A 57671-nucleotide genomic window follows, 5' to 3' on the forward strand; every position below is an offset into this window, starting at 1 on the left:
GCTGAGCGAGGCCAGCAGTTTTTTGAGCGCTTTGTCGGCCTCGGCGTCGGCATCGCGGCGAAAGGCTACCGAGAGTTTGCGCACTTGCTCGACCAACTCATACGACGCGCGGCCTTCTTGTTCGCGAATCACGTCACCCAAAATGCGGCCTAACAGGCGAATGTCTTCGACCAGCGGACGCTCATTGTTTTTGGTGATGCGTGTGGCGCGTGCAGCGGCAGACAGTTTCGGTGGGGCGGTGACTTTGGCTTTGGCTTTGGCTGAAGAGGTGGTGTCAGTCATTCGGGACTCGTGAAGGTGAGGAGAAATTGCGGCGCAAGGCCTTGTGAGCCTCTAGCCGAAGAAACTTGTCAGACCCACTGCGTGAGCGACAGCGCTTGCGAGGCACCTTGCAAGGCAGGCGAGACAGGGCTGTGGATGACCCAGGTGGGCACGTCTTGCAAGTATTTTTTAAAACGACCTTTGGCTTCGAAGCGTTCGCGAAATGGCGAGGACGCAAAGCGTTCGCCTAAGCGCGGCACGATGCCGCCGCCGATGTAAATGCCACCGCGTGCGCCCAAGGTCAAGGCCAAGTCGCCAGCCACCGAACCTAAGAAGCCGCAGAACATGTCGAGGGCTTCGTTGGCGGTGGACGTGGGTACCTCTTGCGCGCGCTCCAGCACTTCGGCGGGGGTGGTGATTTCACGACCTTGGCCATCTTTCAAATCGCACAGGGCGTGGTACAGATCGACCAAACCCGCGCCGGAGATGACGCGCTCGGCCGAGACATGGCCATAGCGTTTTTGCAATTGTTGAATGGCCGCAAACTCCTGTGCGGTGGTGGCGGTCAGGCTGACGTGACCGCCTTCTCCGGCGATGGGCATCCATTTATTTTGGTAGCCAACGGGGAACAGTCCTGAAACGCCCAAGCCGGTGCCTGGTCCAATCAAACCGATGGCTGCGTTGGGCGCTGCTGTGCCGCCGCCCACTTGGTGTTTTTGCAATTCAGGTAACAACGTGAGCGACAAGGCCAGGGCGGTGAAATCGTTGAGCAACAAGAAGCGCGACACGCCCAAACCTTCGCGAAGCGCGGAGACTGAGAACTTCCAGTGGTGGTTGGTCATGGCCACTTGGTCGCCCGTGACGGGGTTGGCAATGCCGAAGGCCGCGCACGGTGGTGCGCTCAACTGCTGGTCACGCAAGTAGGTTTGCGCAGCCTCTAGCAGTGATGCGTGCTCCGCACAGGGCAGCACTTGCACATGGTCGATGGGGCCGTTCTCAGCGGCTTGCCAGCCAAAGCGTGCGTTGGTGCCGCCAATGTCGCCGAGCAATCGGGGGTAGGGGGCCGCTTCGGTGACGGTGGGATCGCGTGACTCAAACATGCATCAGTCTTTCAGGCGTTCTGCGTCAGCGGCTTCCATGTCTTTGGCCATTTTTTTGCCCAATTCCACCCCCCATTGGTCGTAGGCGTGAATGCCCCAAATGGCGGCTTGGCAAAACACTTTGTGTTCGTACAAAGCCATCAAGGCGCCCATGCTTCGGGGTGTCAGTGCGTCCACCCAGATGGTGGTGCTGGGCACGTTGCCAGGGTAGCTGCGGTGCGGGGCCAAGCGTTGAATCTCGGCTTCGTCGGTGCCGCTGTCGCGCATTTCTTTCACAGTTTCTTCCAAACTGCGGCCAATCGCCAAGGCTTGCGCTTGTGCCTGCATGTTGAGCAAGACCACGCGGTGGTGTTCGGCGGCGAAGGGCAAGGGGCTGCGCTCGGTGCGCAGGCCAATAAAGTCCATGGGCACCAAGTGCTGACCTTGGTGGATCAACTGAAAGTAAGCGTGTTGACCGTCAATGCCCAACCCACCCCACAACACGGGCGAGGTGCCCACTTCGACAGGGCTGCCATCGATGTGGGTGCGCTTGCCGTTGGACTCCATGTCCATCTGTTGCAAGAACGACGCGAACTTGCCCAAGGGCGACGCGTAAGGCGCGATGTTGTGCGTTGTGGCACCTAAAAAGTTGCGGTTCCACACGCCCAACAAGGCCATCAACAGCGGCAGGTTTTGCTCTTTGGGCGCGGTCATGAAGTGCTCGTCCATGGCGCGTGCGCCCAAGAGCATGTCTTGAAAAGCGAAGGCACCGATCGAGATGGCCAAAGGCAAGCCAATGGCCGACCACACGGAATAACGGCCACCCACCCAGTCCCAAAAACCAAAGGTGTGCTCCGCGGTGAAGCCCTGCGCTGCCGAAAGTTTGGGGCTGGCTGTGACCGCCACCAAGTGCTGATGCAGTTGGTCGCTGGGGCAGCCGCCATCGCTCAACCAACGTTTGGCCGAGGCGGCCAGCGTCATGGTTTCTTGCGTGGTGAAGGTTTTGCTTTGCACCACAAAGGCAGTGCGGGCGGGGTTGAGGTGGGCGAGGGTGGTGTACAGGCTCCACGCGTCCACGTTGGACACATAGTGCACACGCACCTTGTTTTTGAAGCTGTCGCGCGTCAAGTGGCTCAGCGCTTCGGTGGTCATGCGCGGGCCGAGGTCGGAGCCGCCAATGCCGAGGTTCACCACGTCGGTGATGGACTCGCCGCCATAGCCTTTCATGTGGCCTTCGCGCACTTTTTCAGCGAAGGTGCACACGCGGTGCAGTTCGTGCGCCACTTGTTTGGAAATCTCACGGCCCCACGGTGGGTTGGGCACATGGCTGCCACGCAAGGCCACATGCAACACCGCGCGCTGCTCGGTGGCGTTGATGGGCTCGCCCTTGAACATGGCTTGCGCTTGTTGCATGACCTGCGACTCATCGGCCAAGGCCAGCAGCTGTTGCAGCACAGCCTCGTTGACGCGCTGACGCTCGTACTCAATGGTGATGCCTGCGCCACTGGCTTGCAGTTGTTCGTGACGGTGTGGCGTTTTCAGCAAGTCGCGCAAATGCGGCAGTGTACTGTCGGACAGGTTTTGGAGGGCTTTCCAAGCTGTGCGGTGTTGGGGCGGGACGAAGGTGGTCATGTGTGAATTTTCGTCAAATTAAGAGGGGTTCTTAGGCTGAGCCGATGAAAGTTCTTCAACGGTTTTGAATAAATTGAGGTGGGCTCAGACGTTGGCTGCCGCTGTGGCTTCACGCGCCAAGCGGGTGATTTCGGCCCAGTCGCCGCGCTCGACCACGTCCACAGGTGTGAGCCATGAGCCGCCGACCATCGCCACGTTGGGTTGCTTCAAGAACTCACCCATGTTGGCCAGCGACACGCCGCCCGTGGGGCAAAAACGCATGTCACCCAACGGGCCGCCCAAGGCTTTGAGCATGGCCAAGCCACCGGCTTGTGCCGCGGGAAAGAGTTTGACCACGCCAAAACCATAGTCGCGTGCGGCCATCACTTCGCCGGGGGTCATCACGCCGGGCATGAAGGGCAGCTTGCAATCCATAGCGGCTTGCACGAGCGCGTCAGTCATGCCCGGCGAGAGCGCAAAGCTGGCCCCTGCGGCTTGCACGCTTGCCATTTCTGCAGCGCGGGTGACGGTGCCTGCGCCCACATGCATCTGTGGCACATGCTTGGCGACTTGCTCAATCGCTGGCAAGCCTGCGGCATGGCGCAGCGTGATTTCCATCACGTCCACGCCACCTTCGAGCAGCGCATGTGCCATGGGCACGGCTTGGTCGGGGTGGGTGATCACGATGACTGGCACCACGCGTGACGTGAACGCGGGGCGGCTGAAAGCGGGGTTGGTGTGTGTCATGGCTTGGGTGCGAAGCAGTTGAACGTTTGAAGCGTTTGGCTGATGGGTAAATGGTGGGTGAGCAGTTGACTTAGAAAGCGTCTGATGCCGCGCTTTAAGCGACGTGCGCCAACAAAGGCGATGCGCCGTCTTCGGCGTGCGCCGCGTTGTCGCGGAACAGGGCAAAGAGGTCGCGGCCTGTGCCACGTTGGTAGGCCGACAGGTCAGGCATGACGGCGGTGCGGGCGGCCAGTTCAGCGTCGCTGATTTCGAGCGTCAAGGTTTGCGCATCGCAATCGAGGCTGATGATGTCGCCGTTTTGTACCTTGGCAATGTTGCCGCCGTTCATCGCTTCGGGGCTGAGGTGAATGGCGGCGGGCACTTTGCCAGACGCGCCCGACATGCGGCCATCGGTAACCAAGGCCACTTTGAAGCCTTTGTCTTGCAACACGCCCAAGATGGGGGTGAGTTTGTGCAACTCGGGCATGCCGTTGGCTTGTGGGCCTTGGTTGCGTACCACGGCGACAAAGTCGCGTTCCAGCTGACCGTCTTTGAAGAGTTGCGCCAGTTCTTTTTGGTCGGTCACCACCACGGCGGCGGCACGCACTTGGCGATGCTCAGGCTTCACGGCCGAGACTTTCACCACCGCCCGGCCCAAGTTGCCTTGCATCAAACGCAAACCACCATCGGCGCTGAAGGGCTGGGTGTAGGGGCGCAACACGGCATCGTCGGCGGATTGCACAGGCACATCGCGCCAAGCCAATTGACCATCGTTGAGCCAAGGCTCCACGGTATAGCGATTCAAGCCGTGGCCCATGATGGTTTGCACATCGTTGTGTAACAAGCCCGCACTCAGCAACTGGCTGATGAGGTAGCCCATGCCGCCTGCCGCTTGGAAGTGGTTCACATCGGCGCTGCCGTTGGGGTAGACGCGGGCGAGCAAAGGCACCACGCCTGAGAGGTCCGAAAAATCGTCCCAGTTGACGATGAGGCCTGCCGCGCGGGCCATGGCGATCAAGTGCATGGTGTGGTTGGTCGAGCCGCCTGTGGCCAGCAAACCCACGATGCCGTTCACCACCACTTTGGCGTTGATTTGGTAGCCCATGCCCGTCTCTTTGTTTTGCGACAGCGTCACGGCGCGTTGCACGGCGGCGACTGTGAGCGCCTCGCGCAAGGGTGTGCCTGGGTTCACAAAAGACGAGCCTGGCAGGTGCAGGCCCATGATCTCCATCAACATTTGGTTGGAGTTGGCCGTGCCGTAAAACGTGCAGGTGCCCGCGCCGTGGTAGGCCGCTTGCTCGGCTTCGAGCAGGGTTTCGCGGTCAACCAAGCCTTGGGCGTATTGCTGACGCACTTTGGATTTTTCGTCGTTCGACAAGCCCGAGGTCATGGGGCCAGCAGGCACAAACACTGCAGGCAAATGACCAAACTGCAAGGCCCCCATGAAGAGGCCGGGCACGATCTTGTCGCACACGCCCAAAAACATGGCGGCATCAAACACGTTGTGCGACAAACCCACGGCGGTGGCCAAGGCGATCACATCGCGCGAGAACAGCGACAACTCCATGCCGTCTTCACCTTGGGTGACGCCGTCGCACATGGCAGGCACGCCGCCCGCCACTTGCGCGGTGGCACCGGCAGCGCGTGCGGCGGCACGGATTTTCTCGGGATAGTGCTCATAGGGCTGGTGGGCCGAAAGCATGTCGTTGTAAGCCGTGATCACGCCCACGTTGGGCTGGCGTTCTTGGCGCAGCACCAACTTGTCGTTGGCGGGCATGGCCGCATAGGCGTGGGCCGCGTTGGCACAACCCATGCCGCCACGGTAAGGGCCGGGCTTTTTGGCTTTGGCCAGCACGTCCAAATAGGCTTGGCGTGACGCCACGCTGCGCTGTTCGATGCGTGAGGTGACGGCCACCAACGTGGCGTGTAGGGAAACGGGCGAGTGTGCAGGTGTGGTCATGGGGTCAGCCAAAGTGCGACGGGGGTTTGTGTTTGGTGCAACACGTAAGACACGGGGTAGCGCGCATCAGCTTTGCCCCACGCCTGTTGCAAGGTGTGGCGTTTGTCGACGCCACTGATGGGCAGCAGGATGTGGCGTGCACTGAGGATCTGCGCGAGGGTTTGTGTCACACGCGCATACGGGGCGTTGGCGGGCGGATGGGCCAGCTCAATCGCCACGCAGGCTTGGGTGTTGCGGAGGTCTAGGGCGTCTTGCAAATTGGGCGCGTCGGGGAACAGCGACGCAGTGTGGCCATCGGTGCCCATGCCCAGCACCAGCACATCGGCGATGCCTGCGGCCACCAACGCAATGCCTGCCACTTTGGCTTGCACCACGGGCGACAACAACGGCACATCGTTGATGTTGGGTGCGTCGCTGGTGGCTGCACTCACCATCGGCACCAATTGCGCCTGCGCGGCCAAGCCTTGCAGCAAGTGAGTTTGCACCAGCAGGGCATTGCTGTCGGGGTGGGTGTTGGGCACACAGCGCTCGTCCACCAAGGTGACGCGCACCTTGGCCCAATCAACGGCTTGCACGCGCAAAGCTTCAAACAAGGCGATGGGCGATTTGCCGCCCGACACGCTGAGCACGGCAACGCCGCGCGCGCTGATCGCGGCGTTCAGGCGTTGTGCAATGTCTTGGGCCAAGCGCGCATTGAGCGCGTCCGTGGCGACTGGCTTCACCGTGACTTGCGGCAGCGTTTGATCTTGCCAAAAGGGCAGGGGCGTTGAGCTGTTCAGCGAGGCTGCTGCTGACATCAGACTTCCTCAAACCAAGACAGGTCTTCGCGCGCCATCAGCGCGGACGATGCGGCCGGGCCCCAGCTGCCGGCTGAGTAATTGCGGGGCTTGTCGTCCAAAGCTTGCCAGCCGTCCAAGATGGGTTCGACCCACATCCATGCCGCTTCCAATTCGTCGCGACGCATGAAGTGTGTGAGGCGACCTTTGATGACGTCCATCAACAAACGCTCGTACGCTTCGGCACGGCGTTTGTCTGACGATTGCTGCAAATCGAGGCCCAGTTTGACGGGGTGCAGCGACATGCCCGTGCCCGGCTCTTTGACCATCATTTCCAACTGAATCGACTCTTCGGGCTGCAAGCTGATGATGAGGCGGTTGGGTTCGTGGTGCGCCGTGGTGCCAAAAATAGAGAAGGGCTGATCGGCGAACTCAATGATGATTTCGGACTGACGCTTTTGCATGCGCTTGCCCGTGCGCAAGAAGAAGGGCACGTTGGCCCAACGCGCGTTGTTAATCTGTGCGCGCAAGGCCACAAAGGTCTCGGTGCGGCTGCCTGCAGGCACGTTGTCTTCTTCCAAATAGCCTTTGACGGCGGCACCTTCCGAGGCACCTGCGGTGTATTGGCCCCGCACGGTGTCGCGCTTGATGTCGGCCAAATCCATCTTGCGCAGCGAGCGTAAGACTTTGAGTTTTTCGTCGCGCACATCGTCAGCACCCAGCGAGATCGGGGGCTCCATGGCCACGATGCACAGCAGTTGCAGCAAGTGGTTTTGCACCATGTCGCGCATGGCACCCGCTCCGTCGTAAAAACCAGCTCGGCTGCCCACGCCCACGCTTTCGGCCACGGTGATTTGCACGCTCTTGATGTAGGGCGCACGCCACAGGGGCTCAAAAATGGCGTTGCCAAAACGCAGCACCATCAGGTTTTGCACCGTCTCTTTGCCCAGGTAGTGGTCGATCCGGTAGATCTGCTGTTCGTCAAAGTAGCGGGCCACATCGGTGTTGATGGCGCGGGCCGAGGCGAGGTCGGTGCCCAATGGCTTTTCCAGAACCACGCGTGACTGTGCATCCACCAAACCGGCGGCCGACAAGTTGGCGCAAATTTGCGTGAACAAGCTGGGCGCGGTGGCCAGATAAAACACACGCACCATAGATTGGTCGCACACGGCTTTGAGTTTGGCGTAATCGCTGGCAGCGGTGACGTCGAGGCTCACATACACCAAGCGGTCCATGAAGCGTTTCCAGTCATCGGCCGTGAACGCATTTTTTTCGATGAACTGGGGCGAGTGCTTGTCGATGAATGCGAGGTACTCCTCGCGTGACCAGTTCTGACGACCCACCGCCACGATGCGCGTGCCGGGGGACAGTCGGCTGTGCAAATGCGCCATGTACAGCGCAGGCAAGAGTTTGCGAAACGACAAGTCGCCCGCACCGCCAAAAATCACGATGTCGAGAGCGCCTGTTTCAGTGGGGGTCGTGTTCATGAGTAACGTTTGTTCAAGAGGTTTTGTTTCATGTTGCGCAGCAAAGGCTGCAGCTGCGCACTGCCAATGCGCAGCGCCACGGAAGTGGCCAACACGTCGATGATCATCAGGTGCAGCAAGCGCGACACCATGGGGCTAAAGCGTTCGTAACTCTCGGGATGATCGGCCGCGAGGTGAATGTGTCCGGCGCTGGCCAAGGGCGAGCCCGAGGCGGTGATGACCACGGTGGTCGCGCCGTTTTTGCGGGCAATTTCACACGCGTCTTGCAAGTCACGGGTGCGGCCTGAGTTGGACACGACCACCAAGCAATCGCCGGGGCCGAGCAACGACGCGCTCATGATTTGCAAATGCCCATCGCTGTGCGCGATAGTGTGAAAACCCAACCTGAAAAATTTGTGTTGCGCGTCTTGCGCCACGATGCCCGAGTTACCAACGCCAAAAAACTCCAAGCGGTTTTTGTTGGCGTGGGCCAGGGCGATGGCGTCCACCGCTTTGTCGATGGCGGCGGTGGAGGCGTCGTTGCGGTACTTCAAAAACGCAGCCACCGTGTTGTCGATGACCTTGACCAACACATCGCCCGTGGTGTCGGCCGTGCCCACATTGCGGTGAATGAAGGGCACGCCTTCGCTGAGGCTGCCTGCGAGTTTGAGTTTGAAATCGCTCAGGCCTTCGTAACCCACGCTGCGGCAAAACCGCACCACCGTGGGCTTGCTGACCTGTGCGCGCTCTGCCAACTCCACCACCGGCAAGCCCGCAAACGTGCGTGGGTCGCTCAACAGCAACTTACCCACACGTTGTTCGGCGGGGGCTAAAGAGGCGAGCGTCGATTTGATGCGATCTAGCATGGTCATGAATGTAACTTAGTTTCATGATGCATGCAAGGATGTTACGGGTAAATCCTCATAAATAGGTAACTTGGTTACTTGGCTAAGCGCGCCTCGAAGCTTGGTATTCTTGAAGCTGAATTCAAAAACACTACAAATGCTCGACGACATCAAAAAGACCCTTTGGGCATCGGCCGACAAGCTTCGCGCCAACATGGACGCCGCCGAATACAAGCACTTGGTGCTCGGCCTCATCTTCGTTAAATACATCTCTGACGCCTTTGTGGCCCGTCAGTCTGAACTAAAAACCCGCTTGCGTGACCCAGCCGATGAACTCTTTTATGGCGATGCACCCGCTGACGAAGACATTGCCGCAGAGATCGAAGACCGCGACTACTACACCAGCGAAAACGTGTTTTGGGTGCCCGAAGGTGCCCGCTGGGAAGCCCTGCGCGCTGCCGCGCCCCAGCCCGACATTGGTAAACGCATCGACGACGCGCTGAGCCTGATCGAAGCCGACAACCCCAAGCTCAAAGGCATCCTCGACAAACGCTTTGCCCGCGCCCAATTGCCCGACGGCAAGCTGGGTGAGTTGGTCAACCTGATTTCCACCATCGGCTTTGGTGACGACCCATCGAAGGCGCGCGACATCTTGGGCCAGGTGTACGAATATTTCTTGGGCATGTTTGCTAGCGCCGAAGGCAAGCGGGGCGGGCAGTTCTACACGCCCGCCAGCATTGTCAAAACACTGGTGGCCGTGCTCTCACCCAGCAAGGGCCAGATTTACGACCCTTGCTGCGGGTCGAGTGGCATGTTCGTTCAGTCTGAAAAATTCATCGAAGACCACGGCGGCAAGCTGGGTGATGTGTCCATTTATGGCCAAGAGGCCAACCCCACCACCTGGCGCTTGGCGGCCATGAACCTCGTCATTCGAGGCATGGACTACAACTTGGGCAAAGAACCCGCCGACACCTTCACCCGCAACCAACACCCCGACCTGCGCGCCGACTTTTGTTTGGCCAACCCGCCCTTCAACATCAGCGACTGGTGGCACGCCAGCCTGGACGGCGACGCTCGCTGGGAATATGGCACACCCCCGCAAGGCAACGCCAACTACGCCTGGCTGCAACACATCCTGCACCACCTCAAGCCCACGGGTAGGGCGGGCATTGTGCTGGCCAACGGCAGCATGGCATCCAGTCAGAGCGGTGAAGGCCAGATCCGCGCCGCCATGGTCGATGCCGACGTGGTGGAAGTGATGGTGGCCTTGCCCGGCCAGCTGTTCTTCAACACGCAAATCCCTGCGTGCTTGTGGTTCTTGGCCAAGCAGAAAAAGCGTAAAGGCGAAGTGCTGTTCATCGACGCCCGCAAACAAGCCACCATGATCAGTCGCGTGCAAAGCGAGCTGACCGACGAAGTGATAGCCCGCATCAGCCAAACCGTGGCCGCGTGGCGCACGGGTGGTAACAGCTACCAAGACATTGCAGGCTTTTGCCGCAGCGTGCCCCTGGCCGAAATCGCTCAACACGGCCATGTGCTCACCCCCGGCCGCTATGTGGGGGCCGAAGAGGTGGAAGACGACGACGAAGCCTTTTCCGACAAGATGCAAACGCTCACCGCCAAGCTGGGCGAGCAAATGGCCAAAGGCGCAGAGCTAGACGCGCTGATTCGCCAGAAGCTGGGGGGGCTGGGGTATGAGTTCTGAAGTCGCCCGCTTCGGCGACCTGTTCAATGAACCTCAGCGAAATGGTCTTACAAGGCCCAAGAAGGTTCGCGGGTCAGGCCTTCCAATGGTGAACATGGGGGAGCTTTTTGCCTATCCACGCATCCGAAACATCTCCATGGATTTGGTGCCGATTGACGTAAAGGAGCATCACTATCTGCTTGAAGCCGGTGACTTACTGTTTGCACGGCAGTCATTGGTGCTTTCTGGCGCTGGTCAATGTTCAATTTTTTTGGGTAACGTTGCTCCAACTGTTTTCGAGTCTCACCTCATCAGGTGCCGCCTGAATCCAATACGTAGCAACCCACTTTTTTACTTCTATTTTTTCCGTTCACCTGATGGCCGTCGTGTTATCGAGGCGATTGTTGAGCAGGGTGCTGGTGCTTCAGGCATTCGAGGTAGCGACCTAGTTAACGTTCAAGTACCGAACCCACCAAAGCAAATTCAAGATGAAGTTGCGGGGTTACTTGGCTCAATCGACGACCGCATCACCCTCCTGCGCGAAACCAACACCACCCTCGAAGCCATCGCCCAAGCCCTGTTCAAGTCCTGGTTCGTGGACTTCGACCCCGTCCACGCCAAGATGCAAGGCCGCTCCCCCGAAGGCATGGACGAAGCCACCGCCGCCCTGTTCCCCGACAGCTTTGAAGAGTCGGAGTTGGGAGCTGTGCCCAAGGGGTGGAAGCTCGTTCCATTTGGACAATTGCTAAGCCACACGATTGGCGGCGATTGGGGCAGTGATGTGGCCGACGAAAAGAATGACACTCGTGTTGCCATCATTCGCGGAACAGACATTCCAGATTTGCAGACCAACGCGAACAGTCGAGTGCCTGTTCGCTACACCTCACAGAAAAAGTTGGCTGGGCGAAAACTGGAAGATGGTGACCTTTTGTTAGAAGTGTCCGGTGGCAGTAAAGATCAACCGACGGGCCGCTCTTTGTTTATTTCAACTGCTTTGTTGAGTCAATTTGAGTGTCCCGTTGAGCCTGCGAGCTTTTGCCGCTTATTGCGTCCTGTCAACAAAGAAGTCGGCATGCTGCTGGCGCAACACCTGACATATATCTATGCCCAAGGTAAGACGTGGGAGTACCAAAACCAAAGCACGGGGATTGCTAACTTTCAGACAACGCATTTCCTAGAAACTGAATTGGTGGCATGCCCATCTGATGATGTTTTGAAGGTATTTACAGAGACTGTCCAACCATTGATCGCTCGTGCGCATCTGACGCAAATTCAAGAGTTGACATCGCTACGCGATACGCTACTCCCTCGCCTGATTTCAGGCCAGCTTGAATTGCACGAAGTTCAAACTCACCCAGAGGATGTATTGGCATGACCAACGATCTCACGACTTCGTCTGTTGCCCGCAGCAACGTATTGAACAACCGATACGCTCTAAGTCAACTTGAAAGCCATTTATCTTTGGGGGGCTTGCGGATTGAAAATGAATTAATTTTCTTTAAATCGCATGTGGCTGAGTTGCTGGACATTGATGAGCGAACCATTGACCGTTACCTTGCTGGTCATGAGACCGAACTCAAGCAAAACGGGTACCGTGTTGTTATAGGAAAATCCTTAAAAAACATCAAGTTAGCTCAAGTCGACGACATCAATGTCGTCGACTTGATTGGTGCCAAGGTGCCCGCTTTGGGTGTCTTTACTTTCCGCTCAGTGCTCAACTTGGCGATGCTGGTGACTGAATCCGAAAGAGCTAAAGTCATTCGCAGCCGAATGCTGGACATCGTGTTGGATGTGGTTGCCGAACGCGTCGGTGGACACACACGTTTTATTAATCAACGTGATCAAGATTACTTGCCATCGGCATTCATGGAGGACAGTTACAGAAAACAGTTCACCAATGCATTACGTGATCATGTCGATATGGGTAACCACAAGTATGCGGTGTACACAGACAAGATTTATAAAGCCGTATTTTGTGAAAATGCCCGTGAATACAAACAGGTCCTGAGATTGGCCGATGGCGACAGCACACGTGACACGATGTATGCCGAAGTCCTGAAAACATTGGCCAGTTTTGAGAGTGGCTTGGCTGTGAGTATTCAGAACAAGGCACAAGAGCTTGGACGAAAAATCAAGCCATCAGAAGTAGATCAATTACTGGATGAGGCTGCTGCCAATCCATATTTAAAACCCCAAATCGATGATGCTCGCACCCGAATGGCCAGCCGCGATATGGGCTTTCGGGAAGCGCTGCATCAGAAGCTAGAGGCATATGTGCAGGCTGTGCCTGAGGCTGACTTTGAACGGTTTTTGGGTGAGCGAAGTCAAGCGCTGGAAGATCGTTTGTCAGACCCCAAGCTGTTGGCGGTACTCAAGCGGTTGAAAGATCGCTGAGCCATGGCTGATTTGACCTTGTATTTCGACGTGCAGCATGCGGTTGCCGTCCATGACTGGATTATTGATAACACGGGCGGCTTGGCGGGGATCAAAGATTTGGGGCAGTTAGACAGTGTGCTGCAACACATTCAGAACGACGACTATTACCCCACGTTCGATGCCAAGTTGATGCACCTGATTTTTGGCATCAATAAGTTTCATGCGTTCAATGATGGGAATAAGCGGTCGAGCCTCACGCTAGGGGCTTACTTTTTGACACTCAACGGCTATGACTACTGTGTGCCGCAGTTCATGCTTCAGATGGAAAACATCGTTGTGGCTTTAGCAGAAGGCTCAATCAGTAAGGACTTGCTGCATCGCGTCACGATTTCTCTGATTGAGGAGGATGACTTCTCAGACGAGCTGAAGCTTGAGTTGGTAAGTGCAATGAGTCATGAGAATCTTTTTGCTGATGGGGGCGAAGATCTTTAAAAAGCGAAAAGCCCCGATGAACCCACCGAGGCTGCAGCGCCGACCAGGAACCCCCAATCCACTTGCAACCAATTTTAGCGATAAGACACCATAGATGACCGAAGACCAACTCGAACAAGAAGCCCTAGGCTGGCTGGCCTCGGTCGGCTACACACCACTGAATGCCCGCGATCTGGATAACCTGGACCCGCGCCTTGAGCGTGCCAGCACGCGTGAGATGGTGTTGGCGGTCAGCCTGCGTGCCGCCATTGCGCGCCTCAATCCAAACATGCCCAGCAGCGCACACGAGGACGCCTATAAGCAGGTGCTCGACATGGGCCAGCCTGCGTTGCTGTCGGGCAACCGCGCTTTTCACCGCGTGCTGGTGGCGGGCGTGCCGGTGCAGTACCAAAAAGATGGCGAGACGCGTGGCGACTTTGTGCGCCTGATCGACTGGAACGATATAGGCCGCAACGAGTGGCTCGCGGTGCAGCAGCTCACCATCAAGGGACCGCGCCACACGCGCAGGCCCGACATCATTTTGATCATCAACGGTTTGCCCTTGGTGCTGGTGGAGTTGAAGAACCCCGCCGATGTGAACGCCGATATTTGGAAGGCTTACGACCAAATACAAACCTACAAAGCGCAGGTTGCCGATGTGTTCACCTACAACGAGTTGTTGGTGATTTCAGACGGCACAGACGCTCGCATGGGCTCGCTGTCGGCCAATGCTGAGCGCTTCATGCAGTGGCGCACGATTGACGGTGTGACGCTGGACCCGCTGGGCAAGTTTCAAGAGCTAGAGACGTTGGTGCGTGGCTTGTTGGCCCCCGTGTATTTGCTGGACTACCTGCGGTTCTTTGTGTTGTTTGAAGACGATGGCACCTTGGTCAAAAAGGTGGCGGGCTACCACCAGTTTCATGCGGTGCGTGCGGCGGTCGAGCAAGTCGTCACCGCCGCCAGCACCGACGAGGCCACGCGGCGCGGCAAGGGCGGGGTGGTGTGGCACACACAAGGCAGTGGCAAGAGCATCACCATGACCTGCTTTGCCGCGCGTGTGATGCAAGAGCCTCGGTTAGAGAACCCCACGATTGTGGTGATCACCGATCGCAACGACTTAGATGGCCAATTGCTGGGCGTGTTCAGCCTGAGTCAAGACCTGCTGCGCGAGCAACCCCAACAAGCCACCTCTCGTCAAAAGCTGCGCGAGTTGTTGGACAACCGGCCTTCGGGCGGCATCATTTTTGCCACGATTCAAAAGTTCATGCCGGGCGAGGATGAAGATGTGTTTCCCGTTCTGTCCAAGCGCCGCAACATTGTGGTGCTGGCCGATGAAGCGCATCGCACGCAGTATGGCTTTGAGGCGAAGCTGAAAAACATCAAGTCGTCGAACAAACCATTACCCACGGGGCAAGTGGCCAGCTCGGCTGTGGCGGCCGAGTTTGCGCCGTCTGACTATGTGGTGAAGTACCAAGCCGGTTATGCGCAGCATTTGCGCGATGCGTTGCCCAACGCGACGTTTGTGGCTTTCACGGGCACGCCCGTGAGCAGCACCGACCGCGACACGCGCTCGGTGTTTGGCGAGTACATCCATGTGTACGACATGCAGCAGGCACAAGAAGACGGCGCAACGGTGGCCATTTTTTATGAAAGCCGTTTGATCAAGTTGGGGTTGAACGATGCAGAGCGCAGCCACTTAGACGACGAGGTGGACGAGCTGACTGAAGACGAAGAAGAAAGCCAGCAAGGCAAACTCAAAAGTCGCTGGGCCGCGCTAGAAAAAGTTGTGGGGGCTGTGCCTCGCGTGGCCAGTGTGGCCGCTGACTTGGTGACCCATTTTGAAACGCGGAACAACGCCCAAGATGGCAAGGCCATGGTGGTGGGCATGAGCCGCGAAATTTGCGTGCACTTGTATGACGAGATCATCAAGCTGCGCCCCGATTGGCACAGCGACGACCCAGAGCTTGGCGCGATCAAGATTGTGATGACGGGCAGTGCCAGCGACAAAGCGTTGCTGCGCCCGCACATTTACAGCAGCCAAACTAAGAAACGCTTGGAAAAACGTTTCAAAGACCCCAGCGATGGTTTGAAGCTGGTCATCGTGCGCGACATGTGGCTAACAGGTTTTGATGCGCCTTGCGTGCATACCCTGTATGTGGACAAGCCCATGAAGGGCCACAACCTGATGCAGGCCATTGCCCGCGTGAACCGTGTGTTCAAAGACAAGCAGGGCGGCCTGGTGGTGGACTACATCGGCATTGGCGAAGACCTGAAAGCCGCAATGAAGGAGTACACCGCCAGCAAAGGCCGAGGCAAGCCCACGGTCGATGCGCACGAGGCTTTGTCGGTGCTGCTTGAAAAGCTCGATGTATTACGCGCCATGTTGCACGGCTTCGACTATTCCGAGTTTTTGACGGGCGGTCACAAAACGCTGGCAGGCGCGGCCAACCATGTGCTGGGCATCAAAGGCGAGAAAGAGCGCGATGGCAAAAAGCGTTTTGCCGATTTGGCGCTGGCCATGAGCCACGCCTACAGCCTGTGCTGCACCTTGGACGAAGCCAAAGACGTGCGCGACGAAGTGGCTTTTATGCAGGCCGTGAAAGTGATTTTGACCAAGCGCGATGTCAGCAGCCAACGCCGCACCGACGAAGCACGAGATTTGGCCATTCGCCAAATCATCAGCTCGGCCGTGGTGTCGGGTGAGGTGGTCGATATTTTTGCGGCGGTGGGCTTGGACAAGCCCAACATCGGGTTGCTGGATGACGACTTCTTGGTGCAAGTGCACAACTTGCCTGAGAAAAATTTAGCGGTCGAGTTGCTAGAGCGTTTGCTGCAAGGCGAAATCAAAAGCCGCTTTGCCAGCAACTTGGTGCAAGACAAAAAGTTCAGCGACATGTTGGCCAGTGTGATTCAGCGTTACCAAAACCGCAGCATCGAAACCGCGCAGGTGATGGAAGAGCTGATCGCCATGGCCAAGAAGTTTCGCGAGGCTGCTCACCGAGGCGACCAGCTGGGTTTGCGTGAGGACGAGGTGATGTTTTACGACGCGCTGGCCAATAACGAGTCAGCGGTGCGAATGCTGGAGGATGAAGTCCTCAAGAAGATTGCCCAAGAACTGACCCAAAGCCTGCGCGAGAACCTAACGGTCGATTGGTCAGAGCGTGAAAGCGTGCGCGCAAAACTGCGCTTGATGGTGAAGCGAATTTTGAAGAAATACAAATATCCGCCAGACCAAGCCGAAAACGCCGTGCAGCTTGTTCTGGAGCAAGCTGAGGCGTTGGGTGAGGCGTGGGCTTAAGTCCGTAACGTCTTAATTTACGCGTTGTAATTCAACGCGAGTCCTGCCGTTGGCCAATCGTCAATGGCCACCAAGCGCCCCGTGGCAGACAAGGTGATGTAGGCCGTTCGCCGGTTCGGTCCACCAAAACAGATGTTGGTGGTGAACGGGTCTGGCAAGGGCACATGCTGAACGTGTTGGCCGTCTGGGCTGACGATGGAAATGCCGCCGTGCATCAGCGTTGCCACGCATACATTGCCCTCGGCATCGACCGCCATGGAGTCGAACCTTTGCCAATGGTTCGCGGGCGAAGCGACCACCATGCGTGCGCCTTGGGGGGAGGGCCACGGGTCTTTGCGGAGCTGGCCTGGGGCTGTCACATCGAAGGCCCACAACCGAGCGCCCTCGGTTTCGGCGTAATAAAGCGTTTGGCCATTAGGCGACAGGGCAATGCCGTTGGGCGTCATCACGGGCTTTGCCACGGCGTGTATGCCAGAGCCGTTGGGTTGCGCGTAAAAAAGTCCGCCTCGGTCCATCTCGTGTTCGCGCACTTTGCCGAGGTCGGTGAAGTAAAAGCCGCCGTGTGCATCAAACACGAGGTCGTTGGGGCCGCGCAAACCGATGCCATCGACTTGTTCATACACTCGCTCAAATTTGCCGGTGTGTAGGTTGACGCGCTCGATGCGTCCGCCTGAGTAGTCGTGGGCTTGGCCAATCGGGCGCAAGTAGTTGCCGGGGTCGCGCGTCCATGCAAAACCCCCGTTGTTGCAAACGTACACCGCACCATCGGGGCCGATAGCTGCGCCGTTGGGGCCGCCGCCTAAATCAGCCACCACGTGAACCTTGCCATCTGGGGTGACGCGCGTCAGGGTGCCTCGGGCAATTTCGACCAACAACACAGACCCATCGTTCATGGCGATGGGGCCTTCAGGAAATTGCAAACCGGTGGCGAGCTCTCGAATTTTCATAGCAGTGACCTTTTTTCGTCGATGAAGTCCAATGTAGTGCCCGTGTGCAGAGCCGCAATCGGGCTATCCCTAGGCCCAGCAGCACGGACGGCTGAGCCTAAACTTGGCGGCATGACTGCCTTCACACCGCGAACCCTCAGCCCTCAAGACACGGCCCACGCACTGCCGTATGCCGCGCTCACCCGGGAAATCGAACACCTGCTGCAAGACCCCAGCGTTCATGTGCCCGCACGCCTGGTGCAACCTCTGCTTGGGGGCGGTAGTTTGTTTGTCATGCCCGCGGCCGACGCGCGAGTGGCGATGACCAAGCTGATCACCTTCATTGCAAACAACGCTCAACAGGGCTTACCCACCATCCAAGGCGACATCGTTGTGTTTGATGTGAAGACGGGTCAACGCGTGGCCTTGATGGATGGCCCCACGGTCACGGCGCGGCGTACTGCTGCTGTGTCGTTGTTGGCTGCACAAAAGTTAGCCCCGCGCAAGGACGGGCCGTTGTTGATTGTGGGTGCGGGTGTGCAAGGCCTGTCTCATCTAGAAGCCTTTCATGAAGGTCTTGGTGTGCAAGAAGTTTGGATTGCGTCGCGCTCTGCAGCCAGTGCGGACGCCTTGGTGGGCCATGCCGAACGTTTGGGGATGAAGGCGCGTCGTGTCGATGACCCGAATGCAGCTTTGGCGGAATGCCCGCTGGTGATCACCACCACACCCGCACAGCAAGTGGTGATGACGGCACGCCCCCGAGACGATGCCTTTGTGGCGGCCGTGGGCGCGTTCACGCCTCGCATGGTGGAATGGTCGGCAGACGTCTGCCAGCATGTGGCCCGCACCGGCATGCTGGTGGTGGACACCCGTGATGCTGACCACGAAGCGGGCGACTTCTTGCAAGCGGGGCTGGATGTGGCGGCATGGCCCACGTTGAGTGATGTGGTGTGCCAGACGCCGATGTGGCAAGCCGCGGCACAGCGTCATACACAGCGCCCAGGGCCGGTGTTTTTCAAGAGTTGTGGTTGGGGAGGTTGGGACTTGGCGGCTGCACGGTGTGTGGCCGCGCACAAGCCCAGCTAGATCAGCTAGATCAGCTAGATCAGCTAGATCAAACCGCGTTGTCTTGCTTTAAGAAAATATCTTTGTCAGGAAAGAATTGCGCATGCAGCGGCAACAGCGAGCCGCCCAGCGCGCGGGCATGGTTGCCCACGCGGCCCGCCAAAATTTGGGGCTGATGAAGAATGCCGTCAAAGCTGAAGTCGGCCAAGTGCTGCTGTGTTTGGGCGATCAAGGCTTGCATGAGCAACGGGTTGAGCGAGCCGTCAATCACCACGGCATCGAGGTCGAGCAGGGCAGCGGCACTGGTCACGGTCATGGCCAGCGCTTGGGCGGCTTGGGTGAGCCAAGGTTGGGTCCAAGATTGATAGGCGGCATCCATGATGTGGTCTTGTTGTACCAGCAGCGGATCGTGGCCTGCGGCCATCAAGGTTTGTTCGAGCTGCCAGCCCGAGGCGCGCTCTAGCAGTTGCGGGTGTTTGAGTCCGTTGCCCCGCGGCATGGGCAATGAGCCGATGGCGCCCGCGTTGCCACGCGGTCCGTTGACGATGTGGCCGTCCATCACCAAGCCGCCGCCGACAAAAGTGCCCACATAGACGTACAGAAAGTTGGGTACATCGCGGCCTAAGCCTTGCACCAACTCAGCCACGCACGCGGCTGTCGTGTCTTTGGCAAATTCAACGGGCAGGGTGGACAAGGCTTGCACCTCGTGCACCAAGTCGATGTGTTCCCAATCGACCATGGCTTTGCCCGCCTCGGGGCCCATCAAGTCGCCCCATTGGTGCATGGCCAATGGCGCGCTCAAGCCAATACCCACTGTGCGCGACCACGCATCAGCGCCCATGCGTCGTTGCATGAGTTTCAAACCTTCTTTGATTTTGGGCAGCACCTCGGTGGGCGAGGGGTAGGCGTAGCTTTGCTGCCATTGGTGGCGCATTTGCCCCACGAAGTCGGTGACCACCACTTCCAAGCTGCGGCGGCCCACTTGCAGGCCAATGCTGTACGCACCGTCCGGGTTGATGGAGAGCGGCACCGACGGCTGGCCCATCTTGCCGCGAATGCGGTCTTGTTTGAGCAGCAGCCCATCGTCGAGCAAACGGTTGACGATGATCGACACCGTTTGGGTCGACAGTTGCGTGAGCCGCGCCAAATCGGCTTTGGGAATGGCGCCCGCATGACGAATGGCGCGCAGCACTGTGCGCTCATTGAATTGGCGCATGCCCGTGTGGTTGGACCCACGCATGGTTTTCATAACAAGATCACGCCTTTGCAGAACATCGCATTGCCGTAGGCCGTGCCTTCACCGGTTTGCACAATCAAACTCGCGCCTTTGATTTTTTCGTAAAACGCAAAGCGCTCTACGGCTTCCACCTGTGCCTTGTTCAAACTTTCTTGGGCCACCAAATCGACCACGGCTTGCTGCGCTGATGTGCGATGGTCTGCGGCGCTTTGGCACACCTGCATGTACGCAGCGGGCTGGGCCACGTCTGTGGCGAGCGGGAACACTGACAGTACGGCTTGGCTGACACGCGTCAAGCTCAAGCCGGGCAGGCGCACCACCGGTTTGCCGTGTGCCAAAAAGTCGGCCGTGAAGTTGGCGTCCACCACGGCCACCCATTCGCCGTGGCCCATGGCGCACAGGTGCATCAGCAGTTCTGGGGTGAGGATGGGGTCGATGCCTTTGAGCACGTTTTTTTCCTTAAATTGTTATTTTTGACAGAGCTGAGAGCATGCCTGCATTTTGAACCATGGCTGGCTAGGGAATGTACTAACTAAACCAAGTTGATTTAGTTAGTCGACTTGTTTTACAGTTACACCGCGGCGCAAGAAGCGCTGGCGATGTCCAACAAACCATCTGGAGACTCCATGAAATCAATTGCCCCCAAACTGATGCTGTCCGCTGTTGTGCTGGCTGCGACCAGCGCTTACGCCGCTGAACCCGTGATCGGTTTGATCACCAAAACCGAGACCAACCCTTTCTTCGTGAAGATGAAAGAGGGCGCACAAGCAGAAGCTAAGAAATTGGGTGCAAAGGTGTTGTCTGCCGCCGGTAAGGCCGATGGCGACAACGCAGGTCAAGTCACCGCCATGGAAAACATGATCGCCGCCGGTGCCAAAACCATTTTGATCACCCCCAGCGACTCCAAAGCTATCGTGCCCGCCATCAAGAAGGCGCAAGCTCAAGGCGTGATGGTCATCGCGTTGGACAGCCCCACCGAACCCGCCAACGCCACGGACGCCTTGTTCGCCACTGACAACTACAAAGCCGGTGTGTTCATTGGCCAATACGCCAAGGCAGCGTTGGGCGGCAAAAAGCCCGTCATCGCCACGCTCGATTTGTTCCCTGGCCACCCCGTGGGAGCACAACGCCACAATGGTTTCTTGCAAGGCTATGGCTTGACATCTCTGGATGCCAAGAGCAACGAGTTGGCCAAGCCTGCTGAAGTGGTGTGTATGGCCGACAGCTTCGGCGACCGCGCCAAAGGCCAAACCGGCATGGAAAACTGCTTGCAAAAGAACCCCGACATCAACGTGGTCTACACCATCAACGAACCCGCTGCTGCCGGTGCTTACAACGCACTCAAAGCCGCTGGCAAAGAAAAAGGTGTGTTGATCGTGTCGGTCGACGGTGGCTGCGCTGGCATCAAAGACGTGGGCGCTGGCGTAATCGCTGCGACATCACAACAATACCCCTTGCGCATGGCTGCGATGGGCGTGGCGGCTGGCGTTGAATACGCCAAGACAGGCAAAAAAGTCAGCGGTTACACCGACACAGGCGTGACCCTGATTGCCGCCAAAGCATTGCCAGGCGTTGACAGCAAAGACGTGAAAACTGGCACAGACTTGTGCTGGGGCAACAAGTAAGGCAAGAGCCTCATGTCTCGTGACAATGTCACGAGACGCTGAACAAGGGGGCCACGTGCCCCCTTGGGTTTTATGTTTCGATTCGAAAATTTAGGCAAATCGTATGAACTCCTTCAAAGACAAGCTGCCCCCGTTGGGCACGCTGGGTCCCTTGATCGCGCTGGTGTTGGCTTGTGTGTTTTTCGCCAGCCAAAGCGACCGCTTTTTGAGCACCCAAAACTTCTCGCTGATCTTGGCGCAAGTCATGGTGGTGGGCGTGATTGCGATTGGCCAAACCCTCATCATCTTGACCGCGGGGATTGACTTGTCGTGTGGCATGGTCATGGCGCTCGGCGGCATTGTGATGACCAAATTTGCTTCCGACTTCGGCCTCTCCACGCCCGTGGCCATGGCCTGCGGTTTGTTGGTGACCACCGCATTTGGCTACTTAAATGGCGTGTTGGTGACGCGCATCAAACTGCCGCCCTTCATCGTGACCTTGGGCACGCTGAACATCGCGTTTGCCATCACGCAGTTGTACTCGGGTTCACAAACCATCACCGATATTCCACCCGGCATGACTTGGTTGGGCAACACCTTCAGCCTGGGCGGCGCTTCCGTCAGTTACGGTGTGCTCATGATGTTGGGCTTGTATTTATTCACATGGTTTGCGCTAAGAGAAACCGCCGCAGGCCGCCATGTGTACGCTGTGGGCAACAGCCCTGAAGCCACACGATTGACCGGCATTCCGACCGAAAAGGTGTTGCTGGGCGTGTATGTGCTGGCAGGCCTGTGTTACGGCGTGGCCGCCATGCTGGGCGTGGCCCGCACAGGCGCCGGTGACCCCAATGCCGGACAAACCGAAAACTTAGACGCCATCACCGCCGTGGTGCTGGGCGGCACCAGCTTGTTTGGGGGCCGAGGCATTGTGTTGGGCACCTTGGTGGGCGCGCTGATTGTGGGCGTGTTCCGCAACGGCCTGACGCTCATGGGCGTGTCGTCGGTGTACCAAATTTTGGTGACTGGTATTTTGGTGATCTTGGCTGTGGCCACCGATCAACTCTCACGCAAGGGAGCGCGTTAATCATGAGTGATACACACAAAATCGTGATGGAGGCCAAGGGCCTGGTCAAACGCTATGGGCAAGTGACAGCTTTGGATGGCGCAGACTTTGAACTGCGCGCGGGCGAAATTTTGGCCGTCATTGGTGACAACGGCGCAGGTAAGTCCTCGCTCATCAAATGTTTGTCGGGGGCCACGGTGCCCGATGAAGGCTTGATCTCTTTGGACGGCAACCCTATTTATTTCAAATCACCCATCGATGCACGCCGTGCTGGCATTGAAACCGTCTACCAAGACTTGGCGGTTGCCCCCGCGATGAGCATTGCCGAAAACTTATTCTTGGGCCGTGAAATTCGCCGTGAAGGCTTTGCGGGCAACGTGCTGCGCATGCTCGACAAAAAGAAAATGTTGGCGCAAAGTATTGAGCGCATGAACGACCTCAAAGTGGGCATTCGCTCCATGACGCAAGCAGTGGAAACTTTGTCTGGCGGTCAGCGCCAATGCGTGGCGGTGTCGCGTGCAGCAGCTTTTGCACAGCACGTGGTCATCATGGACGAGCCCACCGCCGCGCTCGGCGTGAAAGAGGGCAACATGGTGCTCGAGCTGATTCGCCGTGTGCGCGACAAAGGCCTGCCCGTGGTGCTGATCTCGCACAACATGCCCCATGTGTTTGAAATTGCAGACCGCATCCATGTGGCCCGCTTGGGCAAACGTGCCGCCGTGTTGAACCCCAAGAAAATCAGCATGAGCGACACCGTGGCGGTGATGACCGGCGCGATGAAACCTGAAGACATTCCGCTGGAGTGCTTGGCTTGACAGCCGCGTTGCAAGCCGTGCCGGGTCAGGCGTCCGCACACACGCCCGTTTGGGTGCTGGGTGAGGCGTTGATGGATTGCATCTCGCAGCCTGACGGCTCGCTGCAACCTTTGCTGGGCGGCAGCCCTTACAACTTGGCCTGCGCCACCGCCTTGCAAGGCATGGATGTGGGGTTCATCAACCCTTTCTCGACCGATGTGTTCGGTCAATCGTTGCTCGACCATTTGGTGCTCAACAAGGCGCGCAGTTTGTTGCCTCGTTCGGCTTTGCCGACGGCGTTGGCGGTGGTGCAAGTCACGCAGGGGCAGCCCAGTTATGGCTTTTACCGAGAAGGCATTGCCGATCGAGATTACCAAGTGGCCGATGTGGTGGCATTGCTCAAAACCTCACCCACTGGCGTGTTGCACACGGGCTCACTGATGGCTATGCCGCCCGAGCATCACAAAGTGTTGCAAATCATCGCAGCGGCCAAACAGCTGGGTTGGACCATCAGCGTGGATGTGAATTTGCGCCCGCGCGTCGCCACCGATGTGCCCGCGTACCTGAGTGCTGTGCGAGACGTCGCGGCCCACGCCGATTGGCTCAAAGCCAGCGATGAAGACCTTGAGCTTTTGGGGTTCAAAGACGTGCGCTTTACCAATGCCTCAGGATTGGCCGCACATTGGATGCAGCAAGGCTGTTCACGCGTCGCGTTGACCTTTGGCGGGCAGGGTGCTTATTTACAAATTGGCGCTGAGCGCGATCAGGCAGCTGCACCCCTTGTAAACGTGGTCGACACCGTAGGAGCAGGCGACACGTTTTGGGGCAATTGCTTGGCCGATTGGGTGCTGCATGACACCGTGAGTAACCTCATGCACGCGCAAGAACGTTTGGGGGACACCTTAGAGCGCGCATTGGTTGCTGCGGCGATCAATTGCACGCGGGAAGGTTGCAAGCCACCCAATGCCACAGATTTGGCTGCCGAATTAAAGGGGCATTTGCCAACCCCGCTGACGGTTTAAACGACGGAGGGATGGGCTTCGGCCCACGACTCAGCCTCTTGCCAAGTGGGGGGCACGCAACCGCGTTGTTGCACACACAAGCTGGCACTGGCAATTGCATGTCCCAGCAATTGGTGTGTTTGTGCATTACTCAGGGCATTGAGCGTTGTCAGCGTTTTTTGCTTGGGTGCAAGGTTGACCAACGCAGCCAGTAGGCCCGCTAAAAAGCTGTCGCCTGCGCCCACGGTGTCGATCACCGCCAACGCGCTTGGCTCTTTGGCAAACACAGCGATGCCAGATGCGGTGAGCAACCAAGCCCCTTCAGCACCCAAAGTGAGCGCAACCAATTGCGCCTTGGTGTTGGCGAGCAAGTGCTTGGCTTGTTCGAGGTGGGTTGCGCCATTGAGCTGTAGATGTGCCAAGTCTTCATCGCTGACCTTGATAATGTCTGCCTCGTTCAAAAAAGACATCACGCACGTGCGATAGCTGTCCAAATCGGGCATGACGGAGGGGCGCAAATTGGCGTCGATGACGATGCATTGACCCAAAGCCTTTTGGGTCTTGAGCCAAGGCAAGTACAAATCTTGATCGCGCGGGTCCAGTGCCAATGCGCCGCAACACACCAGATCCAATGCCTCGTGCTGAGTGCAATCGGATTGCATCTGTTGCGAAGTAACTTGGCGGTCTGCCACGCCTTCGCGATAAAACGCATAACTCGGGTGGCCGTCTGCGTTCACATTCACCACAGCCAACGAGGTCACAGCTTGAATGGGGGCGGGTTGCGACAACACCACGCCATCAGCACACATTTGGGCGCACAGGTCTTGTCCCAAACGGTCGAAAGAAAACGGATTGAGGTACGTGGTGCCCACCCCTTGGCGCGACAGTGCCCGTGCCAAGTTGTAAACCGCACCGCCCAGGCACGGGGTGAATTTGCCGTCCTTGGGGTCGGCAATCAAATCGATCAAGGCTTCGCCAGCGATGGCTGCGCGAATTTTTGTACGTTGCAAAGAGGTCCCCGCGGTCATGTCAGTCCTCGGTTTTCACGCGCAGGGTCAACACCGCGGCAATGGCTAAAAAGCAGCCGGCCAGTTGGATGACGTGACGCGGGTCACCGCCTAAAAGGCTATTGAAGAACAGCGGTAAGGTCAGCATTTGAATGATCATGGGCAACACAATGAACATGTTGAAAATACCCATGTAAACGCCAGCGCGCTCAGCCGGAATGCTTTTCGCCAACATGATGTAGGGGTTGCCCATGATGCTGGCCCAAGCCAAGCCAACGCCAACCATGGGAAGAAACAGCCAAGTTTGGTCTTGGATGGTCGGCAGCATCCACATGCCCAAGCCAGCCAAACTCAAACAGACTGCGTGAACCAACTTAGGGCCGAAGCGGCGCGTCAGCGGAATCAAACCAAAGGCAGCGAGAAAGGCGATGAAGTTGTAAAAGCCGCCAATTTGACCGTTCAGCAAGCCTGCATCTCGAAAACCTTGTGCACTGGCGTCGCTCGTATCGAAGATGGAACGTGCCAACGAGGGCACGATGTAAATCCAGTAGCACATCATGCCGTACCACTGAAACAGCTTCATCCACCACAACTGACGCATGGTTTGTGGCATGTCGCGAATGGCATCGCGCACCTCACGCAGGGTGGCGCTGATGCCACGCGGTTTGGCCAAGATGGCGTTTCTTTCGCTCATGCTCAATGGCAGTTCTGGCGTGGATCGCACCGACCACCACACGGTGGTGAGCGACAACACGGACCCAATCAAAAACGCAATCACGGTGATGTGCGGAATGTTGCTGGCATTGACGGCGTCTTTGTTCAGGCCAAACCAAAACAGCAGCGACGGCGTCAGGTAAGCCAGGGTTTGAGCCAGTCCTGTGAAGGCGCTTTGTGTCAAAAATCCGAGTGAATGTTGGTCGGGGTTGAGGCGGTCACTGACGTAGGCGCGGTAAGGCTCCATCGTCACGTTGTTGGCGGCATCCAAAATCCACAACAAGCTCGCTGCAAACCACAGCGTGGGGCTGTAAGGCATGAACAGCAAGCAAATGCTGCACAAAATAGCGCCCACCATGAAGAATGGTGTGCGTCTGCCCCAGCGGCTGATGGTTCGGTCGCTCATGGCACCCACGATGGGTTGCACCAAGAGGCCCGTCATGGGGCCTGCCAACCACAGCAAAGGCAAACTGGCTTCGTCAGCCCCCAAGTACTGGTAAATGGGGCTCATGTTGGCTTGTTGCAGGCCAAAGCTGTATTGGATGCCGAAGAATCCAAAGTTCATGCTGAGGATTTGCCAAAACGAAAGTCTGGGTTTAAGGCCTGAAGTCATGGTGCGTCTCCCTCTTGTTGTTATGGGCGTTGGGCAGTTAACCAAATGGCTGCATAAGGCATCAAGCTGCATGCAAGCATGTCAGCCTTTTCTCGTGTCAATGCATTCCACATCGGTTGTAAACCGCTGGAGAAGGAGGCGTTCAGGTCCAGTGTTACATGGGTGCGAGAGAAGTTGAACAGACCCAGGGCCTCTTCACCGCGCTGCAACAGCAACACCGAAGGGTGCGGGGTTGGCATCAAACGCAAAGCATGCGCTGTGCTCAGCGCTGCATGCTGTTTTTTAGCGTTCACATAGCCGCGCAACATGGCGTAGAGGATGCCCGCCGTGGTGTTGCTGTCGTGTCGCTGCGCAAACAAGGACTCATCGAACACAGGTCGATGCAATTCGCGGCCATCGGGACCTTGACGCACAGCCAATTCAGCCGCAGTCGTGTTGCCTTGGCCCAATTCATCCCCCATATAAATCAGCGGCAAACCGCCCACAAAGAGCGACAGCGATTGCAACAGAAGCAAGCGCGAGGTGGCAGCTGAGTGTTCTTCAGGGGTATGGGCCGAGGTCAAACCGACCAAGGCGCCAGCCATGCCGTTTGTGCCATGCACGGCGTTGGCATCGCTCGCTTGGAAAGCGGCACCTTTTGCGTAGCTGCCTTCAATCTGCCCTGCAAAAAACTGCGAGGCGTGCAGCAGTCTGCTGCGCTCATCGGAACCGCGTGCATCCAACTCGGGACGCAACACATTCCAACCAATGTCGTCGTGGCAACGCACATAGGTCATCCATGTACAACCGTCGGGCAGGGCGGGTGTGTGTGACAGCACGTCATGAATGATTTGTGTGTTTTCTTCAGCCAAAGCCACCCAGCTGGCAGACATCAAACTCGAATGGTAGGCCACATGGCACTCGGGTCCTTGGGTAGGTCCAAGGCCAAAGTAGGGCGGTAAATCTTGCGTTGGCATGATGGCCTCGGCTTTGAGCAAGGTGCCAGGCGCCGCAATGTTGGTGAGGCAACGCAGGGCCTGCAACAGCCAATGCACTTCGGGTTGGTTCATGCAGTTGGTGCCTGCACGCTTCCACAGAAAACCGGTCGAGTCCAAGCGAAACGCTTCTACGCCGTGGTTGGCCAGTTGCAACAAAGACTTGGCCATTTCTGAAAACACGACGGGTTGGGCGTAGTTCAAATCCCACTGGTAGGGGTAGAACGTGGTCCACGTCCAAGCGTTCACTTCGGGCACAAATGTGAAATTGCCTGGCGCTGTGTTCGGGAAAATTTGAACCAGATTTTTCTCGAACTGACCGATTTGCTCTGGCGACTTGACCCAATGAAAAAACGATTGGTGTTGGGCGCTGCCTGCACGCGCTTGCACAGCCCATGTGTGTTCGTGCGAGACATGGTTCAACACGAAGTCACTGCACAAACTTATGCCAGCTGCGCGCAATTCGCGTGTGAGTTGTTGCAAGTCGCTCAAGTTGCCCAAGTGTGGGTCAACCTCGTCGTAGCTGGCTACGGCAAATCCGCCGTCGTTGGGCGGTGTGCCTGGTTTTAGAAACGGAAGCAGGTGTAAATAGGTCACACCCAGCTCTTGCAAATGGGGAATGCGTTCACGCACCCCCGCCAAATTGCCTGCGAATTTATCGGTGTAGGTGCAGTACCCCAGCATGCCTTGCAAATGCCAATTCGGATTGGCTTCGCGTTGCAGGTCTAAAGCCCACAGTTCAGCAGGGCGGTCGAGCGCGATTTGTACAGTTTGAACCAAGACGCGGTTCAGCCACTGTGCGTAATCGGGGGTGTTGCTGTAGAGGCGCGACAAGCGGTCACGCAGCACAGGTAATTCTTGAGCAAGACGGGCGCGCAGCACGTCAGCACGATCTGCATCGGCGTGTGCGAGCAAATCATTCAAAACAACGGGAAGATGGGCCTCTCCAGCGAGAGTGGGGCAATCTTCAATCACAGACATAGTGTTCACAGTTCAGTAAGAGAGGCGCCGAACCTCGTGAGTTCGGCGCTGTATTCTTTAATTACATACACCCAAGTTAGGTTAGCAACTTGGGCGCTCAACAAGTTTTAGAACTCGTATTTCAAAGTAGCTTTAGCACTGCGACCGGCCAAAGCGCGTGCGGCATGACCGTCGCCTTCAACTTCTGTGAATGCCAATTTGTTGAAAGCGTTGTTCACGCTCAGGATGGCAGACGCTTGTTTGTTGATGCGGTAGTTAGCAAACAAGTTGGTCACCACGTAGCCGTCCATGGTGATGGTGTTCGCATCATCACCGTACGATTTTGTGGAGCCGATGAATGCTGCGCCGTACTCCAAATCGCCAGTGCGGTAAGAGGGAGACAAGGCATACACAACATCGGCTTGGCGACGTGGCTTTTTACCAACTTCAGCAGCAGTCAAAGATTTCTTGATTTTTGCGTCAGTGATGGTCGCGCCTGCGTTCAAGCGGAACGCGCCAGAGCGGTAGCCTGCTTCAAGTTCGAAACCTTGTGCTTTGTAGCCATTGGTCGTGAACTTTTGCGTGGTGGCTTCGTAGTTCGACTCATCGGTCTTAGCGATGAAGAACGTACCAAACAAGCTCAGGTTGCCTTCGCGGTGCTTCACACCCAATTCCTGTTGTTGCAGGCGGTTGAAAGACACGGGCTTGCTGCCATTCAACGCACCGGCAGTGCCGTACATCAAGCGATCAGCTGCGAAGTTGTAACCATCGCTGATGCGACCGTAAATCGCGGTGTCTTTGGTCAATGCATAGTTTGCACCGCCCGAGTAAGACATCTTGCTTTGCTTGTAGTTCACAGTGTCTGCAGAAGCTGCATTCCATGATCCACCAGCCAAGCTTAGGTTGCTTCCAGCAGTGCCTGTGCCCTTGAATGTTTGACCAGTAGCAGACATTTCGTTGTGACGAACGCTACCCTCAACAGTCAACTTTTCTTTTTCCCAGCTCAAAGCAGCATAAGGCGCCGTCACGTTGTACTTGACGTCATAAGAACGAGCGCAACAACCATCCCATGTGCTCCAACCGGATTTGACGGGAGCCGACCAAGAACCGTTGGTACCCACGGTGTATTGGTTCCAGAACCATGTTTGTGCCAAGTTTTGTGAACCTGTGAACAAACCACCGGTGAATACAGACTTACCACCGTTCATGTCGAAGGCCTTAGAGGCTTTCAAATCGTTGAACATATTGTCCATGTTGTCCAACGACGTGTTGAACATGGTGCCAGTGAAGCTGTTAGCGCCACCGCCGTTGTCGGCAGGGAACATGCCAACAAAGCGACCGCCGTTGGCCGTTTTACGCATTCTTTCTTCAACTGTCCAACCGCCGTCCAAGTTGAACTTGGCTTCCAAACCAATCGAGCGGCTTGTCACGTGGAGGCCGTCAGCAGGGTTCGTGGTGACTTGACCGCCATTGCGATCAATGGTGGTGTCACGCGTGATGTTTGGGTTGATGAAGAATGCAGTGCGTGGATCAACACCTGACAAGGTTTGAATCTTGCCATTGGAGAGGCGAGTAGGTACAGGCAGGATGGTGGGGGTTTTGTCATCCAAGTTTTTGAAGTTCAGGCGAACGTAGCTGCCTTTGTCAAATTCTTTGGTGATGCTGGCTTTGAGTTGGCCGCCATCTTGTGAGTTGAACCCAGTCTTGAATGGGCCACCTTCGCCTTGGCGAGTAAAACCACCAATGTTGAAGTATGTGTCGCTGTTGATGGCACTGCCAAAGTTGAAGTCGTAACGGTTCAAGCGTGAACCCAGACCCGTGGTGAAGCCTACGGCGTTACCCACATCGCGACCGTTTTTGCTCACAAAGTTGATGATCGCGCCAGGTGCGTTGCTGGCCAATGTGGATGCGCTACCGCCACGAACCACTTCAACTCGGTCTGTGGTGAAGTCTGTGCGCAGGAATTGGTCTGGCGTACCAAACGAAATATCACCAAACAGCAAGATAGGCAGACCATCTTCTTGCATTTGAACGTAACGGCTACCACCAGCAGAGATAGGAGCGCCACGCACGGTGATGTTGGCGTTACCTTCACCGCCTGAAGATTCCGAACGGATGCCTGGAACTGAGCGCAAGATTTCAGCGGCACTTGTAGCACCGCTGCGCATGATGGCTTCTTCGCCAACAGAAGTCACAGAGTCACTGGACTTCATCTTTGTACGGCCGGTTGGCGATGCTGTCACCACGACTTCGTCAAGGTTCAAGGTTTGCGCATAGACCGCACCAATTTGCATGGCAGCCAATGAGGCAGCGACTGCAATCGTTTTTGGACTGATTTTGTTTTGTGTTTTTTTCACACAAGTCTCCAGATACAAGTTTAAAAAATGGAAAACCCACTCATTTTTGGGTATTCCTTCGGTTTGAACTCTTTGTCCTGCCTTGGATGCATTGCAATGAGTTGGTTGATTCTTAACGACTTTGCAAACGTTTGCAATTGGAATTGAAATTTTCATGAATTTTCCTGGGTTAAATTTTAAAAATGACCTGCTTAAAATCTCCTGTAGGTCGCATAAATACAAGGTATTTTTGAAAAACTAGTACTTTCCCTAGTGTGAATGGATTGCAACAGCAACGCCTTGGAATTCGATTTCAATATTTTCTCCAACCTAGGGTTTTCACCTGTTAAATGTTTTCTTCGGTTGAATAGAATTGCAAACGATTGCAAAGTTAGTTTTGACCTTTGCACGTAAAGATAACCAGGAGCCACACACACATGAAAGACTACGCCAGTCAACAACGCAACCCGGGTAAGCACATGCTTGGGTTGGGTCTGGTGGTTTTGTTGCACATCCTCGTGTTTTGGGCGATCAGTTCTGGCCTTGCCAAGAATTTCGTCAAAGTCATCAAAGGGCCTGTTGAGGCTCAGTTGATTGAGGATGCCAAGCCCGACATTCCACCGCCACCGCCCCCACCACCGCCCAAAAGTGCGCCACCGCCGCCAGCCTACGTGCCGCCGGTGGATGTGCCGACGACTGCAACTGCCGGTGTGAATGCGATTGCTTCCGTGTCTGCAACGCCAGCACCCCCAGCACCACCGGCGCCACCACCGCCACCTCCAGCCCCAGTGGTTGCAGCGCCTCCTGTTAGAACTGCCCCTATCATCAATGCCGCTGCCAGCTGCCAAAAGCCTGAGTACCCCAGTGCGTCGCGTCGCAATGAAGAAGAAGGCACCGTACAGCTTCGTTTCTTGATCGGTCCCGAGGGCAATGTGCTCGAATCGCAGATCGAAAAAAGCTCAGGCTTTACCCGTTTAGACGAAGCGGCACGGTCTGCGCTGTCGCGTTGTCAGTTCAAGCCTGGCACGCTCAACGGCAAACCCGAGCAAAGCTGGGCCAGCATGAAATACACATGGCGCTTGGAATAAGCGCTGATTAAACCGTCAAAAAATTTACAGAATTTTCCTCAAGGAGTCTCTTCATCATGATTAAACATCTCAAAACCGTTGCCATCAGCGCAGGCTTGGTTGCCACCTTGTTGTTTGGCTTGGTTGGCCAAGCACAAGCCGCTAAACCCAAAGAAGCCACCGCAGCGCCTGCCTCAGTTGAGGCCGCACCACAAACAGCGGCCGCTGTTGCGCCTGTTGCGGCAGCTCCAGCAGCCGCTGACCCTCACGCGGGTGAAGAAAACCCTTACGGCTTGAAAGCCTTGTGGGCCCAAGGCGACATCGTGGCCAAGGGCACCTTGCTGATCTTGGTGCTCATGAGCATGGGCAGCTGGTACGTGTTGATCACCAAGTTTTTTGAACAAAACAAAGTGGCCCGTTTCGCCAAGCAAGCACAAGAAAAGTTCTGGTCTGCTGACAACGTTCGCCAAGGCACGGATGCTTTGGACGAAGCCAGCCCTTTCCGCTTCATCGCTGAAAAAGGGTTGGAAGGGGCGAGCAAGCACACCGGCATGTTGGGTGCGATCAACTTCAACGACTGGGTGACCATGAGCATCCAACGCGCCATCAACAACGTGCAAAGCCGTATGCAAGATGGGTTGGCTGTGTTGGCCACGGTCGGTTCGACCGGCCCGTTCGTGGGTTTGTTCGGTACGGTTTGGGGCATTTACAACGCGTTGGTCAAGATTGGTATGTCAGGCCAAGCGTCGATCGACAAAGTGGCCGGCCCTGTGGGCGAGTCCTTGATCATGACTGCCATCGGTTTGGCGGTGGCTGTGCCCGCCGTGTTGGGTTACAACTGGTTGGTGCGTCGTAACAAGTCAGCCATGGAAGACATCAATGCTTTCGGTTCAGACTTGCATTCCGTGCTTTTGGCCAACAACAAGTAAACAGGAGTCATCATCATGGCGATGAACGTTGGAGGGGACGCCGATGACGAGATCATCAGCACGATCAATACCACCCCGTTGGTCGATGTGATGTTGGTGTTGTTGATCATTTTCTTGATCACGATTCCGGTGGTCACCACATCGGTGAAGGTGGATCTCCCTAAAGAGAAAAACTTGATCCGAGAGACAAAACCTGAGAACGTGATCATTTCGGTGAACGCAGCAGGAAATATTTTTCTGTACGACACGCCGGTTAAAAACTCAACAGATTTGATCGCTCGCATGAAGACGTTTGCGGTGAAAGAGCCGCAGCCGGAAGTGCAAATTCGTGGCGACGCGAAGAGCGACTTTGAAGCTGTTGGCCGTGTGATGTATGCCGTTCAACGCGCAGGCATCACCAAAGTTGGCTTCATCACTGAGCCCAATTGATCGACGCTGAATAAGGAGATAAGCATGGGAATGAACTTAGGAAGCGGCTCGGGCAATGGCGAGCCTGAAGTGATGATGGACATCAACACCACGCCTTTGATTGACGTGATGTTGGTGCTGTTGATTATGTTGATCATCACCATCCCAGCGCAGCTACACACCGTGAACATGGACATGCCTGTATCCAAACCGGCGGCTAAAAAGGTGGATCCGGTGGTGGTGAAGATTGATGTGGATGCCAACAGCGTGATCAATTGGAATGGCAAGCCTGTGGCGACACGTGCTGAATTAGATTTAAAGCTGCAAGAGGCTTACCAAATGCAGCCTCAGCCAGAGCTGCACATTCGTTCGCATGCCAAGGCCAAATACGAGGCGGTAGCTGCGGTGTTGGCCAACGCGCAGCGCATTGGTTTGACCAAGCTGGGCATTGTGGGTTCGGAGCAATTTGTGAATTGATTTCTTCAAGGTTTTCCAACAGAAAACCCTTGCCCCTCCTCGCAAGAGGCGGGGCTTTTTTAATCACACGAGGATGATGCTTATGTGGAAAAGATTATTTGCTTACAGCGTTTTGGGTGTGGCGCTCAGCAGCGTAGCCCAAGTGAATTTGCGGTCTGAAGTCGCCAAACCTTTGCAAGCGGCTCAAGAGGCGATTCAGTCCAAGCAACCCGAAGAAGCCTTGAAGAAGATTCAAGAAGCCCGCCAAGTGGCACAGCTGACGGTGGCTGAAAAAATGCTGCTAGAGCGGCTGTCTGTGGTGGCTGCTATGAATGCCCAAAAGTTTGATTTGGCGGCTTCTTCGTTGGACTACCTGTTGCAAAGCAAAGACTTGCCCGAGGTTGATCGTTTGACCTTGATGGAAACCATGGTGAGTGTGAGCCTGCGCACCAAAGACTATCCGCGTGTGGTGGAGTGGTCACGCCGTTACCTGCAGCTAGGCGGCGCGAACTCGCGTATTCGCTTGGCCTTGATTCAGTCACTGGCCGTGCAAGGTGCACACCAAGAGGTGTTAAATGAGATGCCCGCCAAGTTGAAAGCCGATGCTGCAGCGGGCAAATTGCCCGATGAAGCCGAGTTGCGCATGTATGCCTTCAGCCAACAAAAAGTGAAAGACGAGGCGGCTTACTTCAAAACCTTGACCGAGTTGGTCAAGCGTTTCCCAAGCCAAGCCTATTGGGGCGATTTGCTCAACCGCTTACCCCGCCAAGCTGGCTTCAATGCGCGCTACCAACTCGATGTGTTTCGCTTGATGGATGCGACGGACAATCTGGAAGATGCCGAAGATTACGCAGATGCGGCGCAAGCCGCATTGAAAGTGGGTTTGCCCCACGAAGCCCAACGGATGCTGGACAAAGTGGCTCAGCCCGCAGCTGCCGCTGGTCTGAAAAAACAAGTGCTGCAACGTGTTGCTGAAGATGACAAGGCCATGCAAACCGTTGGCCCAACGTCAGAAGACGCGGTGATGTTGGCTCAGTGGGCCGATGTGCAGTTGTCCAAAGGTGAATGGAAGGCCGCCGTGCCCGCCTATGAAAAAGCGTTGGCCAAGGGGGGGTTGCGCCGTGAGGCTGAAACCCGCTTGCACTGTGGCATTGCCATGTTCAAAAGCGGTCAAACCGACGCCGCCAAAGCCATACTCTCCAGCGTGAGGGACGATGACACCGCTGTGCTTCTTGCATCGCTTTGGCTGAATCTGATGAAGTGAGGCTCTATCATCGGGTGGATAGAAATTTTTAGCTGAGATAACGAATACCTAGCTCATGGCCAGTTCAGATCCTGAAAAACGAAAAATCCAAATGATCGACATTGCCCGTATGGCGGGCGTGTCGACTTCTACCGTTTCTCGCGCCTTGAACGGCAGCGCACTCACCAATGACGAAACGCGTATTCGCATCATTGAACTTGCTCGGTCGCTCAATTACACGATCAACCAAAGCGCCAAAAACCTGCGCATGGGCGACAACCGCACCATTGGCGTTGTGATTCCCTACGACCGCAAGACCCGTCAACACATCTCAGATCCATTTTTCTTGGGCATGTTGGGTAGTTTGGCGGATGCGTTAACTGACCGAAACTACGACATGCTGCTGTCACGGGTGGATGCAGACCGCCTCGACGACATGGCCGCGTTATACGACACAGGACGTGCCCGCGGCATCATCGTGATTGGGCAGTGGGGGCACCACGACCAACTCAACGATTTGGCTCGTCGTGACGTTCCCTTGGTGGTTTGGGGCGCGCAATTGCCTAGGCAGCTGTATTGCAGCGTGGGCAGCGATAACTTGAGTGGCGGCGCGCTGGCCACCGAGCATTTGCTGGCATCAGGTCGCCGCCGCATTGCTTTCATGGGCGATAACAGCATGCCTGAAGCTGCTAAGCGTTACGAAGGCTATTTGCAAGCGCACAAAAAATTTGGGGTGGCGGTAGACCCTAAGCTATACATTCCCAGTCCGTTCACGGCAGAAGAGGCGCAAACTGCGCTGCGCGGATTTATACAAGCATCTGTGCTTTTTGACGCTCTGGTGGCGGCCAGTGACTTGATTGCCATCAACGCCATTGGCGTGATGAAGCGCGAAGGCATGGCGGTGCCTGAGCAGGTGAGCGTGGTGGGCTATGACGACATCGACATGGCCTCGCATAGCTTTCCTCCACTGACCACGGTGCGTCAACCGATCGAGTTGGCGGGCGGCGTGATGGTGGATTGCCTGCAATCGCTGCTGAATGGGGATCAACCCGATTCGCAGTTGTTGCCCACCTCGCTGGTCGTGCGAGAGTCCAGCCTGCAAACCTCGGATGCGCAACCCTGATTTAGACGGCGCTATTTGTGCCACCAGCCCCATCGGCGTCTTCGACTCCGGCGTAGGCGGCCTGTCCGTCTTGCGTGCCATTCGCGCCGCCCTGCCTTTTGAAAACTTAATTTATGTGGCCGATTCCGGTCATGCGCCGTATGGCGACCAAACCGAGGCCTACATCACGCAGCGCACTTTGCGCGTGGGGCAATGGTTGGTCGAGTCGGGCGTCAAGGCCATCACGATTGCTTGCAACACGGCCACGGTGGTGGCGGCCCGCAGCTTGCGCGAGCACACGGCGTTGCCCGTGGTGGCCATTGAGCCGGCCATCAAACCCGCTGTTGTTCAAACTCGTACTGGTGTGGTGGGCGTGTTAGCCACCCGCCAAACGGTGCAAAGCGAGAGCGTGGCGCGCTTGTGTGCCTTGCATGGCGCTGAGGTGCGTATTGTCTTGCAGGCCTGCCCAGGCTGGGTGGCGTTGGTGGAGCAGGCCGATTTGCACAGCGCCCAGACCGAGGCTTTGGTGCGTCAATACGTGCAACCGCTGATCGACCAAGGGGCAGACACGTTGGTGCTGGGCTGCACGCATTACCCGTTTTTACGCGACACCATTCAGCGCGTGGCAGGCGAGGGTGTGACATTGATTGACCCTGCCGAAGCTGTAGCGCGAGAGTTGGTGCGGCGGTTGGATGTCCACACCTTGGCCTCGGGCCCAAAGCCTGGCCAAACCTTGGTTTTCACCACGGGAAACGTGGCGCAGGTGCAAAGCACCATCGCGCAGTTGTGGGGCGAGGGTGTCACCGTCGAGGCTTTGAACGCTGTCTGAGATGAGGTTTGCACGTAAAGTGCAACTCTTTATAGATGGCTTCATAGGGGATGTCTGTGCAACTTGGCATGATTGGTTTGGGCCGCATGGGCGGCAACATTGTTAGGCGTTTGATGCGCCATGGTCACACCAGCGTGGTGTACGACGCCAACCCCGACAGCGTGGCCCAGCTCGCCCAAGAAGGTGCCACGCCCAGCCACGATTTGGCCTCTTTGGTGGCCCAATTGCAAACGCCTCGTGCGGTGTGGGTGATGTTGCCTGCGGGCGAAATCACCGCGTCGACCATCCAAATGCTGAGCACCTTGCTGGAGCCCGGTGATATTTTGATTGACGGCGGCAACTCGAATTTTCAAGACGATGTGCGCCACGCGCACATGCTCAAAGCCAAAGGCATTCGCTACCTCGACGTGGGCACCAGTGGCGGCGTGTGGGGCTTGGACCGCGGCTATTGCATGATGATTGGCGGCGACGCCACGGCAGCGCAGCACCTCGATCCGATTTTCAAAACCTTGGCGCCTGGTGTGGGCACCATCCCCAAAACGCCCGGCCGCGAAGGCAAAGTGTCGACCGCAGAAGAGGGCTACCTCTACACCGGCCCCGCGGGCTCGGGCCATTTCGTGAAGATGATTCACAACGGCATTGAGTACGGTTTGATGCAAGCGTATGCCGAGGGCATGGACGTGCTCAAAGGTGTGGGCCAAGACAGCATCCCCGAGGATCGCCGCTACCAGCTGGATTTGGCGGACATCACCGAGCTGTGGCGTCGCGGCAGCGTGGTGTCGTCGTGGTTGCTGGATTTGACGGCGATTTCGTTGGCCGAAGACCCTGAGCTCAAGGCCTATTCAGGCCATGTGCAAGACTCGGGCGAGGGGCGTTGGACCATCAACGCCGCCATTGAAGAGGCCGTGCCAGTGCCGGTGTTGTCTGCCGCGCTGTTTGCGCGTTTCCGATCACGTCAAATCAGCACCTTTGCAGACAAAATGTTGTCTGCGATGCGCAAGCAGTTTGGCGGCCATCAAGAGCCTGGCAAGCACTGGGCCGCGCAAAAATAACGGAAATACGGAGATTCAGGGGCATGGAAAACTTAGATGTGATGGTGCTGCGCACTTTGCAAGCTTGGCGTCAAAGCGGCCAACGCGCGCTGCTGGCCACGGTGGTGCGGACGTGGGGCTCGTCGCCACGGCCCATTGGCTCCATCATGGCCCTGTGCGAAACCGGTGCGGTGGTGGGCTCGGTGTCGGGCGGTTGCATTGAAGATGATTTGATTTATCGTTTCACGCAAGCCTATGCCTCCTCCGCCAACGTGCAGCCGCAAGATGCCCCGCAAACCCTGCCTAGCGGCGCGCCTCAACGCGTGAAATACGGCGTCACGGCCGACGAAGCGCACCGCTTTGGTTTGCCGTGTGGCGGCACCTTGGAGTTGGTGCTGGAGTTTGACCCAGACCCTGCCTTGTTGACCGAGTTGTTGGACGCTTTGTCGCATGGCCGTTTGATGCAGCGCCATCTTGATTTGCACAGCGGTGCCTGCCGCTTGCAAACCACCGACCAAACCGCCGAACTCAGCATTGACGACCACCGTTTGGTGAACACTTTTGGCCCAGAGTTCCGCATGTTGTTGGTGGGGGCAGGGCAGTTGACCGAATATTTGGCCACCATGGCCTTGTTTTCTGGCTTTGCCGTCACGGTGTGCGACCCGCGCGAGGAATACACCGGCGCGTGGTCGGTGCCTAACGTGACCGTGCTCAAAGACATGCCCGACGATGTGGTGCAGCAGTTCAAACCCGACAGTCGCAGCTGCGTGATTGCCTTGACCCACGACCCGAAGTTGGACGATTTGGCCTTGCTCGAAGCCCTCAACACCGAGGCGTTTTACGTGGGCGCCATTGGCTCGCGTCGCAACAACGAAGCCCGTCATCAACGCATGATTGAGCACTTTGACCAAACTGAAGCGTCCTTGGCTCGCTTGCGCGGCCCGATTGGCATTTACATCGGCAGCAAAACACCTTCCGAGATTGCGGTCAGCGTGATGGCCGAGGTGCTGGCGGTCAAAAACGGCGTGCCTTTGCCGCGTGACTTGGACGTGGCCCACATGAAGAACAGCCAAAACGTGGCGCACAACGACCCAGGCGTGCTGGTGTGCGGCATTCGTTGACACAGGGCGACTGATAACCCCGCAAAACCTGCGGACAGGGGCTAACCCTTACACTTGTCGGCTCATGAATGCCTACGCCGACGTCTCCCTTTTTCCCCGCAACGCCAAGCCCCTGAACAGTTACCGCAAGTACTGGGCAGCTCGCTTTGGCACGGCGCCTTTTTTACCCATGAGCCGCGAGGAAATGACGCAGCTCGGTTGGGACAGCTGCGACATCATCATCGTGACGGGCGACGCCTATGTGGACCACCCCAGCTTTGGCATGGCGGTGATTGGCCGCATGTTGGAAAACCAAGGCTTTCGCGTGGGCATCATCGCTCAACCTGATTGGCAAAGCGCCGATCCGTTCAAGGCTTTAGGCAAACCGAATTTGTTCTTCGGCGTGACCGCTGGCAACATGGATTCGATGATTAACCGTTACACGGCCGATCGCAAAATCCGCAGTGATGACGCTTACACAGCGGGCGACATTGGCGGCAAACGCCCCGATCGCGCCGCTTTGGTCTACAGCCAGCGCTGCAAAGAGGCCTACAGCGACGTGCCAATTGTGTTGGGCGGCATCGAAGGTTCGTTGCGCCGCATTGCGCATTACGACTACTGGTCCGACAAAGTGCGTCGCTCGGTGGTGGTGGACAGCAAGTGCGACTTGTTGCTCTATGGCAATGCCGAACGCGCCATTGTCGAAATTGCCCACCGTCTGGCCGCGAAAGAGCCCGTGCAGCAAATCACCGACGTGCGTGGCACGGCCTTTGTGCGTCGCGAAACGCCAGAAGGTTGGTTTGAGATTGACTCATCCAGCATCGATGCGCCCGGCCGTGTTGAGGCCCACGTCAACCCGTATTTGATGGTCAGCGACCAAGCCAAAGCCCAAGGTGAAACTTGTGCGCGCGAGGATGAGGCCAACGCGGTGGCGGATGCTGCTAACGCACAAGCCAAAGCACAAACCGGCGCAGCCACCGCCAAAGGTGAATCGTCGGGCAGCGCGCAAGGCTTCACCATCTCACCGCTCAAATTTGTCGACAACCCTGCGCTGCAAGGCAAAGGCAAGCTCAAAGTGCCCCCGCGTGATCGCAGCGTGATTCGCTTGCCCGCCTTCGAGCAAGTCAAGTCTGACCCCGTGCTTTACGCCCACGCCAACCGCGTGCTGCACTTAGAAACCAACCCTGGTAACGCCCGAGCCTTGGTGCAAGCCCACGGCGAAGGCCACACCGCCCGCGATGTGTGGGTCAATCCACCACCCATCCCACTCACCACGGCCGAGATGGATTTGGTGTTTGACCTGCCCTACGCCCGCAGCCCGCATCCGATTTACGCGGATGACAAAGGCGGCCACGATGGCGAGACCAAAATTCCCGCATGGGAGATGATCCGCTTCAGCGTGAACATCATGCGCGGCTGCTTTGGTGGTTGCACGTTTTGCTCCATCACCGAGCACGAAGGCCGGATCATTCAGAGCCGCAGCGAAGACTCGATCATTCGCGAAATTGAAGACATTCGCGACAAAGTGCCTGGTTTCACGGGTGTTATTTCTGACCTGGGTGGCCCCACGGCCAATATGTACCGCATTGGCTGCAAGAGCCCCGAGATTGAGTCGGCCTGCCGCAAACCCAGCTGCGTCTACCCAGGCATTTGCCAAAACCTCAACACCGACCACAGCTCGCTGATTCACATGTACCGCCGTGCCCGTGAGTTGAAGGGCGTGAAGAAAATTCTCATTGGCTCAGGCCTGCGCTACGACTTGGCTGTGCAATCGCCCGAGTACGTGAAAGAGCTGGTACAGCACCATGTGGGCGGCTACCTCAAGATCGCGCCTGAGCACACCGAGGGCGGCCCGTTGTCCAAGATGATGAAGCCCGGCATTGGCAGCTACGACAAGTTCAAACAGATGTTTGACAAGTACAGCGCCGAAGTGGGCAAGAAGCAATTCCTCATCCCATACTTCATCGCCGCGCACCCCGGCACCAGCGACGAAGACATGATGAACTTGGCCCTGTGGCTCAAGCGCAATGGCTTTCGCGCCGACCAAGTACAAACCTTCTACCCCAGCCCCATGGCCAGCGCCACGGCCATGTACCACTCAGGCCGCAACCCTTTGGGGCGCGTGACGCGCACCAGCGAAGTGGTGGACGTCGTGCGCGGCGAGCGTCGCCGCCGCCTGCACAAAGCCTTTTTGCGCTACCACGATGCCAACAACTGGCCATTGTTGCGCGAAGCCTTGAAAGCCATGGGTCGCGCCGATTTGATCGGCAACGGCAAGATGCATTTGATTCCGACGTTTCAGCCGCAAACCGATGGCAACTATGTCAGTGCGCGTCGCAAAAACAGCACGCTCACTCCCAAAGCGGGTGTGGCGAAAGCAGGGGTTGCCAAAACATCGATGCGCAACGAGCCCACAAAGGGCCGCATGCTCACGCAACACACGGGCTTGCCGCCGCGCGCTAAAAAGTGATATGACGCAAACATCAAACAAGGTCCTTAGTTCAGAGCAGTCATTCGTCAACGATATCCAAGTTCGGCAAGCTGTGCTGTCAGATTTGGAGTCGATCACATCCTTGTTTGATGCATACCGACAGTTTTATGGCCGTTCGACCGATATCGCTGGAGCCAAAGCTTTTTTGCTTGAACGCTTTAACCATGGTGAGTCTGCACTCTTCATTGCATTTCTAGGCACCGATCCTGTGGGGTTTACTCAGCTTTATCCCAGTTTCTCATCTGTGTCCTTGGCAAGAATATTCATTCTCAACGACTTATTCGTCAGCCCAGATGTGCGCAAAAAAGGCGTGGCGAAAAAGCTCATGCAAGCCGCTGCTAACTTCGCTAAATCGTTGGGCGCTGCTCGTATGTCGCTGTCGACCTCAGTGAGCAATCTATCGGCGCAAGCTTTGTATGAGTCGATGGACTGGGAAAAAGACGACCAGTTTTATCACTATCAATTGCCTTTGTAGACGCCGAAAAAAACGGCTCGTTCTAATTGGGTCCTATAAAAAACTTAATTTCTTTGGATTCGGGTCTTTTTATCAATATGCCCCTTACCTTGGCTTTGAGGTATTCGCCAAATAACCCACCATCCACGACTAATCCAGTTTTCAAAACCTGTTGTCTGGATATCAGTTAGCGACTACGCGCTTTCATAGCCCGCTCCACCTCGCGCTTGCCTTCGCGGTCCTTGATGGTGTCGCGCTTGTCGTGCTCGGCCTTGCCTTTGGCCAGCGCGATTTCGCATTTGATCTTGCCGTTTTTCCAGTGCAAATTCAGGGGCACCAAGGTGTTGCCCTTTTGCTCAACTTTGGTGATCAAGCGTTTGATTTCGTCTTTTTTAAGCAGCAACTTCTTCGTGCGCACGTTGTCTGGGTTGACGTGGCTCGATGCTGTGTGGAGCGGGTTGATTTGGCAGCCGATCAAAAACAGCTCGCCATTGCGCACCACCACGTAGCCGTCGGTGAGTTGCACCTTGCCTTCGCGGGCAGACTTGACCTCCCAGCCTTCCAGCACCATGCCTGCCTCGAATTTTTCTTCAAAGAAATAGTTGTACGCGGCCTTTTTGTTGTCGGCGATGCGTGTTTGGAGTGCAGGTTTTTTGGTGGCCATTTAGAAAATGTGGGGACAGTAGAGCTTCTTACAATAGACCCCATTCTATGAAAACCGTTCACAAGTCCGTCCTTATTTGGTTCAGCGCCGAAGAAATGTTCAGCTTGGTCACTGACGTGGCCCGGTACCCTGAATTTTTGCCTTGGTGTGACCGTTCGCGTGTGGTCGAACAGCACCCCAACGGCATGACTGCCGAGATCGGTATGTCGCTTGGCGGTTTCCGCAAAAGCTTCACCACACGCAACGTGCACATCGAGGGCCGCCAAGTCAAGCTTGAGCTGATTGATGGCCCCTTCAAACATTTGGATGGCACCTGGGACTTCCACCCGTTGACCGATCCCAACACCCAAGCCCCCCAACGTGCATGCCGCATCGAGCTGACCCTGAACTACAGTTTCGAGAGCATGTTTGGTGCGTTAGTGGGCCCTGTGTTCGACAAGATTGCGGCCACGCTGGTAGATGCGTTTGTCAAACGTGCCGAGCAGGTGTTTCCCGCGTGACCGTCGTTGTCAAAGACTCGATCACGCTGACCCTGCTTTATTCACCCACCCCCCGCGTGGTGGATGAACGAACCTTGTGTTGCGCACTGGGCACCACGGTCGAGCAAGCCTTAGAGCAAAGCGGTCTGTTGCGCGACCACCCCGAGATTGCCTTGCACAACGCCGACGAATTTGTGGCGGGTGTTTGGGGGCGAAAGACCACACCGAACCACCTCTTGCGCGACCTCGATCGCATTGAGATTTACCGCGCGTTGACCGTCGACCCCATGGTGGCTCGACGCGAACGCTTCCAAAAACAAGGCGCTGGCAGAACAGGTTTGTTCTCCAAACGCCGTCCTGGCGCAAAGCCGGGTTACTGAAGAACTTATGACACACAATTTTTGGCCCTCTAGCGGCTACACCTTGCTGACGCAAGACCAACAGGGTCACTTGGTAGTTAGCGATGACTTTTTGCGCTTCCTGCTCGAGCGACCCGAATTGGCACCGATTGCCAGCTCTTGCGCTGCAGAGATTGCCTTGCACCACAACTTGAGCGAGCAGCCTCGCATGGTCGTTAGCGCCGACACCTTGGCCGAGCTGCAAGACCCCGATGCCGCCGAGAACTACGCCGTGTGGCTGCGTTTCAGGGCGCGCCTGTTGGCGCACCCCACGTTAGAAGCCAGCTACATGGCTTTGTTCAAAGGCGAGGGCGTCGATGTGCCGCCCTTGCTGGTGCAGCACCTGACGCAAATTTTGTTGCGCCACGTCTTAGGTGAAGAGGCGACCGCCATGCAAGTGCGTGCCGCAGAAATGCTGATGCACACCCAAAAAATCACAGTACTCGAAGACGGTGCTGTCATGGCTGCCGACGACACCACGGTCGAGCGCCATGCCACGCAAGGCAGTTTCGGCTCGATTGGCGAATTGCTGCAACAAGGCGGCATCAAGTTGCGCAGCGTGGACTTGGATGTGCTCAACGACGACAACCAAGACGCCTATTGGCCCCGCAGCGAGAGTTTTGATTGGGTGCTTAGCCTCAACCGTGGTCAGCCAGGTTTGAACGCGCTGTGCGAGGTGATGGCCAAGTGGGTACAACACTTCTTGGGCGTGCAGGTGCAGATTCAAACCGAGCGTGAGATTGACGACGACCACTGGGTGTGGCACATCGGCTTGGATGCGCAGGCCAGCAGCATTTTGAATGACCTCTACCAAGGCAAAGAGGTGGAGGCCGAACGCATGGAGCGTCTGTTGTGCTTGTTCAAACTCACATTCGACGAACCCAACGCCATGTTGGCAGATGTCCGCGGCAAGCCTGTTTATTTGGCCATGGCGGTCGATGCCAATCAGCGCTTGAAGCTCAAGCCGCAAAACCTGTTGCTCAACCTGCCTTTGGCGCAGCGTTCGTAATTTGATTCAGCGCCCTTAAGGGCGTTCGATCGGCCCAGCCACTGATTTGTATAAAAACACGGCACGGCTGATGTCGGTCACCCACACCAAACCGTCGCCGATCTGGCCGATTTGCGCCACCTGAACAATCGTGTCAACGATGCTGTCACTTAGCTCATCGGGCGCCACAATTTCAATGCGCACCTTGGGCGTGTAGTCGGTCAGTTCTTCTTTTAAATTGCTGGGGCTTTGCAATTTGGTCGCAGAACAGCCTTCAGCCTTGCTCACGGTCATGCCAGGAAAGCCGGGGAGGGTACGCAGCTTTTCACGCAAGGTGGGAAGCTTGGAGGGACGAATGATGGCTTTGATTTCTTTCATGCTTTTTGTCTCAATCAGGCTTCAGGTTTTGTGTCATCGAACCAGTGATAAATCGTGGGAACCACCACCAAGGTCAGCAAGGTGCAGGTGATCAGCCCCCCAATCACCACAATGGCCAAGGGACGCTGCACTTCAGAGCCGGGGCCGTCTGAAATGAGGAACGGAATCAGGCCCAGCATGGCCACCGTGGCCGTCATCATGACGGGTCGGAATCGTTGACGGGCGCCCTCAAGCACCGCGTCTTTGACAGACATACCGCCCTCGCGCAAGCTGCGGATGTAAGACACCAGCACCACACCGTTGAGCACCGCGATGCCCCACAGTGCAATGAAGCCCACGGATGCGGGGACGGACAGGTATTCGCCGGCGATGAACAACCCCAGCACCCCACCCACCGAGGCAAAAGGCAACACGGTGATGATGAGGGTGGCGAACTTGACCGAGTTAAACAGCAAAAACAGCAAAAAGAAAATTGCTACCACTGTGATGGGCACAATAATTTTCAAATGGCCCAAGGCACGTTCCATGTTTTGAAATTGACCGCCCCATTCCAAGTAGTAGCCATCAGGTAGTTTGATTTTGTCGTCGACCTTAGCTTGTAGCTCGGCCACAAAACTGCCCAAGTCCCGATCTTTGACGTTGATGCCCACAACGATACGGCGCTTGGCCATTTCGCGTGAAATTTGCGCGGGGCCATCGAGCACTTGAATTTTGGCTACGTCGTCCAAGCGCGCCTGTGCGCCGTTGGCAGAGCTGAGGATGATGTTAGAAATAGCTTCTATGTTGTTGCGAAAGCGCTCAGGCAAACGCACGACAGCAGAGAAACGGCGCTCGCCCTCAAACACCTCGGACGCCACTTTGCCGCCAATCGCGGTTTCAATGATGTCATTCACATCTGACACGTTCAGCCCCATGCGCGCAATGGCTTGACGGTCGATGTCAATTTGCAAATACTGCTGGCCCGAGATGCGCTCCACGCGCAAGTCTTGTGCGCCTTGGATGGTTTGCGCTACCTTGGTAATTTGGTTGGCTACGCGTTTGAGCTCATCCAAATCGTCTCCAAAAACTTTCACGGCGATGTCGGAGCGCACACCTGTGACCATTTCTGCAACGCGTGCAGAAATAGGTTGCGACATGACAACTTGCGCACCAGGGAGAGCCTTCAATTTTTCACTGATCGTATTTGCAATGTCGTCTTGATTCCATCCAGAAGGCCACTCATCCTTGGGCTTCAGGCTCACAATCGGTGTTGATTCGTTGGTGCTTTGTGGGTCGGCAGGAGACTCTCCCCGTCCTAGGCCTGAGGTCGCCGACTTGACGCCAGGTACCGTGGAAATTAATTTCATAGCCTGCATTTCCATTTTTATGGATTCGCTCAATGAAATATTGGGTACACGAATAATGCTGGGCGTGATAGATCCTTCTTTCATTTCTGGAATGAAGGCGGTGCCTAAAAATGGAATGATGCCCGCAGCAAAAACAAGTGTCCCAATTGAAATGAGAACCGTGCCTTTTTGGTTCGACATGGCCAAGTCCAAAAGCTTTAAATACCGAGATTTCAGCGCTTTGATGAGTAACGTGTCGTGGTCACCATCCCCCACCGGGGGCTTGAGCAAATAAGACGACAACACAGGCGACAAAGTCATGGACAACACCAGCGATACAGCCAGTGCGATGGCAATGGTGTAGGCCAGAGGGGCAAACATCTTGCCCTCCATGCCTTGTAAGGTCATCAAGGGCAAGAACACCAAAATGATGATGCCCACGCCAAAAATCACAGGCGTGGCGACTTCGGTCACTGCGTTCAAAATGCCACGCACTTTGGTTTCGCCCAGTTCTGCAGCACGACCCAAGCGGGCATAGGCGTTTTCTACCACCACGACCGAGCCGTCCACCATCAAACCAATCGCAATGGCTAGGCCGCCCAGCGACATGAGGTTGGCAGAGATGCCCAGCTTGTTCATGGCCATGAAGGTGAGCAGCGGCGTCAGCACCAAGGTGGCCACCACGATCAGCGACGAGCGCACATCGCCTAAGAACAAGAACAACACAATCACCACCAGCACCACGCCTTCAATCAACACCTTGGTGACGGTCCACAGCGCCGCATCGACCAACTCGGAGCGGTCGTAATAGGGCACCACTTTCAGATCGCCTGGCAGCATGTCGCGGTCGTTGATTTCTTTCACACGCTTCTTGATGCGGCTCACCACCTCTTTGGCGTTACCGCCGGTCATCATCATCACAATGCCGCCCACCGCCTCGGTGTCGCCGTTTTTGATGACCGCGCCTTGGCGCACATCGTGGCCGAGTTTGATTTCGGCCACATCACGCATGTAAACCGGCGTGCCGTTGATTTCTTTCAGCACAATTTGGCCCAAGTCGCCCACGCCTTGAATCAGGCCCACGCCTCGAATCAGGTATTGCTCAGACGTTTGGGGCAGCACCCCGCCGCCAGAGTTGGCGTTGTTGCGAGAGACTGCGTTGTACACCTCTGACAGGCTGATGCGGTAATGGCGCAAACGCTCGGGGTTGACCAACACGTGGTACTGCTTAACGAAGCCGCCTTGCGAGTTGATTTCGGCCACACCAGGAATCGTGCGCAACAGGGGGCGCAGCACCCAGTCTTGGACCACGCGGCGTTGGGTCAGTTCTTCTTCGCTGAGTTCGCGGTTGCCGTCACCTGAATGCTCCAAGGTGTATTGGTACACCTCGCCCAAACCAGACGAAACAGGACCGAGCACTGGCGTGATGCCTGGGGGCAGGCGTTGGCCCACTTCCATCAGACGTTCCATGACCAATTGACGGGCAAAGTACACGCTGGTCTTGTCCGTAAAGACGAGGGTGATCAGAGAGAGACCCGGCTTGTTGAGCGAGCGCAACTCGGTCAGGCCAGGCAGGCCAGTCATGGCCACTTCGATGGGCACGGTGGCAAAGCGTTCCACCTCTTCGGGAGAGCGACCGGGGGCTTCGGTGGCAATTTGCACCTGCACGTTGGTCACGTCTGGAAATGCGTCTACCGACAGTTTGGTGGCGGCATGCAAACCAAAAAACAGCAGCATCACCGCGATGACGCAGACTACCAAGCGCTGCTTAAGCGCAGCACGAACAAGGGATTCAAGCATGACTTAGTTCCCGCTTTCCATGGCTTTGAGGTTGCGTTGGTTGTTCAAATGAAAGGCGCCTTCAACCACCACGTTTGCGCCTTGCTTAATGCCATCCATCACGACACGTTGCCCCCCACGCTCGGGGCCTAAGCGCACTTTGGTGAGCCTGAACATGCCATTGGCCTCTTGAACAAACACATGGTCGATGTCGTCTTCGCGAACCACGGCCGCAGAGGGCACAACCAGGCGCTGAACAGGAGCGGCCTCAATCAACATGGAAGCCAGCATGGAAGGCTTGAGCCGGCCGCCTTGGTTGTCGAGTTCGGTGCGCACCAGCACCGTGCGGGTGTCAGGGTTGACCGTTTGGCCCACATAAATCAGCTTGCCCATGAGCTTTTCGTTGTTCAGCGCAGGCACTTCGATTTGCACGGACTGCCCAGTTTTGACTTGTGAAATTTGTTGCTCGGGCACTTGGGCCACGGCCCAGACGCGTTGCAAGTTAGCAACTGCAAACAACACGTCAGAAGGCTGCACCACTTGACCGGCTGCAACCTTGCGCTCGACGACCACACCCTGAATGGTGGCAATCACGCTCGCCACCGAGTCAATCGCACCTGTGGCCGCCAAGCGCTCAATAGACGCGAGGCTGACGCCCAAAACGCGCAATTGATCTTGCGCAGCACGCGTTTCGGCAGAGGCAATTTCGTATTCGTTTTCGCGGCGCTGCAACTCAGCCAGGCTGAGCACATCCGCTTGGTAAAGTGTTTTGGCGCGCTCGACATTACGTCGGTGGAGCTCTTTCTCGGAGCGTGCTTTGAGATAGGCGAGCTGCGAGCTTGACAGTTCGCTGCTGTTGATGATGGCCAAGGTGTCGCCCTTCTTCACCGCGTCCCCCAGCTGCGCTTGAATTTGAGTGACACGCCCCGTCACACTGGCGCCAATCCGGGTCAAGGCTTGCTCGTCAAAGTCAATTTGACCCGCCACACGCAAGGTTTCAGAAACACCGGTGGTGAGGACCGCAGCCACTTTGATTTGGCTTTGAAGTGCAGCGTCGGCGGCAATCAAGCGGGTGTCGATGTCGTTTGTGCTGGCAGTTTCTAGTCCAGCTTTTTTGCACGCTGACAAAGACAAGGCACAACACATCAAGAGGGCGCTGATGGCGCGCATGGAAGAGGTTTTTTTCATAGGATGTATCAAGGCGTAGGGGTGGCGCGCAAGCGTTCAATTTCTGCCCAAGCGCTGGCTAATTCGTAACGTGCGGTGATTAATTCATTGCGGGCAGCACGCAAAACACGCTGTGCATCCAAGACTTCGAGAAAGCCCTTTTCGCCCGCTTTGTAGGCGATCTCCACAATTCGAAAGGCGTTGGCCGCTTGGCGAACAATGCCCGACTCCAGCGCCATCATTTGAGCTTGTGCGATGTCGTATTGCTGATAGGCCGCATCAAGCTCTTGAATGATCGAGAACTCTTGATGCAACACCTCGTTGTCCGCGCGAGACAGGCGGCTTGCGGCTTCGCCAATGGGGCCCACACGCGTGTTCCACAAGGGGACCGTGAGTGAGAAACCAATGCGTTTGTTACGAATCTCGTGGTCCTGATCAATGGCTGCTTTGAGGGCCAATTGCGGCAGACGCAAGGCTTTTTGCTCGTTGAGTTTGTGCGTGAGTTGTGCGCGTTCTGCACGGGCTTTGGCGAGTACGGGGTTTTCTTGGATGACTTCTGATTTGACCTGAGTCAGTGGTGCAGGGCGGGGTAAGTCCTGTGCGCTGTTGTCAATTTGGAAGTCGTCCGGTAACTGTGCGCCAACCACTGCACGCAATGCCGCACGCGACTGACGTGTGCGCAATTCAGCCGATTGCGCTAACTTTTGGGCATTGAGTGTTTCTGCGTCTGCTTTGACCAGCTCGTAACGCGCTGCTTCGCCCGTTTCTACGCGCAAGGCAATGCGGCTGCGAATGCCTTCCATCAACTTGCTGTCTTCTCGGCTTGCGCGTTCCTCGGCTTGACGGCGTATCAAGTCGAAGTAACGCAGCCGCAGTTTGGCAATCACATCTGTGGTGAACGCGCGTTGATGGGCTTGTTCGGCTTGCAATCCTGCTGAGGCTGCGTCGACGCGGGGCACACGTTGCCAAGGCATGTCTAAAGGCTGGGTGATGGCCCAGCTTTGCGTGGGCCCGACTTCAGCACGGTTCAGTCGCGTGACCTGTTGGCCCCGCGATGTTTCGATTTCAGGGTTTGGAAAAGCCCGCGCGGTGGTCACCGATGCGATGGCCGTGTTGACGGCCTCTTGGGTGGCTTTGACCGCAAAGCTGGAGTCAATCGTGAGTTTCTCGAGCTCACTCAAATTAAAGGTGGTGGGACTGTTGGCCCAACTCGCTGAGGCGTGCATCAGCACCGGCAGTAGCCAAACCTGGATTGGAAAAATTCGTCGCAGCAAAATAAAAACCTCTTGAGGGTGTGAGATGTGACAAACAACTAAATTATGGATTCGTAGACTAAAACTTAAGGAGCGCACGGAATTGAAACGTGCTTTTTCTGCGGCTAGATAGCTGTATACAAGTGATGCGGCGACGGTCTCTAAAATATTGTTTTTGGAGCAATCACCATGCGCCTTCTCGGCAAAGCCCTCACCTTCGACGACGTGTTGTTGGTGCCAGCCTTCTCCCAAGTCCTTCCCAAGGACACGTCCCTCGCGACCCAATTCACCCGAAACATCCGCCTGAACTTGCCCTTGGTCTCTGCGGCCATGGACACGGTCACAGAAGCCCGTTTGGCCATTGCCATCGCGCAAGAAGGCGGTATTGGCATCGTGCACAAAAACCTCACCGCGCAAGAGCAAGCCGCCCAAGTCGCGAAGGTCAAGCGCTATGAGTCGGGTGTGTTGCGCGACCCTGTGGTCATCACGCCTGACACCACCGTGCGCCAAGTGATGGCATTGAGCGACGAGCTCGGCGTGTCTGGCTTTCCTGTCTGCGAAGGCCGCCAAGTCGTGGGCATCGTCACTGGCCGCGATCTGCGCTTTGAGACACGCTATGACCAAAAGGTCAGCGAAATCATGACGCCCCGCGAGCGCTTGGTCACCGTGCCTGAAGGCACCACGCCTGAGCAAGCCAAGCATTTGTTGAACAAACACAAACTCGAACGCCTGTTGGTCATCAACGATGCCTTTGAACTCAAAGGCCTGATCACCGTCAAAGACATCACCAAACAACTCAACTTCCCCAACGCTGCCCGCGATGCCGCAGGCAAGCTGCGCGTAGGCGCTGCCGTGGGCGTGGGCGAGGGCACCGAAGAACGTGTTGAAGCCTTGGCCCGCGCTGGCGTGGATGCCATCGTGGTGGACACGGCGCACGGCCACAGCAAGGGCGTGATCGAGCGCGTGCGTTGGGTCAAGCAAAACTACCCGCACATCGAAGTCATCGGCGGCAACATCGCCACGGGCGCAGCGGCTTTGGCTTTGGTCGAAGCCGGCGCTGATGCGGTCAAAGTGGGCATTGGTCCAGGCTCTATCTGCACCACCCGCATCGTGGCGGGCGTGGGTGTGCCGCAAATCATGGCGGTGGACAGCGTGGCCACTGCCCTCAAAGGCACAGGCGTACCGCTCATTGCTGACGGCGGCATCCGCTACAGCGGCGACATCGCCAAGGCCATTGCCGCAGGCGCAGGCACCGTGATGATGGGTGGCATGTTTGCGGGCACCGAAGAGGCACCGGGCGAAATTGTGTTGTTCCAAGGCCGCAGCTACAAGAGCTACCGCGGCATGGGCTCGATTGGTGCCATGCAACAGGGCAGTGCCGACCGCTACTTCCAAGAGTCGAGCACCGGCAACCCCAACGCCGACAAACTGGTGCCCGAGGGCATTGAAGGCCGCGTGCCCTACAAAGGCTCGGTTGTGTCCATCATTTACCAAATGGCGGGTGGTTTGCGTGCCAGCATGGGTTACTGCGGTTGCGCCACCATCGAGGCCATGCACGACGAGTCACAGTTTGTTGAAATCACGGCTGCGGGCATCCGCGAAAGCCATGTGCACGATGTGCAGATCACCAAAGAAGCGCCGAACTACCGGGCTGAATAAGATCAGCCGAAGCGCTAAGAGCCAGCCACCCAAAGGGGTGGCTTTTTTGTGTCAACCAAGCTTCACCGTTAAAAGCTCTTACGTTGGTTGAGCGTCCTCTATACCCTTAGTTCTAAGGGTAAATAACATGAATATGCTTTTTCCAATACAAATAACAAGTCAATAATTAGTAACTAACACCTTCAAATCTCATCTTTCAAAGTCATGAAATTCACACTTGGCTGTACCGCGGAAACTCTTGGACTTCTGATCGTAGCCCTGACCATCGCAACGTCATCTCAGGCAGCCGACCTGAAATCGGGCGTTAAGCTTTTCAACAGTGAGTGTTCCGAGTGCCACACGATGAAAGAGGGCAAAAACAAAAAAGGGCCCTCTATTTACGGCGTGCTCGGACGCAAAGCTGCAACCATCAGTGATTACGACTATTCAACAGCGATCCGTACCAGCAATATTTTATGGACAGAAGATAAGCTGGATGAATACATCGCCAATCCAGCCAAAGTGTTGCCGGGGGGCAAGATGAAATATGAAGGGCTGCGTGACGCCGGTAAACGAGAAGACATCATCAAATATCTTAAGTTTTTCAGCGAATGAGTCCTATGAATAAATCTATTTCACTGACCATGCGATTGGTGGTCTCTATGTTCATCGTGCCCATCTTGATGGCCGTTGTCATTGCATATCAAGGTTTTCGCCAATCCGAAGACTCCAAAAGTCGACTGGACTACTTTATTTTGACAAGTGTGCCAAGCATCGAATTGCTCGAACGCATCCGTTACACCTTGGCTAAGCACGCCGCGACGGTGAACTTGGCGGTACTTGTCCACAAAGACGATAAGTCAGTCCTCGACAAACTTGATGAGTTGCAAAGTGGGATTGAGATTTTGGAAGACAAATTCGCTAACGAATACTTAGCAGATGAGGAAGACAAACGTCTCAGTGACCTAGATAAAGCACAAACTCTGCGCTACATGCAGAGCGTGGCACAAACTGTGGAAATGCTGAAGTCCGGTGAAATTGACAAAGCCAAAAATCTAATCGCGACCGACGTTGCCCTTGTTTATGCAGAAGCTGATCAAGCGATCAAAAAACATGTTTCGTACGCCACTAAGTTGGCCGCAAAGTTCCAAGAGGAAGGCAAAGAATCTGCAGTCAACAACATGTGGATTCAGCTGGGGACAACGGGCTTCGCTGTTTTATTGTTAGGCGGATTGGGATTTTTGAATTTTCACGACATCATTCGCACGCTCGGCGGCGAGCCACGACGTGCGGCCAGCGCTGTTCGCTTGATGGCACAAGGCGACTTTTCCCAATCGATTCGTGCACAGTATCCAAACAGTCTGATCGCCGACCTGGAAGCAATGCGCAGCAGTCAGGGGGAATCGATTCATAAATTGCATGAGGCTGCGCGCAGCTTGCTTTTGTATGCGGAGTCATTGGCGAGTGCCTCGCATCAGGTAGCAAGTGGTGCTAACGATGGAAGTGACAACGCCACACGCATGGCGGCCTCAGCAGAAGAAATGACCATCAATATTTCCAATGTGGCTGAGAGCGCCAACATTGTGTCTCACAAAGTTTCGCAGGCGGGTGACATTGCAATTCGCGGGGCAGAGAGCATCACCGAACTGACCCGCAACTTGGCCGACTTTTCGATCAACTTCCACCAGTCGGTGAGCACGACGCAAAATTTGGGTCAGCAATCTGGCGAAATCCGATCGATCGTTGGTGAGATTAAGGATATCGCTGAGCAGACCAATATTCTGGCTCTGAATGCAGCGATCGAAGCCGCACGCGCGGGTGAGTCGGGGCGCGGTTTCGCGGTGGTGGCTGATGAAGTCCGTAAATTGGCTGAACGGACGAAGCAATCGACGGAAGACATTGCGGGCAAGATTCAGTCCATCCAAGTCAATGTGCAGCAGGTTGTAGGGGCCATGAATAAAAACCTGCAAGACATGGCACACAGCGAAGCCTTGGCGGAGAGAGCCAATTCGGCTGTGCAAGAAATCCGCAGTGCCAGCGAGAACACGGTGCACCTCGTGGCTGACATCAGTTCAGCGATTGCGGTCAATTCGACCACCAGCAAAGAGGTCGCAAAGGCGGTCGAAAACTTCGCCTCTTTGTCAGAGGAAAACAGTGTGGCTGCCAAGCAAGTGGCCATCACCGCCAGTGAATTGTCCAAGCTCGCTGAAAGCTTGAATCAGCTCACCCGCTCGTTCAAAGTGTGAAGCAGCACTGACGGAACACACCATGGATGCCCATGATGAACTGCTGGCAGATTTCATTGCAGAAGCATGGGAGGCCATGGACAAGCTGGACCAAGGTGTGTTGCAGCTTGAAAAGTTTCCCAATGACAAGGCGACTTTGGCGAATGTGTTCAGAGCCATCCACACCATCAAGGGCAGCAGCGGATTTTTTGGTCTTAAGCGCATCGAACGCCTGAGTCATGCGGCTGAGACCTTGCTGGGACATTTGCGTGATGGAAGAATAAATATCACGCCGGCTCGGACAGATGCCCTGCTGGCGTTTCTCGACGGTTTACGGTTGCTCATCCGTGCGCTCGAAGCGCACAAAGAGGAACTACCGGGTGAGGACACGTCACTGATTGAACGACTGCGCACCCTCTCTCACGAGGACGATCATGCGGATCAGACACCGATCACAGTGCCGAGTTTTGAGGCGCATGCGGCTGAGGTACTGACGCCGCTGCTGGCATTGGCTGTCGCGCCCGACGTGGAAGCAAGTCCACCCCAATCTACCTTGGCGGAGGCACCGATACCCGTCGAGCCGTTGTCTGAGGGCCGCAGCAGTGATGCATTAGCGCCTGTGAAAGTATCCGTCGAACTGCTCGACGATATGGTGAACAACGTGAGCGAGCTCGTGCTCGCGCGCAACCGACTGCTGCCTTATGCGCAGCAACACAATGACCGAGTCTTGGCCTCGATCGTCGCAACGATCGACCGTCTGACGCTGACGTTGCAGGAGCGCGTTCTCAAAACCCGCATGCAAACGATTGGGCAGCTCTGGAGCCGCATTCCCAGACTGGCCCGTGATGTTGCGCTGACTTGCGGCAAAGAAGTCGAGGTGGTTTGCCGTGGACAAGACACCGAACTCGACCGTGCCATGCTCGATGCCATCAAGGATCCGGTAATGCACTTGTTACGCAATTGCATTGACCACGGCATCGAAAGTCCCCAAGAGCGGCTGGCCGTTGGCAAGCCTAGACAGGGACAGGTGACGATCGATGCGCGCTATGAAAACGGCACCGTGGTCGTGGTTCTCGAAGATGATGGTCGAGGCCTGAATATGAGCGCGATTGCCCAGCGCGCAGTGACGCGTGGGCTGTTGAGTCCCGAAGCCTTGCCCGCATTGAGCGACGAGCAGCTGTCTGAATTTATCTTCTTGCCAGGTTTTTCCACGCGAGACGAAGTCACAGAAATTTCCGGTCGAGGTGTGGGCATGGATGTGGTGCGCACCAACCTATCAGCCGTGGGCGGGCATATCCGATTGCGCAGTGTCTGGGGTCATGGGACGCGTTGTACCCTGACCGTGCCGCTCACACTGGCCATCATCCCAGCTCTGCTGGTTAAGGCTGGCGATGAACATTACGCCCTGCCTCAAGCGCCTGTGCGTGAATTACTGCGCCACAAGTCAGGCGTGGGCACAGACACGATCGAAGATTTCTATGGCACACGGGTGCTTCGTCGCCGCCAACAGCTGATACCCCTGTATGAACTCCGCCAGTGGGTTGAGCTACCAGAGCGTGCGCGCCAAGACGGTGAACCCTGGAACATTGTGGTGATCGAGGTGGCTGACCTGCGTTTGGGCCTGTTGGTGGACGAGATTTTGAATCTGCAAGAGATCGTCATTAAGCCTCTGCCAGCTGCCCTACAACAAGGAAGTTTGTTCACGGGCGCAACCATTCAGGGCGATGGCCGTGTTGCACTGATTCTTGATGTGGGGCAATTGGCGCGGCGCTCGAGCAGCAACGCGCGGCTAGAGATGAGCGTCCACCAAGCAAAATCTGTGGCGCAGGAGGTACGTGACACGCTACCTATGCTGCTGGTGCATATCCCCACGTTTGGTCTGTCGGCCATTCCCATGACATTTGTCTGGCGGCTCGACAAGGTGGATGCCAAAGCTGTGACGGAACAGGCTGGCCATGCCGTTCTTTCTTATCAAGGCTATGTGGTTCGCTTGCTGAACCTTGAGGCCTTGCTCATGCCCGAAACACATCCATCCAAGTTGGTCTACGACCATCACTTGAACATCGTCATGTGCTGGCATGGTCAGGCCTTGGTTGGCTTGGTGGTGCAGCACATCGTGGGCATCGCGGATCTGGCGCGCCAGTTAGACCAAGCTGAAATCTTGCAATTTGGCCTCCAAGGCATGGTCTTGCACCAAGGTGAAGTGGTCAACGTGCTACACCTCCCCCAACTGTTGCAGGGCAACTCTGTGCCAAGCATGCGTTTTGAAAACGTGGAGGCGTGATGCCATGCTGAACACCTACATGAGCTTTCGTGTGTCGGGTCTTTTGCTCGGTGTGCCGGCTGAACAAGTTATTGAAGTTTCACGCTCCGCCGAGCTGACCCGTCTGCCTCAATCGGCTGATCACGTGCTTGGACTCATCAACTTGCGTGGTGCTTTAGCCGTGGGGATTGATATGGCGAGTTGCCTGAAATCAGAGGTGACCGTCTTTGAGCAACCCGTTCACAAAGAATCAGACTTGTGGGTTTTTGCTCAGACGTCTCAGGGGCTGTTGGGGTTAAAGGTTGATGACGTGTGTGATATCCATACCGTACCGCAGGTAGATCTTGGTCCCGCCCCTGTATCCCTTAAAGGGGCGTTAGGCCGAATAGTTTGTGGCACTGTGCCATTGCCAAGTGCTTTGCTGCACGTTCTAGCGCTCAATGAAATTCCTTTGCAGGCGGATGCCCGCTTCTTCAATTCCACGCTTGAGGACACACGATGAAACTCCAGGTCAACCAAATGCCAAGAGACTTTCAAGGCGACCCACAAACCCCCTTGCTGTGGGTCTTACGCGATCACCTGCAGCTCACCAGTGTGAAATACGGATGTGGTCAGGGTCTTTGCGGAGCATGCTCGGTGCATGTTGATGGGACGCTGACACGTTCATGCTCGGTCAGTGCTGACGACGTTCAAGCCCAAAAGATCAGCACGCTTGAAGGCCTCCCGCCTCGAATTGGACAAGCTATCCAGGCTGCATGGATCGAGCTAGACGTGCCACAGTGCGGTTACTGCCAGTCCGGCATGCAGATGGCTGCAGCAGCCTTGCTCAAAGACAACATCAAGCCCAGCAACGACGACATCAACGACGCGATGAAAAAAAATGTGTGTCGTTGTGGGACCTACTCGCGCATACGCAAAGCTATTCATTTGGCCGCGCAAAAACTGGCTTAAGTAGGAAATCAAATGCAACGACGTCAATTTTTGCAAACCAGCACTGCAGCCATTTCTGGTCTTTGGTTAGGCCTGTCAGGCACATCACAAACCGTGTGGGCCGCAAGTGCCGAACTCACGAGCCCATGGTTGCGACTGTCCAAAGACAATCACTTGACCATTTTTTCGGCACGATCGGAGATGGGACAGGATGTCCACACCACCTT

51 protein-coding genes (2 of these 51 cut by a window edge) are annotated in these 57671 nt (G+C 56.3%); 31 read left to right on the forward strand and 20 right to left on the reverse strand.

Annotated features, from left to right (window positions below; translation table 11 throughout):
- The 8 genes from ppc to B9Z42_RS04970 all read right to left on the reverse strand — a co-directional run.
- Positions 1–282 carry the beginning of a phosphoenolpyruvate carboxylase gene (ppc, locus tag B9Z42_RS04935; RefSeq protein ID WP_100132211.1) on the reverse strand. It extends 2634 nt beyond the left edge of the window, so only the first 282 of its 2916 coding nucleotides appear in the window; its start codon is at positions 280–282; its stop codon lies beyond the left edge, outside the window.
- A 68-nt stretch (positions 283–350) separates the two neighbouring features.
- Positions 351–1361, reverse strand: a complete 1011-nt coding sequence (locus B9Z42_RS04940) for a glucokinase (RefSeq protein ID WP_100132212.1) — start codon at positions 1359–1361, stop codon at positions 351–353.
- A 3-nt stretch (positions 1362–1364) separates the two neighbouring features.
- The gene (gene pgi, locus B9Z42_RS04945; protein WP_100132213.1) at positions 1365–2972 is read right to left on the reverse strand and encodes a glucose-6-phosphate isomerase; all 1608 of its coding nucleotides are present in this window, start codon (positions 2970–2972) and stop codon (positions 1365–1367) included.
- 84 nt (positions 2973–3056) lie between these two features.
- Positions 3057–3698, reverse strand: a complete 642-nt coding sequence (gene eda, locus B9Z42_RS04950) for a bifunctional 4-hydroxy-2-oxoglutarate aldolase/2-dehydro-3-deoxy-phosphogluconate aldolase (protein WP_100132214.1) — start codon at positions 3696–3698, stop codon at positions 3057–3059.
- A 94-nt stretch (positions 3699–3792) separates the two neighbouring features.
- Positions 3793–5637: a phosphogluconate dehydratase gene (gene edd, locus B9Z42_RS04955; protein ID WP_100132215.1), complete on the reverse strand. Its 1845-nt coding sequence runs from the start codon at positions 5635–5637 to the stop codon at positions 3793–3795.
- A complete protein-coding gene (pgl, locus tag B9Z42_RS04960) occupies positions 5634–6434 on the reverse strand; it encodes a 6-phosphogluconolactonase (RefSeq protein WP_100132216.1) in 801 nt (266 codons plus the stop codon). The genes edd and pgl overlap by 4 nt, the downstream gene beginning before the upstream one ends.
- The gene (zwf, locus tag B9Z42_RS04965) at positions 6434–7900 is read right to left on the reverse strand and encodes a glucose-6-phosphate dehydrogenase (RefSeq protein WP_100132217.1); all 1467 of its coding nucleotides are present in this window, start codon (positions 7898–7900) and stop codon (positions 6434–6436) included. The genes pgl and zwf overlap by 1 nt, the downstream gene beginning before the upstream one ends.
- Positions 7897–8745 (reverse strand): SIS domain-containing protein, encoded by an 849-nt coding sequence (locus B9Z42_RS04970; protein WP_100132309.1) that lies wholly within the window; start codon positions 8743–8745, stop codon positions 7897–7899. The genes zwf and B9Z42_RS04970 overlap by 4 nt, the downstream gene beginning before the upstream one ends.
- A gap of 136 nt (positions 8746–8881) precedes the next feature.
- On the opposite strand from B9Z42_RS04970, the gene B9Z42_RS04975 reads away from it, so the two are divergent.
- The 5 genes from B9Z42_RS04975 to B9Z42_RS04995 all read left to right on the forward strand — a co-directional run bounded on the left by B9Z42_RS04975 (position 8882) and on the right by B9Z42_RS04995 (position 16553).
- Entirely contained in the window at positions 8882–10429 is a 1548-nt protein-coding gene (locus tag B9Z42_RS04975) for a class I SAM-dependent DNA methyltransferase (protein WP_100132218.1), read from the forward strand.
- A complete protein-coding gene (locus B9Z42_RS04980) occupies positions 10419–11783 on the forward strand; it encodes a restriction endonuclease subunit S (RefSeq protein WP_143474038.1) in 1365 nt (454 codons plus the stop codon). The genes B9Z42_RS04975 and B9Z42_RS04980 overlap by 11 nt, the downstream gene beginning before the upstream one ends.
- Complete coding sequence (locus tag B9Z42_RS04985; RefSeq protein ID WP_100132219.1) at positions 11780–12802, forward strand: DNA-binding protein; 1023 nt, start codon at positions 11780–11782, stop codon at positions 12800–12802. Before B9Z42_RS04980 ends, B9Z42_RS04985 begins: the two co-directional genes overlap by 4 nt.
- Before the next feature lie 3 nt (positions 12803–12805).
- A complete protein-coding gene (locus tag B9Z42_RS04990) occupies positions 12806–13276 on the forward strand; it encodes a type II toxin-antitoxin system death-on-curing family toxin (RefSeq protein WP_100132220.1) in 471 nt (156 codons plus the stop codon).
- A gap of 94 nt (positions 13277–13370) precedes the next feature.
- On the forward strand, positions 13371–16553 hold the full coding sequence (locus B9Z42_RS04995; protein ID WP_100132221.1) for a type I restriction endonuclease subunit R: 3183 nt from the start codon (positions 13371–13373) through the stop codon (positions 16551–16553).
- Between the two features lie 17 nt (positions 16554–16570).
- Here B9Z42_RS04995 and B9Z42_RS05000 read toward each other — a convergent pair whose 3' ends face one another.
- Complete coding sequence (locus tag B9Z42_RS05000) at positions 16571–17500, reverse strand: SMP-30/gluconolactonase/LRE family protein (protein WP_100132222.1); 930 nt, start codon at positions 17498–17500, stop codon at positions 16571–16573.
- A gap of 111 nt (positions 17501–17611) precedes the next feature.
- Between B9Z42_RS05000 and B9Z42_RS05005 the strand changes: the two genes are divergently transcribed.
- The gene (locus tag B9Z42_RS05005; protein ID WP_100132223.1) at positions 17612–18565 is read left to right on the forward strand and encodes a delta(1)-pyrroline-2-carboxylate reductase family protein; all 954 of its coding nucleotides are present in this window, start codon (positions 17612–17614) and stop codon (positions 18563–18565) included.
- A 28-nt stretch (positions 18566–18593) separates the two neighbouring features.
- Here B9Z42_RS05005 and B9Z42_RS05010 read toward each other — a convergent pair whose 3' ends face one another.
- Positions 18594–19793 (reverse strand): ROK family transcriptional regulator, encoded by a 1200-nt coding sequence (locus B9Z42_RS05010; RefSeq protein WP_100132224.1) that lies wholly within the window; start codon positions 19791–19793, stop codon positions 18594–18596.
- The gene (locus B9Z42_RS05015; RefSeq protein WP_100132225.1) at positions 19790–20230 is read right to left on the reverse strand and encodes an RbsD/FucU family protein; all 441 of its coding nucleotides are present in this window, start codon (positions 20228–20230) and stop codon (positions 19790–19792) included. The genes B9Z42_RS05010 and B9Z42_RS05015 overlap by 4 nt, the downstream gene beginning before the upstream one ends.
- A 201-nt stretch (positions 20231–20431) precedes the next feature.
- Between B9Z42_RS05015 and B9Z42_RS05020 the strand changes: the two genes are divergently transcribed.
- The 4 genes from B9Z42_RS05020 to B9Z42_RS05035 all read left to right on the forward strand — a co-directional run bounded on the left by B9Z42_RS05020 (position 20432) and on the right by B9Z42_RS05035 (position 24264).
- A complete protein-coding gene (locus tag B9Z42_RS05020) occupies positions 20432–21406 on the forward strand; it encodes a sugar ABC transporter substrate-binding protein (RefSeq protein ID WP_369806841.1) in 975 nt (324 codons plus the stop codon).
- 103 nt (positions 21407–21509) lie between these two features.
- Positions 21510–22469, forward strand: coding sequence for an ABC transporter permease (locus tag B9Z42_RS05025; protein ID WP_100132226.1), 960 nt, complete (start codon positions 21510–21512; stop codon positions 22467–22469).
- Between the two features lie 2 nt (positions 22470–22471).
- Positions 22472–23263, forward strand: coding sequence for an ATP-binding cassette domain-containing protein (locus B9Z42_RS05030; RefSeq protein WP_100132227.1), 792 nt, complete (start codon positions 22472–22474; stop codon positions 23261–23263).
- Positions 23260–24264: a PfkB family carbohydrate kinase gene (locus B9Z42_RS05035; RefSeq protein WP_100132228.1), complete on the forward strand. Its 1005-nt coding sequence runs from the start codon at positions 23260–23262 to the stop codon at positions 24262–24264. The genes B9Z42_RS05030 and B9Z42_RS05035 overlap by 4 nt, the downstream gene beginning before the upstream one ends.
- Here B9Z42_RS05035 and B9Z42_RS05040 read toward each other — a convergent pair.
- The 4 genes from B9Z42_RS05040 to B9Z42_RS05055 all read right to left on the reverse strand — a co-directional run bounded on the left by B9Z42_RS05040 (position 24261) and on the right by B9Z42_RS05055 (position 30868).
- Positions 24261–25271, reverse strand: coding sequence for a PfkB family carbohydrate kinase (locus B9Z42_RS05040; RefSeq protein WP_100132229.1), 1011 nt, complete (start codon positions 25269–25271; stop codon positions 24261–24263). The two genes, B9Z42_RS05035 and B9Z42_RS05040, sit on opposite strands and share 4 nt — an antisense overlap.
- A gap of 1 nt (position 25272) precedes the next feature.
- Positions 25273–26577 carry an MFS transporter gene (locus B9Z42_RS05045; RefSeq protein ID WP_100132230.1) on the reverse strand — a complete coding sequence of 435 codons (1305 nt, stop codon included), beginning with the start codon at positions 26575–26577 and terminating at the stop codon, positions 25273–25275.
- A 20-nt stretch (positions 26578–26597) separates the two neighbouring features.
- Positions 26598–28532 (reverse strand): alpha-amylase family glycosyl hydrolase, encoded by a 1935-nt coding sequence (locus B9Z42_RS05050; RefSeq protein ID WP_100132231.1) that lies wholly within the window; start codon positions 28530–28532, stop codon positions 26598–26600.
- 107 nt (positions 28533–28639) lie between these two features.
- Positions 28640–30868 carry a TonB-dependent receptor domain-containing protein gene (locus B9Z42_RS05055; protein WP_158235903.1) on the reverse strand — a complete coding sequence of 743 codons (2229 nt, stop codon included), beginning with the start codon at positions 30866–30868 and terminating at the stop codon, positions 28640–28642.
- Between the two features lie 416 nt (positions 30869–31284).
- Between B9Z42_RS05055 and B9Z42_RS05060 the strand changes: the two genes are divergently transcribed.
- The 11 genes from B9Z42_RS05060 (at position 31285) to B9Z42_RS05110 (ending at position 41978) form a co-directional block, all read left to right on the forward strand.
- Positions 31285–31935: an energy transducer TonB gene (locus B9Z42_RS05060; RefSeq protein WP_100132233.1), complete on the forward strand. Its 651-nt coding sequence runs from the start codon at positions 31285–31287 to the stop codon at positions 31933–31935.
- Positions 31936–31991: 56 nt separating this feature from the next.
- On the forward strand, positions 31992–32843 hold the full coding sequence (locus tag B9Z42_RS05065; RefSeq protein ID WP_100132234.1) for a MotA/TolQ/ExbB proton channel family protein: 852 nt from the start codon (positions 31992–31994) through the stop codon (positions 32841–32843).
- 15 nt (positions 32844–32858) lie between these two features.
- Positions 32859–33272: a biopolymer transporter ExbD gene (locus B9Z42_RS05070; RefSeq protein WP_100132235.1), complete on the forward strand. Its 414-nt coding sequence runs from the start codon at positions 32859–32861 to the stop codon at positions 33270–33272.
- Between the two features lie 24 nt (positions 33273–33296).
- Positions 33297–33728, forward strand: coding sequence for a biopolymer transporter ExbD (locus B9Z42_RS05075; protein WP_100132236.1), 432 nt, complete (start codon positions 33297–33299; stop codon positions 33726–33728).
- Between the two features lie 82 nt (positions 33729–33810).
- Positions 33811–34971 carry a hypothetical protein gene (locus B9Z42_RS05080; RefSeq protein ID WP_100132237.1) on the forward strand — a complete coding sequence of 387 codons (1161 nt, stop codon included), beginning with the start codon at positions 33811–33813 and terminating at the stop codon, positions 34969–34971.
- 55 nt (positions 34972–35026) lie between these two features.
- The gene (locus B9Z42_RS05085) at positions 35027–36073 is read left to right on the forward strand and encodes a LacI family DNA-binding transcriptional regulator (RefSeq protein ID WP_233203532.1); all 1047 of its coding nucleotides are present in this window, start codon (positions 35027–35029) and stop codon (positions 36071–36073) included.
- Positions 36060–36881, forward strand: a complete 822-nt coding sequence (gene murI / locus B9Z42_RS05090; RefSeq protein ID WP_100132238.1) for a glutamate racemase — start codon at positions 36060–36062, stop codon at positions 36879–36881. The genes B9Z42_RS05085 and murI overlap by 14 nt, the downstream gene beginning before the upstream one ends.
- A gap of 56 nt (positions 36882–36937) precedes the next feature.
- Positions 36938–37933, forward strand: a complete 996-nt coding sequence (gene gnd, locus B9Z42_RS05095; RefSeq protein ID WP_100132312.1) for a phosphogluconate dehydrogenase (NAD(+)-dependent, decarboxylating) — start codon at positions 36938–36940, stop codon at positions 37931–37933.
- Positions 37934–37956: 23 nt separating this feature from the next.
- Complete coding sequence (locus tag B9Z42_RS05100) at positions 37957–39033, forward strand: XdhC family protein (protein WP_100132239.1); 1077 nt, start codon at positions 37957–37959, stop codon at positions 39031–39033.
- Between the two features lie 64 nt (positions 39034–39097).
- Positions 39098–41482, forward strand: a complete 2385-nt coding sequence (locus tag B9Z42_RS05105; RefSeq protein WP_100132240.1) for a YgiQ family radical SAM protein — start codon at positions 39098–39100, stop codon at positions 41480–41482.
- A 1-nt stretch (position 41483) separates the two neighbouring features.
- Positions 41484–41978, forward strand: a complete 495-nt coding sequence (locus B9Z42_RS05110; RefSeq protein ID WP_100132241.1) for a GNAT family N-acetyltransferase — start codon at positions 41484–41486, stop codon at positions 41976–41978.
- A 166-nt stretch (positions 41979–42144) separates the two neighbouring features.
- Here the strand turns inward: B9Z42_RS05110 and smpB are convergent, their stop codons facing one another.
- Complete coding sequence (smpB, locus tag B9Z42_RS05115; protein ID WP_100132242.1) at positions 42145–42621, reverse strand: SsrA-binding protein SmpB; 477 nt, start codon at positions 42619–42621, stop codon at positions 42145–42147.
- Between the two features lie 47 nt (positions 42622–42668).
- Between smpB and B9Z42_RS05120 the strand changes: the two genes are divergently transcribed.
- The 3 genes from B9Z42_RS05120 to B9Z42_RS05130 are packed head-to-tail and all read left to right on the forward strand — an operon-like array spanning position 42669 to position 44507.
- A complete protein-coding gene (locus B9Z42_RS05120) occupies positions 42669–43121 on the forward strand; it encodes a type II toxin-antitoxin system RatA family toxin (protein WP_100132243.1) in 453 nt (150 codons plus the stop codon).
- A complete protein-coding gene (locus B9Z42_RS05125) occupies positions 43118–43480 on the forward strand; it encodes an RnfH family protein (protein ID WP_233203533.1) in 363 nt (120 codons plus the stop codon). Before B9Z42_RS05120 ends, B9Z42_RS05125 begins: the two co-directional genes overlap by 4 nt.
- A 7-nt stretch (positions 43481–43487) precedes the next feature.
- Complete coding sequence (locus B9Z42_RS05130) at positions 43488–44507, forward strand: DUF6352 family protein (protein ID WP_100132244.1); 1020 nt, start codon at positions 43488–43490, stop codon at positions 44505–44507.
- A gap of 15 nt (positions 44508–44522) precedes the next feature.
- Here the strand turns inward: B9Z42_RS05130 and B9Z42_RS05135 are convergent, their stop codons facing one another.
- The 4 genes from B9Z42_RS05135 to B9Z42_RS05150 are packed head-to-tail and all read right to left on the reverse strand — an operon-like array spanning position 44523 to position 50361.
- Positions 44523–44864, reverse strand: a complete 342-nt coding sequence (locus B9Z42_RS05135) for a P-II family nitrogen regulator (RefSeq protein WP_100132245.1) — start codon at positions 44862–44864, stop codon at positions 44523–44525.
- A 14-nt stretch (positions 44865–44878) separates the two neighbouring features.
- Positions 44879–47989 (reverse strand): efflux RND transporter permease subunit, encoded by a 3111-nt coding sequence (locus tag B9Z42_RS05140; protein WP_100132246.1) that lies wholly within the window; start codon positions 47987–47989, stop codon positions 44879–44881.
- 3 nt (positions 47990–47992) lie between these two features.
- The gene (locus B9Z42_RS05145; protein WP_199171980.1) at positions 47993–49156 is read right to left on the reverse strand and encodes an efflux RND transporter periplasmic adaptor subunit; all 1164 of its coding nucleotides are present in this window, start codon (positions 49154–49156) and stop codon (positions 47993–47995) included.
- An 8-nt stretch (positions 49157–49164) separates the two neighbouring features.
- The gene (locus B9Z42_RS05150) at positions 49165–50361 is read right to left on the reverse strand and encodes a TolC family protein (RefSeq protein ID WP_100132247.1); all 1197 of its coding nucleotides are present in this window, start codon (positions 50359–50361) and stop codon (positions 49165–49167) included.
- A 216-nt stretch (positions 50362–50577) separates the two neighbouring features.
- Here B9Z42_RS05150 and guaB point away from each other — a divergent pair, with 216 nt between their 5' ends.
- The 7 genes from guaB to B9Z42_RS05185 form a co-directional block, all read left to right on the forward strand.
- Positions 50578–52047, forward strand: coding sequence for an IMP dehydrogenase (gene guaB, locus B9Z42_RS05155; RefSeq protein WP_100132248.1), 1470 nt, complete (start codon positions 50578–50580; stop codon positions 52045–52047).
- 204 nt (positions 52048–52251) lie between these two features.
- On the forward strand, positions 52252–52641 hold the full coding sequence (locus B9Z42_RS05160) for a cytochrome c family protein (RefSeq protein WP_100132249.1): 390 nt from the start codon (positions 52252–52254) through the stop codon (positions 52639–52641).
- 5 nt (positions 52642–52646) lie between these two features.
- A complete protein-coding gene (locus tag B9Z42_RS05165; RefSeq protein ID WP_158235904.1) occupies positions 52647–54272 on the forward strand; it encodes a methyl-accepting chemotaxis protein in 1626 nt (541 codons plus the stop codon).
- Between the two features lie 22 nt (positions 54273–54294).
- A complete protein-coding gene (locus B9Z42_RS05170) occupies positions 54295–56535 on the forward strand; it encodes a chemotaxis protein CheA (RefSeq protein ID WP_100132251.1) in 2241 nt (746 codons plus the stop codon).
- Positions 56536–56539: 4 nt separating this feature from the next.
- Entirely contained in the window at positions 56540–57016 is a 477-nt protein-coding gene (locus B9Z42_RS05175; protein WP_100132252.1) for a chemotaxis protein CheW, read from the forward strand.
- Positions 57013–57465 carry a (2Fe-2S)-binding protein gene (locus tag B9Z42_RS05180; protein ID WP_100132253.1) on the forward strand — a complete coding sequence of 151 codons (453 nt, stop codon included), beginning with the start codon at positions 57013–57015 and terminating at the stop codon, positions 57463–57465. Before B9Z42_RS05175 ends, B9Z42_RS05180 begins: the two co-directional genes overlap by 4 nt.
- 12 nt (positions 57466–57477) lie before the next feature.
- Positions 57478–57671, forward strand: partial view of a xanthine dehydrogenase family protein molybdopterin-binding subunit gene (locus B9Z42_RS05185; protein WP_100132254.1) — the 5' end (the start) only. 1912 nt of this gene lie beyond the right edge of the window; 194 of the gene's 2106 nt are visible here — the first part of the coding sequence; its start codon is at positions 57478–57480; its stop codon lies off the right edge, out of view.

The sequence above is a fragment of the Limnohabitans sp. B9-3 genome (assembly GCF_002778325.1).
In the GTDB taxonomy this organism is placed as follows: domain Bacteria; phylum Pseudomonadota; class Gammaproteobacteria; order Burkholderiales; family Burkholderiaceae_C; genus Limnohabitans; species Limnohabitans kasalickyi.

Coding starts and splice junctions, on each gene's coding strand:
- B9Z42_RS05150 (WP_100132247.1), bottom strand. CDS start 50,361: ATGCACGCCTCAGCGAGTTGGGCCAACAGTCCCACCACCTTTAATTTG.
- B9Z42_RS05030 (WP_100132227.1), top strand. CDS start 22,472: ATGAGTGATACACACAAAATCGTGATGGAGGCCAAGGGCCTGGTCAAA.
- B9Z42_RS05050 (WP_100132231.1), bottom strand. CDS start 28,532: ATGTCTGTGATTGAAGATTGCCCCACTCTCGCTGGAGAGGCCCATCTT.
- B9Z42_RS05135 (WP_100132245.1), bottom strand. CDS start 44,864: ATGAAAGAAATCAAAGCCATCATTCGTCCCTCCAAGCTTCCCACCTTG.
- B9Z42_RS05045 (WP_100132230.1), bottom strand. CDS start 26,577: ATGACTTCAGGCCTTAAACCCAGACTTTCGTTTTGGCAAATCCTCAGC.
- B9Z42_RS05070 (WP_100132235.1), top strand. CDS start 32,859: ATGGCGATGAACGTTGGAGGGGACGCCGATGACGAGATCATCAGCACG.
- B9Z42_RS05140 (WP_100132246.1), bottom strand. CDS start 47,989: ATGCTTGAATCCCTTGTTCGTGCTGCGCTTAAGCAGCGCTTGGTAGTC.
- B9Z42_RS05000 (WP_100132222.1), bottom strand. CDS start 17,500: ATGAAAATTCGAGAGCTCGCCACCGGTTTGCAATTTCCTGAAGGCCCC.
- B9Z42_RS05120 (WP_100132243.1), top strand. CDS start 42,669: ATGAAAACCGTTCACAAGTCCGTCCTTATTTGGTTCAGCGCCGAAGAA.
- B9Z42_RS05020 (WP_369806841.1), top strand. CDS start 20,432: ATGCTGTCCGCTGTTGTGCTGGCTGCGACCAGCGCTTACGCCGCTGAA.
- B9Z42_RS04980 (WP_143474038.1), top strand. CDS start 10,419: ATGAGTTCTGAAGTCGCCCGCTTCGGCGACCTGTTCAATGAACCTCAG.
- B9Z42_RS05010 (WP_100132224.1), bottom strand. CDS start 19,793: ATGAAAACCATGCGTGGGTCCAACCACACGGGCATGCGCCAATTCAAT.
- pgl (WP_100132216.1), bottom strand. CDS start 6,434: ATGTCAGCAGCAGCCTCGCTGAACAGCTCAACGCCCCTGCCCTTTTGG.
- B9Z42_RS05085 (WP_233203532.1), top strand. CDS start 35,027: ATGGCCAGTTCAGATCCTGAAAAACGAAAAATCCAAATGATCGACATT.
- B9Z42_RS04985 (WP_100132219.1), top strand. CDS start 11,780: ATGACCAACGATCTCACGACTTCGTCTGTTGCCCGCAGCAACGTATTG.
- B9Z42_RS04990 (WP_100132220.1), top strand. CDS start 12,806: ATGGCTGATTTGACCTTGTATTTCGACGTGCAGCATGCGGTTGCCGTC.
- guaB (WP_100132248.1), top strand. CDS start 50,578: ATGCGCCTTCTCGGCAAAGCCCTCACCTTCGACGACGTGTTGTTGGTG.
- eda (WP_100132214.1), bottom strand. CDS start 3,698: ATGACACACACCAACCCCGCTTTCAGCCGCCCCGCGTTCACGTCACGC.
- B9Z42_RS05180 (WP_100132253.1), top strand. CDS start 57,013: ATGAAACTCCAGGTCAACCAAATGCCAAGAGACTTTCAAGGCGACCCA.
- B9Z42_RS05080 (WP_100132237.1), top strand. CDS start 33,811: ATGTGGAAAAGATTATTTGCTTACAGCGTTTTGGGTGTGGCGCTCAGC.
- B9Z42_RS05130 (WP_100132244.1), top strand. CDS start 43,488: ATGACACACAATTTTTGGCCCTCTAGCGGCTACACCTTGCTGACGCAA.
- B9Z42_RS05065 (WP_100132234.1), top strand. CDS start 31,992: ATGATTAAACATCTCAAAACCGTTGCCATCAGCGCAGGCTTGGTTGCC.
- zwf (WP_100132217.1), bottom strand. CDS start 7,900: ATGAACACGACCCCCACTGAAACAGGCGCTCTCGACATCGTGATTTTT.
- B9Z42_RS05160 (WP_100132249.1), top strand. CDS start 52,252: ATGAAATTCACACTTGGCTGTACCGCGGAAACTCTTGGACTTCTGATC.
- B9Z42_RS04995 (WP_100132221.1), top strand. CDS start 13,371: ATGACCGAAGACCAACTCGAACAAGAAGCCCTAGGCTGGCTGGCCTCG.
- B9Z42_RS05040 (WP_100132229.1), bottom strand. CDS start 25,271: ATGACCGCGGGGACCTCTTTGCAACGTACAAAAATTCGCGCAGCCATC.
- B9Z42_RS05105 (WP_100132240.1), top strand. CDS start 39,098: ATGAATGCCTACGCCGACGTCTCCCTTTTTCCCCGCAACGCCAAGCCC.
- B9Z42_RS05110 (WP_100132241.1), top strand. CDS start 41,484: ATGACGCAAACATCAAACAAGGTCCTTAGTTCAGAGCAGTCATTCGTC.
- edd (WP_100132215.1), bottom strand. CDS start 5,637: ATGACCACACCTGCACACTCGCCCGTTTCCCTACACGCCACGTTGGTG.
- B9Z42_RS05165 (WP_158235904.1), top strand. CDS start 52,647: ATGAATAAATCTATTTCACTGACCATGCGATTGGTGGTCTCTATGTTC.
- B9Z42_RS05175 (WP_100132252.1), top strand. CDS start 56,540: ATGCTGAACACCTACATGAGCTTTCGTGTGTCGGGTCTTTTGCTCGGT.
- murI (WP_100132238.1), top strand. CDS start 36,060: ATGCGCAACCCTGATTTAGACGGCGCTATTTGTGCCACCAGCCCCATC.
- B9Z42_RS04975 (WP_100132218.1), top strand. CDS start 8,882: ATGCTCGACGACATCAAAAAGACCCTTTGGGCATCGGCCGACAAGCTT.
- smpB (WP_100132242.1), bottom strand. CDS start 42,621: ATGGCCACCAAAAAACCTGCACTCCAAACACGCATCGCCGACAACAAA.
- pgi (WP_100132213.1), bottom strand. CDS start 2,972: ATGACCACCTTCGTCCCGCCCCAACACCGCACAGCTTGGAAAGCCCTC.
- B9Z42_RS05025 (WP_100132226.1), top strand. CDS start 21,510: ATGAACTCCTTCAAAGACAAGCTGCCCCCGTTGGGCACGCTGGGTCCC.
- B9Z42_RS04970 (WP_100132309.1), bottom strand. CDS start 8,745: ATGCTAGATCGCATCAAATCGACGCTCGCCTCTTTAGCCCCCGCCGAA.
- B9Z42_RS04940 (WP_100132212.1), bottom strand. CDS start 1,361: ATGTTTGAGTCACGCGATCCCACCGTCACCGAAGCGGCCCCCTACCCC.
- B9Z42_RS05060 (WP_100132233.1), top strand. CDS start 31,285: ATGAAAGACTACGCCAGTCAACAACGCAACCCGGGTAAGCACATGCTT.
- B9Z42_RS05075 (WP_100132236.1), top strand. CDS start 33,297: ATGGGAATGAACTTAGGAAGCGGCTCGGGCAATGGCGAGCCTGAAGTG.
- B9Z42_RS05145 (WP_199171980.1), bottom strand. CDS start 49,156: ATGAAAAAAACCTCTTCCATGCGCGCCATCAGCGCCCTCTTGATGTGT.
- B9Z42_RS05005 (WP_100132223.1), top strand. CDS start 17,612: ATGACTGCCTTCACACCGCGAACCCTCAGCCCTCAAGACACGGCCCAC.
- B9Z42_RS05170 (WP_100132251.1), top strand. CDS start 54,295: ATGGATGCCCATGATGAACTGCTGGCAGATTTCATTGCAGAAGCATGG.
- B9Z42_RS05100 (WP_100132239.1), top strand. CDS start 37,957: ATGGAAAACTTAGATGTGATGGTGCTGCGCACTTTGCAAGCTTGGCGT.